A 56,225-nucleotide genomic window follows, 5' to 3' on the forward strand; every position below is an offset into this window, starting at 1 on the left:
GCCTGAAATCTTGACGGTCTCGTCCCAGACAGTCGACTGCAGGCCGAGCTTGGGACGCCAGTGGAATTTGACGAAAGTCGATTCGCCGGCTGCGTTGATCAAACGGAAACTATGGATGCCGAAACCCTCGATCATGCGCAGCGAGCGCGGCAGCGTACGGTCCGACATGATCCACATTACCATGTGCATGGCTTCGGGCGTGAGCGACATGTAATCCCAGAACGTGTCATGCGCGGTTGCCGACTGCGGATAACCGCGGTCGGGTTCCATCTTTACCGCGTGGATGAGGTCGGGAAACTTGATCGCATCCTGAATGAAAAACACCGGGATGTTATTGCCGACCAGATCCCAGTTGCCTTCCCTGGTGTAAAACTTGACCGCAAACCCGCGTACGTCGCGCGGCGTGTCGACCGAACCCGCTCCGCCGGCGACTGTTGATATGCGCGTAAATACAGGCGTCTTTTCGCCCACCTCGGTGAGGATGCGTGCAGTGGTGTACTGCTGCAGTGAGGCAGTCAGCTCGAAATACCCGTGCACGCCGGTCGCACGCGCATGGACGATACGCTCGGGAATGCGCTCATGATCGAAATGAGTGATCTTTTCGCGGAGGATAAAATCCTCCAGCAACACCGGCCCGCGCACACCGGCTTTAAGCGAATTCTGGTTATCGGCAACCTCGACACCCTGATTCGTGGTGAGAGGCGGATGCTCGCCGCCCGCCAACTGATGCAACTCGCCGCTTGGCGCTGATTGCGAATTCTCAAGGGAAACCGGATTCTTTGACTGCCTTCCGGAACGGCCCGCTACCTTTTGATTTTCTTTGCTCAAGATTCATCTCCTTGATAAGCACATCGGTTTAGCCGTTCCTGCAACGAAAAAGACGATGCGCCGAATCGAATAATTCCCGTTTAAGCCCGCCAACAGGAAGAAGGTATTAAGCGCTACCTTAATTCTGTCCTCCCAGGCCGTCTGTACGGTGGCGTACATTTTTAACGTACGCCACCGTACAGAACTGCATCTTTATCAGGTCTATCTTGAAGCTGTCACCTACTTCGGTACAGGCAGCTAAATGACGGTTCGTCAGCCTGACCGGATTTTTTAATCATTTACAAGGAGTTCAATCATGAACAAGGATCAAATCAAAGGCGCCGCAAAAGACATTGCCGGCAAAACGCAGGAAGAGGTCGGCAAACTGACCGGAAGCAAGACGCAGCAAGTCAAAGGGCTTGAGAAACAAGTCTCGGGCAAGTTACAAAAAGGCGTAGGTGACGCCAAAGAATTCATCAAGGATGCAAACAAATGAATTCCGGCATGAATCCTGATGCGATCCAGTCAAATCTGACTGGATTTTTCGGGGCAGATGCAGATATTGGCTACAGACCCCTGTAGTCAGTATCTATGGGGAGCTTATACCATGATGCAATCAATCGCCGTCCGGCAGACCCGCGCCAGACTCATGGCAGTGGCCGTATTCATTTCATTCGCCACGGTCTCGAGCATGAGCAATGCCGCATCATGCGGCAAGGGTGCAGGCATAAGCGCCAATGCACAACCGCGCAAATTTTCCAGAGTAGCGGATTGCCATAATGCGGAACAGAATCTGGAGAAAAGGCCCGTATTCGACCTGAGAAACCTTCCCCCACAAAAGAAATCACACTGGACTTGAGAAGGTATCAATACAAGCGATTCGCTTTACTATAAGCTGACAAGACCACTCAATCCTTATCGCCGGCCTTAATCCATTAAGGCATATCCACCTGCGGTGGCCCTGAAACCAACTACCTCGGCGCACCGCCGCAAGCCATAACGGCAACCCTCGTCCAGCCGCAGGATCGCGATTCATAGACTGATTACGCATGACGCCGCAATGACTGAGCCGATAAACTTGCATGCCATGTTGGCTGGCGGTAGAGTTCACCCACGCCACCGCCCATTACAGACAACCTGGTGGCCGCCAATGCCAGCCTATACTTACGGATTAATTCATGAATGCCCCAGACAAAATAATAACCGATGCGCCCAAAGCCATTCTGTTAAAAGACTACGCCGCACCGCCCTACCTGATCGATACGGCAGACCTGCACTTCGATCTGTTTGACGACCATGCCCGCGTTACTTCGCGCATGGTCTTGACTCGCAATGCCGCTGCTGCCGAGCCTCTGGTACTGCAGGGCGAGCAGCTGAAACTGCTGTCGCTAAAACTCGACGATCAGACTGTACCTGCCGGGCAATACCGGATCACCGATGCAACCCTGTCTATTGCCGGCGTTCCGGCATCGTTCGTCCTGGAGATCGTCACCGAGATCAGGCCGCAGGACAACAAGGCGCTGGAAGGTCTGTATAAATCCGGCGACCATTTCTGTACCCAGTGCGAGGCGGAGGGCTTCCGCAAGATCACCCACTTCCTCGACCGGCCGGACGTGATGGCAAAATACACGACGACCATCGTCGCCGACCGTAAATACACGCAACTGCTGTCCAACGGCAATCTGGTGGCTCAGGGCGAGCTGGAAGGCGGCAGGCACTGGGCAAAATGGGTGGACCCGTTCAGAAAACCCAGCTACCTGTTCGCGCTGGTGGCCGGGGATCTGGCGGTTGTGGACGACACCTTCGTCACCTGCTCCGGTCGCAGCGTCGCCTTGCGCATTTATGTCGAGCATCACAATCTGGATAAAACCGCGCACGCGATGCAATCCCTGAAACGCGCGATGCGCTGGGATGAGGAAACGTTCGGCCTGGAATACGATCTGGATATTTACATGGTCGTGGCCGTCGACGACTTCAATATGGGCGCGATGGAAAACAAGGGGCTGAACCTGTTCAATTCAAAATATGTGCTGGCCAAGCCGGAAACCGCTACCGATGCGGATTTTGACGGCATCGAGAGCGTGATCGGCCACGAATATTTCCACAACTGGACCGGCAACCGCGTCACCTGCCGCGACTGGTTCCAGCTCAGCCTGAAAGAAGGACTCACCGTATTCCGCGATCAGGAATTCTCCGCCGACATGTCCTCGCGCGCGGTGAAGCGTATCAACGACGTACGCTCGCTGCGCACCGTGCAGTTTCCGGAAGACGGCGGGCCGATGGCGCATGCAGTACGCCCCGACTCCTATATCGAGATCGGCAATTTCTACACCAGCACCATCTATAACAAAGGCGCCGAAGTCATCCGCATGATGCACACCCTGCTCGGGGCGAACGGCTTCCGCAAGGGCATGGATTTGTACTTCGAACGCCACGACGGCCAAGCGGTCACCACGGACGATTTCGTCCGTGCCATGGAAGACGCCAACCAGCGCGATCTCACCCAGTTCCGGCGCTGGTACACCCAGGCCGGGACACCCGGGATCAGTGCAACCGGTCATTATGACGCGGCCGCCCAAGTCTACACGCTGACGCTCAGGCAAACCTGCCCGCCCACGCCGGGGCAGCCGCATAAAGCGCCGTTCCATCTGCCCGTCGCCATGGGACTGCTGGATGCGCAAGGAATGGATATGCCGCTGCAACTCGAAGGCGAAAGCGCTGCGACGGGAACGACACGCGTGCTCGAATTACGCGAGGCTCAACAGGAATTCCGCTTCATCAATGTCGCGCAGCCGCCGCTGCCATCGCTGCTGCGCGGTTTTTCCGCACCGGTCAAACTGCATACGGATACCACGCGTGAACAGCTGGCATTTCTGCTGGCACACGACAGCGATGCCTTTAACCGCTGGGAAGCCGGCCAGCGTCTCGCCGGGGAGATCATTCTGGAACTGGTCGCCATCCACCGTAACGGCAAGGAAATGCACCTCGAGGACACTTTCGTGCAGGCGCTTGCCAAGGCGCTGGGAAGCGATCTCGACCCGGCGCTGGTGGCGCAGCTGCTGAGCTTGCCGAGCGAACTCTATCTGGCGGAGGCGATGGATGTAGTCGATGTGGACGGCATCCATCTGGCGCGGGAATTCGTGCGCCAGACACTGGCCGAACGCCTGCGCGGCGCATTTGAGGCCGCCTATCATGCCAACTCCACCAGCGGCACTTACCGCTTTGATTCCGTACACGTCGCCAGACGCAGCCTGAAGAATCTCGCCCTCGGCTACCTGATGACATTGAACGACTCCGTGTCGCGCAAGCTGTGCCTGCAGCAATTCGAACACGCGGACAACATGACCGACAGCATCGCCGCGCTGGCTGCACTGACCAATGCCGACTGTGCGGAACGCGCGCCTGCACTGGCGGCGTTTTATGCCAAATGGCAACATGACCCGCTGGTACTGGATAAATGGTTCGGGCTGCAAGCCACGTCCAAGCTGCCAGAGACGCTCGCAGAAGTCCGTACGTTAACCACGCATCCGGCATTCGAAATCACGAACCCGAACAAGGTCTATTCGCTGATAGGCGCATTCGCGCGCGCCAACCCGGTGCGCTTCCATGAAGCCTCCGGAGAGGGTTATCAGTTCCTGGCCGATAAGGTATTGCAGCTCGATGCGTTCAATCCTTCCGTGGCGGCGCGCATGCTGAGCACGCTCAGCCGCTGGCGCAAATATGACACGAAGCGTCAGGCGCTGATGCAAGCGCAACTGCAACGCATCCTGACCCACCCGGGATTATCCAGAGACGCCTATGAAATAGCGTCGAAGAGCCTGGCATAGATCAGGGCGTGACTAACTGGCCAATGCACAGCGCTCAGTTGAAAATCAGAAAAACGTCGCCATATCCGACGCTTGAAGTAGCCTATTTTTCAACGAGTTTGGTGAAATTTGCCAGTATCGGTTAAAATGCCCGATTATTTATTTACCTAATACCCAATCGCAGGAATATCAGATGAAAACAGCACAAGAGCTACGCGCAGGTAACGTATTCATGGTCGGCAACGACCCAATGGTGGTACAGAAGGCCGAATTCAGCAAATCCGGGCGTAATGCTTCGGTGGTGAAAATGAAGATGAAGAATCTGCTTACCGGTGCGACCGCAGAAGCCGTGTACAAGGCAGATGAAAAATTCGAAACCGTGCAACTGGATTACAAGGATTGCACCTACTCCTATTTTGCCGATCCCATGTACGTGTTCATGGACGGTGAATACAACCAGTATGAAATCGAAGCCGACAACATGGGCGACGCGCTGAACTATCTGGAAGACGCAATGCCGCTGGAAGTGATGTTCTACAATGGCAAAGCCATCTCCGTAGAAATGCCTACCACGGTTGTGCGCGAAGTGATTTACACCGAGCCTGCCGTACGTGGCGACACTTCGGGTAAAGTGCTGAAGCCTGCAAAAATCTCTACCGGCTTTGAAATCCCGGTGGCTGCCTTTGTCGAAATCGGCGATAAAATCGAGATCGATACCCGCACCAACGAATTCAAGCGTCGCGTTAACTGATGCAGATTAACCATTCGCTACAACCGCGGATGGTTAATCGGTAGCAAAGCAGCTTCGGCTGCTTTTTTATTTTCAAGGAGCATGCCGTGCTGACTGCAGATCAACTGTTAAGCGAATTACTGGATCGCGCCCGCGCTTTGACCGCAACCGAGACCCTGCCGACCGAGGCTGCCGGCGGACGCGTACTGGCGGCTGCCCAGGTGTCCGCCATCACCGTACCGCCGCTGGACAACAGCGCAATGGACGGCTATGCGGTACGCGCCGCAGAATGCCATGGCGGCCAGCCTTTACTGGTCTCGCAGCGCATCGCGGCCGGCCATATGGGCGAGCCGCTGCAGATCGCCAGTGCGGCGCGCATTTTCACTGGCGCACCGATCCCGCCGGGTGCCGACGCGGTGGTAATGCAGGAACATTGCACGGTCGACGGCAACACCATCCATGTACAACGCCCGGTCAAACCCGGCGACAATATCCGCCGTGCGGGCGAAGACATCATGGCCGGCGCCGAGATACTGCCGCCCGGCACCCGTATCGGCGCAGCCCACATGGGGCTGGCCGCATCGGTCGGACTGGCGACGCTGCCGGTATACCGCCGTCTGAAAGTGGCAAGCTTTTCCACCGGCGACGAATTGGCACAGCCCGGCACCGCGCTGCAACCCGGACAGATTTACAACTCCAACCGCTATACGCTGACCGGCCTGGTGCAGGCACTGGAATGCGAATGGATAGATATGGGCGCGATTCCCGACACGCTGAGCGACACCATAGCCACCCTACACCGCGCAGCCACCCTGGCTGACGTCATCATCACCAGCGGCGGCGTCTCGGTCGGCGAAGAAGACCATGTCAAAGCCGCCGTCAGCCAACTGGGGACGATAGACTTGTGGAAAGTCGCGATGAAGCCGGGCAAACCAGTGGCTTTTGGTCGTATCGGTGAAGCCGATTTCATCGGCTTGCCCGGCAATCCGGTATCGGCATTTGCAACATTCAGCCTGTTTGCCCGGCCGTTCCTGCTCAAACGCATGGGCGCAACGCAATTGCGCCCAACGATTTATCGCGTACGTGCCGCCAGCGAATGGCTGAAATCCGGCGATCGCCGCGAGTTCCTGCGCGGCCGCACCCGGATTGCCGACGACGGCGAGCTCGAAGTTCAGCTCTATCCGAACCAGAGTTCGGGCGTGCTCAATTCCACCGTCTGGGCCAATGGCTTCGTCGATCTGGAAATCGGGCAAACCATCCGGATTGGTGATATGGTTAGATTCATCCCTTTTAGCGAAGTGCTGCAATGAACGTCAAAGTACTCTATTTCGCCAGATTGCGTGAACAGTTCGGCATCAGCGAAGAAACCGTAGCGCTGCCGGATAACGCCGTGATGGTAGCGATGCTGCTGGATGTGCTGCGTGCCCGCGGCGGCGTATGGGCCGAACAGTTGGCGGCCGGCAAGGCGTATCGCGTGGCAGTCAATCAGGGGCTGGTCGATCAGGTCGCGCCGATCGAGGCCGGCGACGAAGTCGCCATCTTCCCGCCGGTGACCGGAGGTTAAATGAAAATCGCGGTTCAAAGCGAAGATTTCGATCTCAGCACCGAAGTCGCCGCCATGCGTGCCAACCAGCCGCAAATCGGCGCGATAGCGAGTTTTGTCGGCCTGGTACGCGACATCAACGACGGCAGCTCCGTTGCCGCGATGAGTCTGGAGCATTATCCGGCAATGACGGAAAAGGCCTTGCGCGCGATCGCAGCCGAAGCTGCACAACGCTGGCAGATCATCGACGCTACCATCATCCATCGTATCGGCGACTTGTATCCGAGCGACCAGATCGTACTGGTCACAGTGGCTTCCATGCATCGCCATGACGCGTTCGCCGCTTGCGAATTCATCATGGATTTTTTGAAGACGAGCGCACCGTTCTGGAAAAAGGAACTTACTCCGCAAGGCGCGCGCTGGGTGGATGCACGCGAGACCGACGAAAATGCCACGCAGCGCTGGGTTAAGCCATCATCGCGTTAAACTCGGCGGTCAGCGTCTGCAGCATCTGCGCATGCTGCGATTCCATTTTTTCAAACGCAGCAATCACCTGATGGGCTTTCAGAGTCAGTTGCGCCCCGCCGCCGCCTTTACCGCCAGTGCTAGTGGTGACCACGGCCTGACCGAAGGCATTTCCCATCGCATCTACCGCATCCCACGCCGCCTTGTAGCTCATCTTCATCGATTTGGCGGCTTTCGAGATCGAACCCATTTCGCCGATCTTCTTTAGCAGTTCCACACGCCCGCGCCCAATGAAATTTCTACCATTGCGCGTTATCCATACTCTGCCCCATACTTGCGTGTCAGATAGTGTTGTCATTTGCGTGTACTCATAATGCAAAAATTATTACTAATGTTATCGAGGAGGTGCAGCATGAAAACGATTCTAACCGGCCTGGTCTTGCTCATACTGGGCATCAACCTGCCTGCCATTGCGGCGGACACCAGCGGATTCAGCAAAATCTACACGGTCAAGGGCGATTTCGACAGCGTACGCGATTCTCTGGTCACCGCTGTGGAAGGACGCGGTTTGAAAATCAATCATATCAATCATATCAGTGAGATGCTCGACCGTACCGGAAAAGACCTGGGCGCGACCCAGCAAATCTATCTGAATGCGGAACAAATAGAGTTTTGCAGCGCGGTGCTTTCGCGCAAGATGATGGCAGCCAATCCGGCCAATATTCTGATGTGCCCGTACAGCATCGCCGTGTATAACCTGCCAGCCCAGCCGAACACCATTTACGTCGCCTATCGCATCCCGCCTGCCGTCAGTGACAAGACATCCGCAGCAGTTTTCCTCGAAGTCAAAAAGTTGCTTAACGACATCATCCAGGAAGGTATTTCCCTGGCGATGTAATCCGTATCCGCAGGCACGCGCCCGGCTTGTCTGCCGGGGTTTACTTGAACTTGTAGTACTGCTGATTCAGATACGCGGCAACGTGCGCCTCATCTTCGGGGAACCAGCCTGTTCCGGTATTGGCATTGCAAGCGCTGATGCGTGCAGCCAATTGTTGCGGGGTTTTAACCTTGTGATCCGGACGGGTATAGATTCTGGAGGCATCACCGCCGAACATCGACGCATGGCAGCTCTGACAGGACTTATCAACCAGGGCTTTGCCGATCTTCGGGTCACCTTTCTCAAAGGGCGCGGCCAGAGACGTGCTGGAAATGCTCACCAGCGCTAATGCGACAAGTAGTTGTTTCATATCCACTCCTTCAAAAAATGATTGCTTCATTATGCACCGAAGAAGATAAACGCGCTACCCGCTGCTGGGCATTCGGATGTGAATCGTAAAACAATGAATATAAGCTGTCAGGCGTCAGCGTTGCTGCATTATCACGATAAAGCTTGATCAGTGCACTAATCAGATTGCCAGCCTCGGCATGCTGCGCTGCATACTGATCCGCCTCGAATTCGTGCTTACGCGAATACACGCTGGAAAGCGGCTGCAACGGTAAAGTGAAAATGGGCAATACCAGAAAGAACAGCACGAAGCCGGCGCCGGCACCAATTTGCGAGACATTCAGACCGGCGAAAAACCACGGGCTGGTCATCAGCATATTGAGCACCCACAGGAATGCCAGACTCATGCCGAATATCCACACCATGCGTTTCATCACATGCCGGTGATGGAAATGCCCCAACTCATGCGCCAGGACCGCTTCTATCTCGCTGGACTGCAGGTGCTTGAGCAGCGTGTCGAACAATACGATACGCTTACTCTTGCCAAACCCGGTAAAGTAAGCATTGCCGTGACGGCTGCGCTTGGAGCCATCCATCACAAACAAACCTTGCGCGGCAAAACCGCATTTCTGCAGCAGCTGAGAGATGCGCTGTTTCAGCTCACCGTCGGGCAGCGGCTCGAACTTGTTGAATAGCGGCGCAATAAAATTGGGATAGATCGCCAGTATCAGCAAATTGAATCCGACCCAGAGCAGCCAGGCATACAGCCACCAGTAGACACCTGCCGATGCGATGATCCACAGCACCGCAAACAATAACGGCAAGCCCAATACCGCGCCCAGCACCAGCTGCATTATCATATCGGTGAGGAACTGCCGCATTGTCATGGTATTAAAACCGAAGCGCTGCTCCAGCCTGAATTTCCGGTATATCTCCAACGGCAGTTCCGCCAGCCCGCTCAGCACGATTACACTGGCAATGAGCGCGACATTCGCCACGATCATGCGGTCCGCATGCCCGGACCAGAACCGGGCCAGCCAGTCGACGCCACCCGCCAGCGTAAAGCCCAATACCAGCAGTACTTCCAGCGTTATTTGCAGCAGCGAGAAACGGCTCTTGGCGACAGTATAATCGGCTGCTTTCCGGTGCTGTTCCAGACTGATCCGGTCAGTAAAAGCAGCGGGAACGCTATCGCGATGTTGCCGGACATGCCGAATCTGCCGCATTGCCAACCAGACTCGTAACCCTGTGGTCAGCGCCAGTGCGCTCAGGAAAATCAAAGTAAATGTATTCATGCTCAGGATTATGCCACAATCTGGGTTTTAACCGTTGGAAGCGAAATGGCACAAGATCAAAACAACCTCATCTGGATAGACATGGAAATGTCCGGCTTACTCCCCGATACCGACCGTATTCTGGAAATCGCGCTGGTAGTGACCGATTCCCAGTTCAACACGATAGCCGAGGCCCCAGTGCTGGTTGTGCATCAGTGCGATGCCGTACTCGATGGCATGGATTCGTGGAATAAAGGCACGCACGGCAAATCCGGCCTGATTGACAAAGTGAAGGCATCGACGCTGAACGAAACTACTGTCGAACAGCAAATGCTGGATTTTCTGAAGCAGTATGTCCCTGCCCGCATTTCGCCGATGTGCGGCAATTCGATTTGTCAGGACCGCCGCTTTCTGGCGCGTTACATGCCGAAACTGGAGGAATATTTCCACTACCGCAACCTCGATGTCAGCACACTCAAGGAACTCGCCAAGCGCTGGAAACCGGAGATCGTCAAAAACTTCACCAAGAACAGCAAACACGAGGCGCTATCGGATATTTACGACTCCATCGCCGAGATGAACCATTACCGCGAACTCTTTATCCGGCTGGATTAAGCCAGCGAGTCGGCAGCGGAAGGTTCGCTGCCCTGAATGATGCCGCCGCCGAGGCACACATCGCCCTGATACAGCACCACGGATTGCCCCGGCGTTACCGCCCATTGCGGTGAGTCGAAAGCAATCGTCACGGCATTGGCGGTGACCTGCACCAACCTGCACGGCGCGTCTGACTGCCGGTAACGGGTTTTGGCGGCATAAGCCTGCGCGCTATCGGGTGCCGTGCCCGCGGCCCAGCTCAGATCAGCAGCAAACAGCCGCGAACTGTAGAGCAACGGATGATCATGGCCTTGCACGACAATGAGCTCGTTGCGGACGATGTCCTTGCCGGCAACGAACCATGGCTCGCCGGCGCCGCCAATACCCAGTCCCTGACGCTGTCCGATGGTGTGATACATCAGACCCTGATGCCGGCCCATTACCCGACCTTCCGGGGTGCGCATGTCGCCAGGCTGTATCGGCAAATAGCGCTGCAAAAACTCGCGGAACGGACGTTCGCCGATGAAGCAGATGCCGGTGCTGTCTTTTTTCGCCGCATTGGGCAAACCGGCTTGTTCAGCGATTCTGCGCACTTCGGTTTTATGCAGCTCTCCCAGCGGGAACATGGATCTGGAGAGTTGCGCCTGGTTCAGACGATACAGGAAATAGCTCTGATCCTTGCTCGAATCGACAGCCTTATGCAACTCGAAAAAGCCATCACGCTCATGCAAGCGCGCGTAATGCCCGGTCGCGATTTTTTCAGCGCCCAGTCCTATCGCATAATCGAGAAAAGCCTTGAACTTGATTTCAGCATTGCAGAGCACATCAGGGTTCGGAGTGCGTCCCGCCTGATATTCCCGCAGAAAGTAACTGAACACGCGATCCTTGTATTCGGCACTGAAATTCACCGCTTCCACTTCGATACCGATCATCTCGGCGACAGCCAGCACATCGAGAAAATCCTGACGCGCCGGGCAGTTTTCGTCTTCATCGTCCTCCCAGTTTTTCATGAAGACACCGGTGACGCGGTAGCCCTGCTGCTTTAACAGCAAGGCGGTCACGGCGGAATCGACACCGCCGGACATGCCGACGACAATATGGGGGTTTGCTTTATTCATCAGGTGAGGTGCCACGAAGCCAGTCTTGTAAAGGATAAATTACTGCAGGTGCGCCATTATCGCGGAACCACGAGTCGACGACAAATTTTCGTCCGCTGGCAAACTCTTCAATTTGCGCGCCCCAATGCACATTGACCACGAATGGCGCACGCTCGACGGGCGGCAGCACATCATGAAATGACAAGAATCCGAAACGCTGGAGCAGATGCAGATAAGCAGTGGTATTGCGGGAATGATCGATACAGTCCATGCGCCCGTCACGCCCGTCATCAGCCACATTGCCGCCCTTGTCATTACCGGTCGGCGTTTGTTCGGCTGCATAGGATTCGAGCAGACCGATTCCCAGTGAGATAGCGGCGCGCTCTTGCGGCGGAGTAACCGCATCCCTGAACAGCTCGCGCACATTCCGCATCTGCGTACTGGTCAGCGCCACTTTGGCATGGACGGCACAGCCGTAATTGTAACAAATATCGACTGTCACCGCCCCGCTTGCGGCAGGCCACAGCCATAGCAGTGCCAGTACGAATTTCATCCGTAATGGCGTAATAGTGTAAGCGGATAGCGCACGCCGCCGAGATAATCGTCAACGCAGTCGCTCACCAAAGGGCTGCGATGACGCTGCCGCGATGCACGGATATCTTCCGGCGCCTGCCATACCGCCCGGATAATGCCAGCATCCAATGCCCGCCCCGGCTCATGGCCGGTAATTCGGCCAGCGAAAGCAAAACGTAAATAAGTACGGTCATGTGCAGGCTGGTGCCACTGATAAATCCCGATCAGCGACTCCGGTACGAAATGGTAAGCGGTTTCCTCCAGCGTCTCGCGGATCACCGCGGCAATAATGGATTCGCCGGCATCAAGATGACCCGCGGGCTGATTGAATAAAACGCCATCAGAGGTATTCTCTTCCACCAGCAGAAATTTTCCTGCCTGTTCAATCACGGCGGCAACCGTTACATGGGGTTTCCAGATCATTGTTCGCGCACAAAAAACTGATTCTACCCTGTGCATGGCATCATGCAAAACCCGGTCAACAAAAAAGGCAGGAATAAACCCTGCCTTTTTAATGTTGCAAATTAATTACTTGGCAGCTGGAGCGGCTTCGTCTTTTTTGGTTTCTTCTTTTTTAGCAGCAGCTTTTTTCTTGGCGTGATGCTTTTTAACTTTGTGCTTGGCTGGTGCAGCCATTTCAGCTTTAGGTGCTTCAGCAGCTGGTGCAGCAGCATCAGCTGCAACAGCGGAGAACGAAACAGCGGCAAAAGCGGCAGCGATGATAGCAGATAACAGTTTGTTCATTTTGATATCCTTAAAGTTAAAATAAAAAATCAGTAAGTGGCTTGACGACAAAAATCATCATCGTCACAGCAACTAACGCGGTCGGGTTAACGCCGGTTGACAGGTTCCTGCAAAATATTTGCAATCTCATTTGCATCCACAGAGCGATATTGTCCGGGTGCGAGTTGATCGAGTATGAATCCTCCGATCCGGGCACGAATCAGACGCAGTGTCGGATAACCGGTTTTGGCGGTCATCCGCCTTACTTGCCGATTCTTGCCTTCGGTGATGGTCAGTGCAATCCAGCTCGTCGGAATATGCTTCCGATAACGCACGGGCGGCGTGCGCGTCCACAACCCTGCTGGCTCGGCGATATGTTCCGCACACGCAGGCTGGGTTACGAAGTCGCCCAAATCAACGCCTTGCGCCAGAGTTTGCAACGCGGTATCGGTAATCTCCCCTTCCACCTGCACCCAATAAGTTTTGGGTAATTTGTGCATGGGATGAGCGAGTTGATGCTGTAACCGACCATCATCGGTTAAAATAAGCAAACCTTCACTGTCGGTATCAAGCCGACCGGCAGCATAGATGTCAGCAATCGGAATGAAGTCTTTCAGGGTGGGATGCCTGCCATCAGGACTGAACTGGCAAACCACGCCATAGGGTTTATTGAACAGGATAACTTGCCGCATACTGGATTTACTTTTTTGACTTGAGATTAGGAAGAATTATGTCTTATCAACACATACAATTACCGGCATTCGGCGAAAAAATCACGGTCAACGCCGATGCAACACTGAATGTGCCCGACCAGCCCATTATCCCATTTATTGAAGGTGACGGTACCGGCGTTGATATCACCCCGGTAATGTGCAAAGTCGTTGATGCCGCAGTTGCCAAAGCCTATCAGGGCCAGCGCAAAATCGCCTGGATGGAAACCTATGCCGGCGAAAAAGCAGTCAAGGTCTACGGCAACGACATCTGGCTGCCTGAAGAAACCGTAGAGGCCGTACGCGAATACGTCGTATCCATCAAGGGTCCACTGACCACTCCGACTTCCGGCGGCATGCGCTCACTGAACGTGGCATTGCGGCAAATGCTGGATTTATACGTATGCTTGCGTCCGGTACGCTATTTCCAGGGCGTACCCAGCCCGGTCAAGGCGCCGGAAAAAGTGGACATGGTCATCTTCCGTGAAAATACTGAAGACATCTATGCCGGCATCGAATGGGAAGCCGGTTCGGCTGAGGTCAAAAAAGTCATTGCCTTTTTGCAGAAGAAAATGGGCGTCAAAAAAATCCGTTTCCCTGAATCTTCTGCGATCGGTATCAAGCCGGTGTCCATCGAAGGCAGCGAGCGCCTGATTCGCCGTGCGATCCAATACGCCATCGACAATGGCCGCCGCTCAGTGACCCTGGTGCACAAAGGCAATATCATGAAGTTCACCGAAGGCGGCTTCAAGAAATGGGGTTACGAATTAGCCAAACGCGAATTCGGCGCGGTAGAGATCGACGGCGGCCCGTGGTGTCAGTTGCCCAACGGCATCGTGATCAAGGACGTCATTGCCGACGCGTTCCTGCAGCAGATCCTGTTACGCCCGGATGAGTATGATGTGATTGCCACACTCAATCTCAATGGCGATTATATTTCCGACGCCCTGGCCGCTGAAGTTGGCGGTATCGGCATCGCTCCGGGCGCAAACCTGTCCGACTCGGTTGCCATGTTTGAAGCCACTCATGGCACCGCACCGAAATATGCCGGCAAGGATTATGTGAATCCGGGTTCGATCATCTTGTCTGCCGAAATGATGTTGCGGCATTTGGGCTGGGTTGAAGCGGCCGATCTGATTATCGACGCGATGCAGGGCGCTATCGCCGACAAAACGGTAACTTACGATTTTGCACGGTTGATGGATGGCGCAACGCAGGTGTCATGTTCGGCATTTGGTGACGCAATGATTGCACAGATGCGGTAATTGCAATTAAAGCAGGCGATTGGCTGGCATGGCTTGTCACCGTGCCGGTCACGCCGCTGCAGTAGCTGGCTAAAAGTACAAATAATAAAAAAGGCGCGGATAAACTCCGCGCCTTTTAAAGTTCAGTACAGCTAATTAAGCAGGCTGAATATTTGAAGCTTGTTTGCCTTTAGGTCCTTGGGAGACTTCGAAGCTGACTTTTTGGCCTTCTTTAAGGGTTTTGAAACCACCCATATTGATTGCGGAAAAATGTGCGAAAAGATCTTCGCTTCCGTCGTCAGGAGTAATAAAACCGAAACCTTTAGAATCGTTGAACCATTTAACTGTGCCAGTTGCCATTGTTACATTCCTTGATAAAAAACAGGCCAAAAACGGCCATGGACTGTTTGAGAACCAAGATCGCACAACGGCAATACCAGACTTGCAAAAACCTTGATATCAAACTCCAGTGCACTTTTTACTCCTGAAAAAATTTTTTAGCAAGCACTAAGTGAATATTTTTAATTATTTGCAAAGGAATACTTGAAAAATTCGCTCGAGACGTCAAAATGAATACCTGACAGGTTAACAAACAAAGTGAACAGATGGCTACGCGACAACGTGACGACACACTATTGGCGCCCAGCAAGGCAAAACTTGAGCCACCCCCTTTGCATAAAGTAATGCTGCTCAACGACGATTACACGCCAATGGATTTCGTAGTGCATGTGGTCCAGCATTTTTTTCACAAAACTCATGAACAAGCGACACAAATTATGCTCAAAGTACATACTGAAGGTCGCGGAGTTTGCGGTTTGTATCCCGCCGATGTCGCCGCCACTAAAGTCGCTCAGGTGATCGCGTTTGCTCGCCAGCATCAACATCCGCTTCAATGCGTGATGGAGGAAAATTAAATGATCGCTCAAGAATTGGAAGTCAGTTTGCATTTGGCCTTTATGGACGCACGACAGAAGCGCCACGAATTCATTACCGTGGAGCATCTGCTGTTCGCCATGCTGGACAACCCTTCCGCTGCCGAAGTGTTGCGCGCTTGTGCGATCAACATTGAAACCCTGCGCCAGCAACTGGGCGATTTCATTACCGAACATACGCCTACCGTCGCCGGCACCGAAGACATCGATACCCAGCCTACGCTCGGTTTCCAGCGCGTCATTCAGCGCGCGATACTGCATGTGCAATCCTCCGGCAAGAAAGAAGTCACCGGAGCAAATGTGCTCGTTGCGATTTTCGGCGAAAAGGATTCGCATGCGGTGTACTTCCTGACCCAGCAAGGACTGACTCGCCTCGATGTCGTCAATTACATCTCGCACGGCACGACCAAAACCACGCAAACCGAATCGCAACGCAGCGACACTGCGACGGAAAATGCTGAAGAAGCGGCGCCTGCATCGGCGCTGGACAGCTACACTTCGAATCTCAATGCGCAGGCACTGGCAGGCAAGATCGACCCGCTCATCGGACGCGAGGCAGAACTGGAACGGGTGATCCAGACCCTGTGCCGTCGTCGCAAAAACAATCCGTTGCTGGTGGGTGAAGCCGGTGTCGGCAAAACCGCCATTGCCGAAGGTCTGGCTCGCCGCATCATCGAAGGCGATGTGCCCGACATACTGGAAGACAGCACCGTCTATTCCCTGGATATGGGCGCATTACTGGCCGGCACCAAATATCGCGGCGATTTCGAACAACGCCTCAAAGCGGTGTTAAAGCAGCTCAACGCCGACAACAATGCCATTTTATTCATCGATGAAATCCACACACTGATTGGCGCGGGTGCCGCATCGGGCGGCACACTGGACGCCTCCAACCTGCTAAAGCCTGCGTTGTCGTCCGGACAGCTCAAATGCATCGGCGCGACCACCTATACCGAATATCGCGGTATTTTTGAAAAAGACCACGCGCTGTCACGCCGCTTCCAGAAGATCGACGTGAACGAACCGAGCGTCGATGAAACCGTAGCGATCCTGCGCGGCTTGAAGTCACGATTCGAAGCTCACCACGGCGTGAAATACACTGCTTCGGCATTAACCACGGCGGCCGAATTGTCTGCGCGTTACATCAACGACCGGCATTTGCCGGACAAGGCCATCGACGTCATCGACGAAGCCGGCGCTGCGCAACGCATCCTGCCCAAGTCAAAGCAAAAGAAAATCATCAGCAAACGCGAGATCGAGGAGATTATCGCCAAAATCGCCCGCATCCCGTCCAAGCATGTCAACAGCGATGACCGCGATGCGTTGAAAACTCTGGATCGCGATCTCAAAGCCGTGGTCTTCGGCCAGGACAATGCGATCGCCGCGCTGTCTTCCGCCATCAAAATGGCACGTAGCGGTCTCGGCAATCCGCAAAAGCCTATCGGTTCGTTCCTGTTTTCCGGTCCGACCGGCGTCGGCAAGACCGAAGTTGCACGGCAGTTGGCCTATACGATGGGCATAGAGCTGATCCGCTTCGATATGTCGGAATACATGGAACGCCACGCCGTATCGCGCCTGATCGGTGCGCCGCCGGGCTATGTCGGTTTCGATCAGGGCGGATTGCTCACCGAAGCCATTACCAAAACGCCGTACGCAGTCTTGTTGCTGGACGAGATCGAAAAAGCACATCCCGATGTATTTAATGTGCTGCTGCAGGTGATGGATCACGGAACGCTTACCGACAACAATGGCCGCAAAGCCGATTTCCGCAATGTGGTGATCGTCATGACCACCAATGCCGGGGCCGAATCACTGACCAAAACCAGCATTGGCTTTACCGCCGCCAGCCAGACGGGCGATGAAATGGCCGATATCAAGCGGCTGTTTACACCGGAATTCCGCAACCGGCTGGATGCGATCATTTCCTTTGCGCCATTATCGCAGGACATTATTCTACGTGTCGTCGATAAATTCCTGATGCAGCTGGAAGATCAGCTCCACGAGAAAAAAGTGGATGCTCATTTCACCGATGCACTCAAAGCCTACCTCGGCAAAAAAGGTTTTGATCCGCTGATGGGTGCACGGCCGATGGCGCGCCTGATTCAGGATACCATTCGTCGGGCGCTGGCCGATGAACTGCTGTTTGGCCGTCTGGCTAATGGCGGCTCGGTCACAGTCGACATTGACGAAAACGACAATGTGAAGCTGAGCTTTAGCGAGGAACTGGCTGTTGTTTAGTCGGTTCCGGCACATCCCGATCATTTTCAAAAACACCTGAATATGTCATGCTGTAGTAAAAACTACACATGACATATCGGTGTTTGTCTGTCAAAAATCCCAAGACTGTAGTAAAATGGCAACATGACTATTGAATAATCAAAACTGTTTATGCCGCAGTGGTTGGGGTATTTTTAACCCGACTTTCATTTTTAAAGAGATGACACATGATTTTAGTTACTGGTGGTGCAGGTTTTATTGGAGCGAATTTCGTTCTGGACTGGTTAAAGACGACGGATGAGCCCGTCATCAATCTGGACAAACTCACTTATGCAGGCAATTTACAAAACCTGGCGAGCATCTCATCGGATACTCGCCATATTTTTGTGCAAGGCGATATTGGCGATCAAAATCTGATAGCCCGGCTATTACGCGAATACCAACCGCGTGCCATCATCAATTTCGCAGCGGAAAGCCATGTCGACCGCTCCATCCACGGCCCGGAAGACTTCATCCAGACCAACGTAGTCGGCACTTTCCATTTGCTGGAAGCCGTACGCGACCACTGGAACAATTTGCATGAGACGGCCCGGTCGCAGTTTCGTTTCCTCCATGTTTCCACCGATGAGGTATACGGCTCCCTCGGCTCGGCTGATGCACCATTCACCGAAACCACTGCCTACGCGCCCAACAGCCCGTATTCCGCATCCAAAGCCGCCTCCGACCATTTGGTCCGGGCCTACCACCACACTTACGGCTTGCCGGTACTCACCACCAATTGCTCCAACAATTACGGTCCTTACCAGTTCCCTGAAAAGCTGATTCCGCTGGTAATGATGAACGCAGTGGCAGGCAAGCCCCTGCCCATTTACGGCGATGGCCTGAACGTACGCGACTGGCTCTACGTCGGCGATCATTGCAGCGCGATACGCACCGTTCTTGCAAACGGTACAGCCGGCGAAGTCTATAACATCGGCGGCTGGAATGAAAAAGCCAATATCGACGTAGTCAAAACCATCTGTGCGATACTCGACGAGTTGCATCCCGGTTCGCCAGTCACCCCCCATGCCGAATTGATCACTTACGTAAAAGACCGTGCAGGACATGATCGCCGCTATGCCATCGATGCAAGCAAGATCGAGCGCGAACTGGGCTGGCGGCCAGCGGAGACCTTCGAAACCGGCATCCGCAAAACGGTCGCCTGGTACCTGAACAATCAGGACTGGGTCGCCAACATCGCCAGCGGCGAATATCGTCACTGGATAGAAAAACAATACGGGAGCGTAGCATGAACGCACGCAGAGGCATCATCCTGGCAGGCGGCTCCGGTACCCGCTTATATCCGGTTACCCAGGCAGTCTCCAAACAACTGCTGCCGGTGTACGACAAACCAATGATCTACTATCCGCTGACCACGCTGATGCTGGCGGGGATACGCGATATCCTGATCATTTCCACCCCGCAAGACACGCCGCGCTTCGAACAACTGCTCGGCGACGGCAAGCAATGGGGCATTAACCTCAGTTATGCAATCCAGGCCTCGCCGGACGGTCTGGCACAAGCCTTCATCATCGGCGCCGACTTCATCGGCAATGCCAACAGCGCTTTGGTGCTGGGCGACAATATTTTTTACGGACACGACTTTTCCGACGATCTGCGCACGGCCTCCGCCAAAACAAGCGGCGCGTCCGTATTCGCCTACCCGGTACATGATCCGGAGCGTTACGGCGTAGTCGAGTTTGATGCCGCAGGCAATGCCGTCAGCCTGGAAGAAAAACCGTTCAAGCCCAAATCGCGCTACGCGGTCACCGGTCTCTATTTCTATGACAATCAGGTCATCGATATCGCCCGCAACCTCAAGCCCTCGCCGCGTGGCGAACTGGAAATAACCGACGTGAACCGGCATTATCTGCATATGGAACAACTGCATGTGGAAGTGATGGGACGTGGCCATGCATGGCTGGATACCGGCACCCATGAATCGCTGCTCGAAGCATCGACCTTTATCCAGACCATCGAAAAACGCCAGGGTCTCAAAATCTCCTGCCCGGAAGAAATCGCCTACCGTCAGGGCTACATCGATGCCGCCCAACTGGAAAAACTCGCACAACCGCTGGCAAAGAACGGCTACGGCCAGTACCTCATCGCGATGCTGAATGAACGGCTGTTTTAATCATGAATATCATTCCTACCCGCATCCCTGATGTCCTCGTCATCGAACCCAAGGTGTTCGGCGACGAGCGCGGCTTCTTTTATGAAAGCTACAATCGCCGAGTAATGACCGAAGCCGGCATTCCTGATGATTTCGTGCAGGATAACCATTCACGCTCGGCCAAAGGCGTGCTGCGCGGTTTGCATTACCAGATCCGGCAAACCCAGGGCAAGCTGGTGCGCGTCATTTCCGGCAGCGTGTATGACGTCGCGGTCGATCTGCGCAAATCCTCGCCTACCTTTGGACAGTGGGTAGGCATGGAACTGTCCGCGGATAACAAGCGCATGGCATGGATCCCCAAAGGCTTCGCCCACGGTTTTGTAGTGACCTCCGATACTGCTGAATTTTTATACAAAACAACGGATTACTGGGCACCGCAATTCGAACGCAGCTTGCTCTGGAATGACCCGGCCCTGGGCATCACCTGGCCACTCGACATGCAGCCGATCATCGCCGCCAAGGATGCAGCCGGTCTGCCGCTGGTTCAGTGCGAGGTATTCGCATGAACATCCTGCTCACCGGCGTCAATGGCCAGGTCGGCTGGGAGCTGCGCCGCACCCTTGCCACACTCGGTACCGTGACGGCCCCGGCCCGGCAACAACTGGACCTGACCGATGAACAGGCGTTGCGGCAGTTCATACGCACTACACGCCCTCAACTGATCGTTAATCCTGCAGCGCATACCGCAGTGGACAAAGCCGAATCCGAGCCGGAACCGGCCCGCACCCTTAATGCAATCGCTCCCGCCATCATGGCCGAAGAAGCCGCCCGACTTGGCGCGGCCATGGTGCATTATTCGACAGATTATGTATTCGACGGCAGCAAAAGCGGCGCCTATACGGAAACCGACACCCCAAACCCGCTAGGAGTATATGGTGCCACCAAACTCGCCGGCGAGCAGGCGATTGCGGCAGCGGGTATCCCGCATCTGATTTTACGTACCAGCTGGGTCTACGGACTGCGCGGCGGCAATTTCCTGCTGACCATGCAACGCCTGTTCCAGGAACGGGAACAGCTTAACATCGTTGCCGATCAATTCGGCGCGCCGACCTGGTCACGCATGATTGCGGAAGCAACTGCACAGATACTGGCGCAACGCCCTTTCGAGCAACAATCCTTATCAGGGATTTACAATCTCACCAGTGCGGGCACAACCAGCTGGCATGCGTTTGCCGCGGCCATCCTGGAGCGGACCGCCTTGGAAAAATCCGTCACACTCAATCCGATTCCGGCCACCCGGTATCCTACACCTGCCACACGCCCGGCCAATTCAGTCTTGAGTAGCGACAAACTCTACAAGGTTTTCGGTATTGCCTTGCCGCACTGGGAAACTGCGCTTGCCTTGTGTCTGGACAAGCCATAAGGCGAACCCTACAACTGCCCGGCATGCATTAATGCCGCATATTCGTCCGCAGACACCGGCTTGCTGTACAAATAGCCCTGCAACACGTCGCAACCGTACTTCAACAAAAAATCACGCTGCTGTTCGGTCTCTACGCCTTCGGCGACAACGGACAGACTCATCGCATGCGCCATCCGGATGGTCGCCATGACAATGGCAGCATCGTCACTATCCGGTTCAAGTTCCTGAATGAACGAACGGTCTATCTTCACCGCATCGATCGGGAAGCGTTTCAGATAACTCAAGCTGGAATAGCCGGTCCCAAAATCGTCGATGGAAATATTCACGCCGCGCTGTTTTAATGCGGTCAGGGTTTCCACAGTCTGCCTGGCGTTGCTCATCGCCACGCTTTCCGTGATTTCCAGCCCGAGGTAGCTGGCATCCATTTGACTATCCGCCAGCGCTTTATCCACGACCGCCAACAAATCCGGTTGCAGGAACTGACGCATGGATAAATTAACCGCCACCCGCTGCAACGGCAGACCCTGTTGCTGCCAGCGGTGCATTTGCTGGCAGGCCTCGCGTAACGCCCATGCCCCCACCGGAATAATCAAGCCGATGGACTCCACCACCTCGATAAACTCTTCCGGCTGAATCAGGCCATACACCGGATGGCGCCAGCGCAGCAAGGCTTCGCAGCCAACGATCTTGCCGGATTTGCCGGCCACCTTGGCCTGATAATACAGCTCGAATTCCTGATTTTCCAGCGCCCGCCGCAACGAGTTTTCCAAACGCAATTGCGACTTGCTGTTGCTGTCCATATTGATATTGAAAAACATGAAGCCGGTGCCTTGTCGTTTTGCACGATACATCGCGGTATCAGCCTGCCGCATCAGCTCCTGCGTCGAGTCTGCCAAATCGTTGCCCAGGGTTTGAGACACTGCGCCATTGAACGCTGCGATGCCGATACTGCCGGATACCACGTATTCGTGGCCTTGCAGCAATACCGGCATGCGCATCGCGTCGAGGACTTTTTGGGCGACAGCTGCCGCAGACTGCGTAGCATGGTCGCCTTGCAGCAACACGGTAAATTCATCACCGCCGAGGCGGGCAACGAAATCCTCCTGACGCACGCTATTACGAATGCGCTGGGCGAATTCCTGCAGCAGCTTATCGCCCATGGCATGACCCAATGTGTCGTTGATATTCTTGAACCGGTCAAGATCCATAAATAACAGGGCAACCTCAGTCCTGCGCCGCTCTGCATTGGCAACCGCATAATCCAGTTCCTCAAACAAGGCATTCCGGTTAGCCAGCCCGGTCAGGCTGTCATAGCGTGCCAACTGCTCGAATTTGTTCTCGGCATGCTTGTGCTCGGTTAACGCAGCTGCGATCAGAAACCCCGACACACTCATGATAGCCAGCAATATCTGCAAATTGGCGACTACCGCATAAGGCACCTGAATGCCTACCAGCCTTGCTTCGCCCATTACCAGCCCGACTGCCATGGATGCACCTACCAGCACGATGATCGCCGTCCCTGCTGCGCCCAGACGTAATGCAGCCCATACCACAAAAGGAAACAGCAGCAGGAATTGCGGATCGAAGTTGACGATACCGAACCAGTGCAAATGCGATGCGCCCATGAGCCATACCATGGACGCAAGCAAAATGAGCATTTCGATTAACTGCGCTCGGCTGGGTTTTAACATGCGGCTGGCATAGCCGACCATCAAGGCGGGTGCGACCACCAGATTACCCATCATATTGCCTAGCCACCATACCGACCAGGCACTGGTCTCGCGCTCGACCGGCAGCAAATGCCAGAACACCAACGTCGTCGCACCGATAGTTGCACTTGTCAGTGCAGCCAGCGGTGCAGCCAGCATGGTCAGCTTGACGATCTCGGACACGCGATCCAGCCGCGGCCGGAACTGCTCATTACGGCTTAATAGCCAGTAGGCCGATAAGGCCGCCAGCGTATCGCCGATGCCGAACATCAAGGCGATATAAACCGGCACGACACTGAGACTGGACCAGAACGCCCCGATCAGAATGCCTGGCCAGTAGCGCTTGCCGAACAGTACCAGCACGGCGATCGCCAGGCCGCTTGCCGGCCAGATCGCGCTGACACTGCTGTGTACGAAGGGGGCAATCCATAAACCGAATTTGGCGAACAGATAGTAGACGCAGGAGAATGCGAGGACACCCAACCAATAATCGCCCGAATATTTTCTGACAGTATGGATGGACGCCATGTTCATAGCTATACCGATTAGATAACGATTCGCAACTGGGGTGCGAACTTTCCGGGGTATCCGGACAAAAGGAACGACATTTGTATCTTAAGGAACCTGTATCTGTGCTTTCACCGCATTAAGCGCATCCTGCAGCGTATCTTCCGTCAGCTCGTTCAAGGACTCAGCCAGCATTTCGGCCGCTTCCAGCGTAACTGCCGGCAATTTTTCGCTGTCCAGCTCGGCAACGAAGACTGCCGCTGCGCCACTGACTCTTAATAGACCATCGCGCTCTCGCATCAACATTTCGATCTCGTCACGCAGCATGGAAACTTCCTGTAGGGTTTGTGGCATAGTGCGTTTTCCTAATAAAAAACTAAATAAACAAAGTCAGTACGCCGGTATAGCCGTACATACGATCATGGGATATTTCGCCGTTGGCAAAAAAACCGACCAGCGGCACGTCGCCCAATACCTGCTGTATCAATTCCAGTTCGGCAGATTTGGCGCCAAACAAGCTTTCGCCTCGCCCCAAGCAAGAATAATACACTGCACCACGCGGTGCTGCTGGCAAACTTGCTTGCAAATCCTGCAACATATTGAGCATGTCGGTCTGTGCCGCCCCTGCATCCCGCCGGCAAAACAGCACCTCGGCTAGCGGCGGTACGATCTCGCTGATGGCGACCAGCCGTTCAGCGGTATCGGCTCCGATTAAATTGCGCACCAGATAATCGCGGCTGTCACTTCCCGGAATACTTAACGCGACAAAGATATATCCCGCCGCCCGGCTTAAATCACGCGCCAGGATCTCGCCGATATCCTCATACAGCACATCCAGCGCCGGACGCCCGTCCAGGCTAATCAGGATATTCTCATGGTTCGCGGTCACCGTGTGGCGCGGCCCTATTGGCGTGACGCCTTGCGAGAGCCGGGTCATCACCGTCACCGCATCTGTAAACATCACCCCGGACAAGCCGCCGTACACTACCTCATCCGCAACTTGCAATGACTGGAAGCGCGAACTGCTGATACCCCCTGTCGCAAAACCGGTCGCCATGCCAGCCGCGACCAACCGAACCAGTTCGGGGATCTCCGGATTGCGCGCATCGCCATGAACCAGAGCATAGTGCGCGGGCTTGCCATGCACCATAAAGCCATCCAGAGCCGAGGCCACCTGATCGGCGGCCGTCACTGGCGCAAATACCCGAAACGAATCGGCCGGGAATTCACCTAACATGACGACGACGGCGGACTCATCCAGATATTCATGCCCGGTGGCACAAACCCCGATACCTACCGAACCGACCCATTCCGCAATACCAGTTTGCTCGCGCAGCTGCGCCAGCATTTCGGTCAGGCGGTTGGCATATAAATCGGTAACGTACACAAATCCCAGATTCGCCGCAGAACGTACCGGCGATAATTGCTGGACGCAATCCTGTATCGCCTCGCTCCATTGTCCCAGAGAAGAATGCGCCCAGGCAAACGGCTTGCTCATCAGCCTTTCGCTCCCGGCCATTTCGCGTCCAGCACCTTGCGCATACGTGCAGCTGCCTGTGCACTGATGCCCGCCACCTGTGTCAGCGCCTCTGCTTCGGCAGCAAACACCGCCGCTGCACTGCCGAAATGATCCAGCAACGCCTTCGCCATCACTTCATTGATACCCGGCAAACCTTCCACCAGATAACGCTGGCCATTGACCGGATCAAACGGCTTGCCATTGCGCATCACCACGGGATGGCCGAGGCCATGTTGTGCCTGCGACGCCATCGTGAACAGGATTTCGGCAGTGAAGCCTTCACCCGGACTCGGCACCAAAGGCACGCCCTGCATCACCGTCAGCCAGGCGATAGCTTCGCGGATGACGATCGGATCGGTATGAAAACGCCCGCCATAGATATCGCCTTCGACGATATACACAGGCTGGTCGTAGCTGGATTTGAGCTTGCCGACTTCGCCGAACAGGCGTTTATCCATGATCGCCAAGGTAAAATCGGTCGCCGACTTGCGCTCGACCACCACCCCGCCGCCCAGATCGTAATCGCCGCAATCCAGTTCGGCGGTCTGAGTCGACAAACCTTTGAAACTGCCCGGATAGGTTTGCCAATGCTGCAGAACTGCCGTTTTTTCTTCACGCGGATGGTAGGTGATAATCGTCGTTGTATCGGTCATAATCATGCACTCAAGGTAAAGACTCGGAACCACTATTCTACGGAGTTCGACATCATGCGCCTATGGGTATTTCTCCTCGCACTTATCATCAGCCATTCCAGCCATGCTGGATTCGACCCCAGCGGCGAAGCTGTCGAATGGGCCGGCCAGATCGTCAGCCAGTATCGTTCTGGTGATGATACCTGTTTTGAATTACAGCGACACCAGGCCAGCCCGAACAAATTCAAGACCTGCGTGTTCGGCTATTACGACCCGGCACAATTCGGGCCGGGCAAATGGCTGAAGGTCGCGGGTACGCTGCAACCCCGTGCTGCCGACACCCTGCCTCTGGTGCTGGGTGCCCAGGTTACGCTGATTCCGGCCCCGTTGCCGCCCAGACGCTATTACGGCGACCCTTGGTATAATCCGTACCACGATCCTTTCTTCGACCCGTATCACCCCTATTATTGGTAAACCGACATGCTTAATCAAGATCTGGTGGGCCTTGCGGCCGGCAGCCTGACAACCATCTCTTTCGTGCCCCAGGTCATACAGATCTGGCGCACCAAACATGCTGACGACATTTCCACCAGCATGTTCGTCATTTTCATGGCCGGCGTTGGACTCTGGCTGCTCTACGGTATTTATCTCGACGCGCTGCCGGTTATCATCGCCAACTCGATCACCTTGCTGCTCGCCGCTACTGTGCTGATCCTGAAATTCCATTTCCACAGAACCAGACCGTGAGCTGGCAACCCGACTGGCTGCAGCGCTCTCCGTTATTCGCTCCACTGATGGCGTTACCGCAAGCGCTTACTCGAGACGACGACTGGATCGACCTCGACCTGCTCAACCAGTATGCCACTGCACACAACATCACCAATGCATCCGGCCAGACCATACAATTCACTGCATCCGACACCGGTCAGGCTTACGAAACCCGGATTGCCGAAACCAGCCAGGTTCCGACCCGCGTCAACAACTGGCACGACTATTTCAATGCGCTGGCCTGGCTGATCTGGCCGCACAGTAAAGCCGCGCTCAATCAGTTGCACATCGCCGCCGGCATCACCGCGCAGCGCGACCGGCGCCGTGACGCCCTGACCCTGCTCGATGAAAGCGGTGTCATCGTCGCCTGCGCCGATCCAGCACTATGGCAACTGCTGCAGCAACATCAATGGAGCGAATTATTTGTCGGACAACGCGAACGCATAGAAAAGGAAATGGCATTCCATCTGATCGGCCATGCGCTGTATGAAAAAGCGCTGCAGCCCTACCCGGCGATGACCGGGAAGTGCCAGGTAATCATGGTGCAGGCGGAGTTTTTCACACTGGAACCCGCCCAGCGCCAGCAACAGCTCGACCGGCTGCTGGCGCAGCAACTACTGCAACATCCACCGCTCACACCCGGCGAATTTGCAGCGCTGCCGGTATTGGGCATTCCCGGCGTCACAGCAGAAAATAGTGATCCCTCGTATTATCAGAATACGAGGGTGTTCAGACCGTAGGCTTATTCCGCGCGCATCTGCGGGAACAGAATCACGTCGCGGATACTGGCGCTGTCGGTCAGCAACATCACCAAACGGTCAATACCGATGCCGCAACCGCCGGTCGGCGGTAGGCCGTATTCCAGCGCACGGATATAGTCCGCGTCGTAATGCATCGCTTCCTCGTCGCCCGCCTCCTTCTGCCGCACCTGCTCCATGAAACGTTCGGCCTGATCTTCCGGGTCGTTCAACTCGGAGAAACCGTTGGCCATTTCGCGTCCGGTGATGAACAGCTCGAAGCGCTCGGTAATCTCGGGCTGGCTGTCGGAACGCCGTGCCAGCGGCGACACTTCGGCCGGGTAATCAATGATGAAAGTCGGCTGTATCAACTGGGTTTCCGTGGTTTCCTCAAAGAAACTCAGCTGCAAACCGCCCACACCGTCGGTCGCCCGGTACTTGCCCTTGTTGCTCTCGAACCAGCTAATAAGCCAGGCGCGGTCGTTGAGCTGGGCTTCGGTGTATTGCGGATTGTATTTGCGCACCGCCTGCACAATGGTGAGGCGGTCGAACGGCTTGCCCAGATCGATGATCTCGCCGTTATAGCTGACCTGCTCACTGCCGGTGGCTACACGCGCGGTTTCGCGCAGCAGCGATTCGGTAAAATCCATCAGATAGCGATAATCCCGGTACGCCTCGTAGAATTCCATCATGGTGAATTCCGGGTTATGCCGGGTCGACAGTCCTTCGTTACGGAAATTACGGTTGATTTCGAATACCTTTTCCATGCCGCCCACCACCAGCCGCTTCAGATACAGCTCAGGCGCGATGCGCAGGAACATATCCATGTCCAGCGCATTATGATGGGTCACGAACGGCTTGGCCGCAGCACCGCCGGGAATCGGATGCATCATCGGCGTTTCCACTTCAAGGAAACCATGGCCCATCATGAACTGGCGAATCGCCTGCACGATCCTGGAACGGGTCATGAATACGTTACGGGCATCGTCGTTGGTCATCAGATCGACGTAACGCTGACGGTATTTCTGTTCCTGATCGGTAAGACCGTGGAATTTCTCCGGCAATGGCCGCAGGGATTTCGACAACAGCCGCACGCTGTGCGCCTGCACGGTCAGTTCGCCGGTCTTGGTTCTGAACAGCACACCCGTTGCAGCGACGATATCGCCCAGATCCCAGTGTTTGAAAGCCTGATGAATTTCCTCTCCGACCAGATCGTTGCTCAGATAAATCTGCAGGCGCCCGCTCATGTCCTGCAGGGTAGCGAAACTGGCCTTGCCCATCACCCGTTTCAGCATCATGCGCCCGGCAAACTGCACGCTCACCGGCTGCTCGGCAAGCGCCTCCTTGCTGGTCTCGGCATGTTGCGCATGGATATCGCCGGCAAAATCCTTGCGCTCGAAATCGTTGGGGAAAGCCACACCGGCTTCGCGCAATGCGGCCAGCTTGGCGCGCCGCTCGGCGATGATCTGGTTTTCGTCCTGATGTTCGGCTGGAATAATCTCGGTCATGCTTAAACCCCTTGTTTCAAACTGGCTTGGATAAACTCATCCAGATCGCCGTCGAGGACTTTCTGGGTATTGGATATTTCAACGTTGGTGCGCAGATCCTTGATGCGCGACTGATCAAGCACATAGGAGCGGATCTGATGCCCCCAGCCCACATCGGATTTTCCCGCTTCCAGCTTGTCCTGCTCGGCCTGGCGCTTGCGCAACTCGGCTTCGTACATGCGCGACTTGAGCATCGACATCGCTTCGGCACGGTTCTTGTGCTGCGAACGGTCGTTCTGGCACTGCACCACGATACCGGTCGGAATATGCGTAATACGCACCGCAGAATCGGTTTTGTTGATGTGCTGGCCACCGGCACCGCTGGCGCGGTAGGTATCGACACGCAGATCCGCCGGATTGATATCGACCTCGATCGAATCATCCACTTCGGGATACACGAATACGCTGGCAAACGAGGTATGACGGCCGCCGGACGAATCGAACGGCGATTTGCGCACCAGCCGGTGCACCCCGGTCTCGGTACGCAGGAAGCCGTAGGCGTATTCGCCATCCACCTTGATACTGGCGGATTTCACCCCGGCCACGTCACCATCGGAGACTTCCAGCACCTCGGTCTTGAAGCCCTTGCGTTCGCAATAGCGCAAATACTGGCGCAGCAGCATCGACGCCCAGTCGCAAGCCTCAGTACCGCCGGCACCAGACTGGATATCAATAAAGCAGTTGTTGGGGTCCATCGGGTTGGCGAACATGCGGCGGAATTCCATGCCTTCGACGGTTTTTTCCAGCGCCGCAACGTCTTCGCCGACGGCTTCCAGCGTGTCGTCGTCGTTTTCTTCACGCGCCATGTCGAACAGGTCGCGGCCATCGCGCAAGCCCTGATCGAGGCTTTGCAGCGTCAACACCACGTTTTCCAGGAATTTCTTTTCGCGCCCCAGTTCCTGCGCGCGTTTCGGGTCGTTCCAGATCGCCGGATCCTCGGCGAGAACGTTGACTTCTTCCAGGCGATTCGACTTGGAGTCGAAGTCAAAGATACCTCCGAAGTTCTACGGTACGTTGAGCCAAGTCGGTCAACAGGGAATCAATCTGATTAAGGCGTTCGGCTTCCATGATAAGGGGCAATATGCTTAAAACCGTGAATTATAACATCGTCATGGCCTTTACTTCACGCGTAGAATACCGACTTTGCTCTTCGTCACCGTTAAAACCATGAAAAAAACCGACCTCTATAAAAATCTGGGACTCAAAGTCAACAGCCAAATGAAGCAAGCCGATACGCCCGGACGTTTCGCGGCAGAGGCTGCCGCCCTGCCCGACCGCCGCGAACAGCGCAAACTCAACCAGGCCCAGGGTCTGATTCCGTTCGCCGTCAAACTCAATGTGAACCTGGTCGCGCAATTACACGAACTGGCCAAAACCCGGAACATCGGCATCAATGAACTTACCGCCGAATTACTTCGAACTGCATTGTCACGGTAATGCGTTAACCGTGCCCGCACGGCTGTTCTCTTGCAAAATTCCGGAATTAAGTATTTAATTTAATTGTCATATTGGGATATCGCTAAAAAGAAGCTCAAGAATGAGAACGCATTACCCAGAACGGCAATCACCGACAAACTCTGCTGTTTGGATATGGCGATCGTCCTCCAACATACCTAATCAAGACGAAATTAGAGGGTGCTGCCATGCTTGATACCGATGAGATCAGCTTACAGGCTGCGCTAAAGCAGTTGAAGCAAGCCATTTACAATCATGAGTTGTGGCACAAGGATCTCACCCGCACCATCATCGGCCGCCTGCCCTGCGATCAGCGCGATGTAGCCAAGGATGCTCACCGTCACTGCTGCCTGGGACTATGGTTTTATCAGCAAGCTCCGACGACCCTGCGTGACCACCCGGCATTCGCCCCATTGAGAAACTCGCACCGGCACCTGCATGAACTCGCCGCGCAATTGCTGACAAAACTGACCACGGAAACGTCCATCACCCTGGCCGACTACGACGAATTCAATACCGGCCTCGACCAGTTCCGCCTCGAAGTCAAAACGCTGGAACGCGAGATAGAAGGCATACTCTACAACCACGATCCGCTGACCGGCGCCGAAACCCAGCTTGCGATGGCGACCGAGCTCAACAAACTGGCGGAACAGGTGCAGCAGAATATACAGACCTGCTCTATCGCCATCATGAATCTCGACCATCTGAAACACCTCAACGATACCTATGGCCATGACACCGGCGACCGGGCGCTTTCAGTGGCGGTACGTTATGTGGTGGAACAGTTGCGGCCCTATGACCGGGTATTCCGCTATAATCACGAAAAGTTCCTGATCTCGATGCCGGGCACCGATTTGCAGACGAGTTACCGGGTAATCGAGCGCATACGCCAGAAACTGCACGCGATCGCCGTCGCTTATGAAGGTCCACAGCCGATTTTCATCACTGCCTCGTTCGGACTTGCGCTGCTGGAAGCGAACATCAGCCCGGAACAATGCATCCATCACGCTGATCAGGCCATGTATGCGGCAAAATCCGCCGGGCGCAACTGCACGCGCATCTGGGATGCCGCCATCGACGACGACTAAAAGCCCAGCGGACACGCACCTCCGGCACAGGTGAGGGACAACCGCTCTTACATCTCGCGCAGCGTCACCAGCGGCGGCACCCGACTGATACCCCACAGCCCCAATACACCGGCAATCGCCACACCCGCGCCGCCCGCCCCCGTTGCAATCAACCACAGCAGCGGATCGAAATGATAAGGCAACTTGAATACCTCGCTGCTCAATCCCCAGCCGATGGCACTTGCCCCCGCAGCCGCCAGCAACCCTGCCAGCAGGCCTATCGCGGCGAATTCGGTGACCTGCGCCAGCCACAATTGCCGCCGTTGCGCACCGAGCACGCGCCACAGTGCGGTTTCCTGCGCACGCTCATCGCGGGTAGCAGCGAGCGCGGCGTATAACACCACCAGACCGGAAGCGAGACTGAAGACGAATACAAACTGCACCGCTGCCGACACCCGATCCAGCATATCCTGCACCGTCTGCATGATGGCCGAGACGTCGATCACGGTCAGATTGGGATAGGCCCTGACCATGTCGTTCAGCAGCGCGACTTTCGAGGCAGGCAGATAGAAACTGGTGATATAGCTGGCGGCAGTATGCTGCAACAGCGCTGCATTGGCGACCACGAAAAAATTCACCTTGAAGCTGTCCCAGTTAACCTTGCGCAAGCTGGTAATCCGTGCGGAAACCGGCGTCCCGCCCACGTCGAAACGCAAGGTATCGCCGAGCTTGAGATGCAGCCTGTCCGCGATCCCCTGTTCTACCGAAAATTGCGCAGAAGGGTGGGCCCCATGCCAGCCCTTGCCCGCAACAAAAACGGTGTCGGGATTCAGTTCGTCGGCGTAGGACAGATTGAATTCGCGGTCCAGCAGGCGCTGGGTTTGCTGATCGGCATAGCTGGCACTGTTCACCTCATGCCCGTTAATCGCCGTTAGCCGTCCGCGTATCATCGGATACAATCCGACCTCCAGATCGCGCTGACGCAAAAACGCCTGCAAAGGCGCCACCTGATCCGGTTGAATATTGATCACGAAACGATTCGGCGCCGTGGCAGGCAGCGTAGCGTGCCAATTGTCCAGCAGATCGCCGCGCACCACGGTCAGCAACAGCAATGCCAGCATGCCCAGCGTAAACGCCGAAATCTGGATGACGCTGCCGCCTGCACGGCGCCGCAGGTTGAGCAGCCCCTGCCGCCAGCTGCCATGACTGTACGCGCCCAGCCAACCCGCAGCCAGGACCAGCAACCACGACAATGCCACCGTCACCAGCAGTGTCACCGCCAGCCCCGCCAGCACCATGAGCGTCAGCTGTACATCACGCACCTGCCACAACAGCAATGCCGCCATCGCCCCCACTCCGGCCAGATAACTTGCCGCACCCAGCGCATCGAATGCTGCCGCATCGCGCCGCAGGATACGCAATGCCGGCGTATGCCGGAGCATGAACAGTGTCGGCAGACTGAAACCCGCCAGCAGCACCAGTCCTGCCAGCGCCGCCTGCACAAACGGCAATATCGCCGCCGGCGGCAGCTCAAGGTGCGCGAGCTTGCCCAGCATGGCCGCCAGCACCGCCTGTCCGGCATAACCCAGCACTACGCCGGCCACAGCGGCCAGCAGGCCCAGAGCGGCGATCTGCAACACATACAAAGTCACAATGGTGCGCTGACTGGCACCGAAACAGCGCAGCAGCGCGCATGCATCCAGATGACGGCGCAGGAAATGCCGGGTCGACAATAACACTGCCGTAGCTGCAAGCAGCACTGCCAGCAGTACCGCCAACCCCAGATAACGCTCTGCCTTGTCCAGCACATCGCGGATTTCCGGCCGGGCATCGCGCACGCTCAGCAAACGTTGCCCGCGTGCAAGATGCGCTGCGAGCACAGCACGATAATTATCGACGGCGCTGCCGCTGCCTGCTATCAGCAAGCGGTAATTGACCCGGCTGCCAAGCGTGACCAGCCCGGTAGCTGCCACATCAGTCTGATTCATCAGCAAACGCGGCGCGAGATTAAAAAAATCGCCGCCGCGGTCGGGCTCATTGGTCAGGATCGCTGTTACCTTGAGCTGGCTGTAACCGATCTGGATCATGTCGCCCGGCTTGAGCTGCAAGGCATTCGCCAGCCGTGCTTCGAGCCATACCGTGCCCGGACGCGGCACGGCCTGAACCGGATGATCGGCAGCCGATGCGCTGTCGGCGATGCGCAATGTGCCGCGCAACGGGTAAGTGCTGGTCACCGCTTTGATCTCGGCAAGCTGGCTCGCGTTCGCCGTACTCACCATACTGGGAAATTGCATGGTTTGGGCAGTAAGCAAGTTGCGCCGCTGCGCTTCGGCCTGCAATACAGGAGCAGGCGCATGATCCGACGCCAGTACCAGATCCGCGCCGAGCAAGCGGTTACTCTCCTGACTCAGCGCCAGCTGCATGCGTGCGGTAAAGGCATTGACCGAAGCCAGCCCCGCCACCGCGATCAGCACCGCCAGCACCAGCACGCGCAACTCACCCGCACGCCATTCGCGTAACAGCATACGCAGCGCGAGCGTTACGATATTCATGTCCGGCTTTCCAGATGCCCGGCACGCAATGCCAGACGCCGGCCGCAACTAGCGGCAAGCTGATCGTCATGCGTCACCAGCACCAGCGTCGTGCCCTGCTCACGATTGAGTTCGAACAGCAATTCGATCACCCTCGCACCGGTTTCCGAATCCAGATTGCCGGTAGGCTCGTCCGCCAGCAGTAACGCCGGATTCACTGCAAACGCACGGGCAATGGCGACACGCTGCTGCTCGCCGCCCGACAATTGCTGGGCGCGGTGCTGCTGGCGATCGACCAGCCCGACCCGCTCCAGCCAGTACTGTGCACGCTTGCGCGCATCGGCTACCGCATTCAGTTCCAGCGGCAACATCACATTCTCCACGGCGGTCAGCATCGGCAATAACTGAAACGACTGGAATACGAAGCCGATCAGCTCGCCGCGCAATCTGGCACGACCGTCCTCGTCCATCGCCGCGAGCGATTGTCCCGCCAGCCATACTTCGCCCTGGCTGGGCAGGTCCAACCCGGCCAGCAGGCCGAGCAGCGTCGACTTTCCCGATCCGGATGCGCCCACGATGGCAACCGATTCGCCCCGCAGGATGTCGAAACTGGTAGGATGCAGTATCGTCAGCGCAGCGCCATTCAGGGTCACTTGCTTGGCAAGATCGACGACATGCAAAATGGGATTTTGGGCGGGAGTAGTCATGAGCTTAAGAAAGTTTTTACTGTTGTTGTGTTTCATGATATCCGGTACGGCGCACGCTGCACAGGTGATACTGGTATTCGGCGACAGCCTGTCGGCAGGCTACGGCCTCGCCGCCCATCAGGCATGGCCTGATTTGTTGCAACAGCGGCTGGATGCCCGGCAACCCAAAAAATGGCAGGTAATCAACGCCAGTATCAGCGGTGAAACCAGCGCAGGCGGCCTGACCCGTCTGCCTGCTGCATTGGCTCAGTACGAACCCGCTATCGTCATCCTTGCCCTCGGTGCCAACGACGGGCTGCGCGGTTTGCCGCTCACCTCCATGCAGAGCAATCTCGGCGCCATGATCGCAGACATCAAGAAAAATGGCGCGCGTACGCTGCTGGTCGGCACTCGTCTGCCGCCCAATTATGGCATAGCCTATACCGAAAAGTTTCAGCAGTCCTTTGTCGCGCTCGCGCACCAGCACCATGTGGCCTTACTGCCGTCATTGCTGACTGGCATAGAAACCCGGTCGGAGCTGTTCCAGGCCGACGGCCTGCATCCCATCGCAGCAGCAGAAAATCAGGTAGTGGAGAATATTTGGGGGGCATTGCTGCCGCTGTTAACGGCAGCAAGCAGGAAGCATTAGTGCTTGCGCAGAAACGGCAGCATGCGTGCCATGCATCATCACCCTGTACAAAATACTGCTTGAGCACAGTTGCAGTATGTAGCGCAATCAGCGCCAATAAAAATTGGCCGGAGTTTCATGACTTCGGAGTACACTATTAAACAGCAAGTAAAACGGTGGAAAATCATGAGCGTACGGCAAAAGTACGATATTGCAATGCAAGATCCAAACTTGAAGTTCGTAGCATGCATCGACGTTGGCGCCAACCCCTGTATCGTCAAGAGCAGTTTCGACTGAAGCACACTCCTTGAGGTGACCTGGAGGCTGTTATGAAGCTTCAAATCCCTGGCTCCAGGTTTCCGGCCTCCCTGCACACCCGCTTCGCCCTTGGTCTGGGTGCCGTGCTGCTGCCGTTTCTGGTGGCTGCAGCTGTAGGCCAGTTCTATCTGCTGCCACGGCTGATCGAACCGCTCAACGACATCGTACGAGAGCTCACCGAAGAAATGGCACCGATGATGCGCCTGCAGATGGTGCTGCTCCAAGCCACCAAGCCGGTCGACGACTACATGATCCACGGCGATCCAGATGAGCGCCGGCAGTTCGCGCAACAGAGCCGACGGGTGGAGCAGATCTTCAAGGAATCCTCGCCCGAGCAGTTCACGTTGAGCGAAGAACGCTCGTTGATCAAATCCGCGCATGCGGAATGGGAACAGGCTCTGTACCTGGGCGAGCAGTTGCTGCGACTCACCGATCCAGTGGGAAATGCGGAGGCGGCGCACGACATGGAGCGGTTCAATGCACATATCGAGCGGGCCGTGACTATTCTTGATGACGCGCACGATTATTTCCATCAAGTAATTGAACAGGATCGCGCGCAGGCCGATGCCGCCCGCACGAAAGCACTGTGGGTGACTTTTGCTGCTTTCGTATTGGCTACTGCGGTATCCATTTTTGCTGGCATAGCCCTGGCACGTTCCGTCACCAATCCTGTGGACACGTTGCGGCAGGGCACGACAAGTCTGGCAGAAGGCAAGCTGTCGTACCGGGTAGCCATCCATAATAATGACGAGCTGGGTGAGCTGGCCGCGGCTTTCAACGCGATGGCCGAGCGTCTCCAGGCGAATCAGGCAATGCTCGAGGAGTTTGCGACCTGCGATGGTCTTACCAAACTCTACAACCACCGCACATTCTACGTGCTGCTCACCGACGAACTCACGCGTGCGCGACGCTCCGGGCGGCCGGTCTCACTACTGCTGCTCGACATCGATTACTTCAAGCGCGTCAACGATACGCACGGACACCTGGCGGGAGATGCTGTTCTCAAGGTGCTGAGCGAGCTATTGCGCCGCGAGGCACGTGCCATCGACCGCGTGTGCCGCTACGGCGGCGAGGAAATCACTATTATCCTGCCAGAGACCGATCTCGAGGCTGCCGCCAATATCGCCGAACGCCTGCGTGCGACGGTAGAGGCGCAGGCGTTCGATGTCGATATCGACACGCCGCTACACATTACCGTCAGCATCGGGATCGCATCCTGGCCAGCGCACGCGGATAACGCCCAGGCATTGGTCGCGGCTGCAGACACTGCGCTGTACGCGGCCAAGCAGAGTGGCAGAAACCGGATAATTCGCTATGAACCGGCGCTCGGTCAACCGCCGACTCAGGGATGAATGAACACGGGATTGCGCGGCCGCGTTCCGCGTTTCCCAATGGATGCGCTGGTAAACATTGCAACAGCAATGGGTTGCCGTGTGCATCCGCTTGACCGACTCAAATCCGCATGGATCAACACCAGCATGACTTATACAGAATTACTCGCAGCCCTGCAAAATCGCACCCATTATCAACTCATACCCGTACCGGCGGACGATTTTTTAGCTGAAGTCAGCACCATGATATATAACTGGTGCGCCCTCACCAGCCCGCAATCACAGGTGGAACGGACTGCGGTGGTCAATGCACTGGGACCGTTACGGCGACGTTTTATGGCAGGCGAAGGTGCAGCGCAGGATTTCTTGCGTCTGAATCAGATAATAGAAGCCATCGATGCGGTATTTGATAACGCGGCTACTCGGCCTCGACCTTGAGCCATACGCTACGTTGAGTCATACTGGTTTGATTATTGCCGCCGAATAGCTGGCGGCTTTGCCTGTTGGTTGAGGTACCCGCACCACCTATCTGCACCCACTCCCCCAGCCTGGTTTGTACTGTGGTATACAGCCGTTGTACCGCTTGCGTGCCATAAACACCATACTGCGGACTATTTTGCTGCGGACTGATGTCAATGCTGACACGTTCGCCCATGAGGCGTGGTGTCGCATAAAACCCTGATGCCAGATCCTGATACACTGTGGATTCCGTAATCACGGCACCTGTCGAACTCAAATATACGCTGCGCATGGGTATCGGTACAGACACACCGGCACTGATGTAGGCACTGCCGCCATCCATCACCCGCACCATCTGATCTGCGGCATCCTGACTCCGGCGCTGGCGATCCTGCACATTGATATCAACGGAGGAAGTTTGCGGACGCACGGTGCGCGGCCCATGACCGGAATCGAGAACTGGCTGGCTGATACTCGCGCCATTTCCCAGCACCACTGTCCCTGTTGCATTGATCCCGCGCTGCTGGCGGTCCTGTGTCATGCTCTGCCGCACGTAAATCACCAGCTGGCGCGACGCCTGATCCAGCGTCGCCAGCACTTTTTTGATCTCGGCGCGATTGCGATCCGATGCCCGCAATATCAACTGGTCGTTCATGCCCGTCAGCGTAGCGCCCGGTTCCAGCAAGGGCTGCAACACGGGCAATACTTCGCTGACGCTGCGATTTTGCAGCTGTATCACTTCCAGCTCACCAGCCCGGCTTTGCAGCGACAGGCAGACCAGCAATATCCAGCCAAGACGTCTCATTGCGCGAGCGATTCTTTCTCCATTAACAGATAGGTATTATAGGCATTCTGGCGATTAGCCTGCTCAAACGCCGGCAGCCTGGCATATTTGCTCCAGTCGGTATGCGCATAGGCTTCGTCGAACGGCTCCAGATTCGCTACGGCCTGTCCCATCGATTTGCGCAGGAATTCCAGATAATCCCGGGTAAATTCCAGATCTTGCTGCGGTTTGAGCGAGGCGGCGCCATGCCCAGCCACCATCACGCGCGGCTTCAGCGCAATCAGCTTATTCAATGCCGTCAGCCAGGCTTTGCTGTCCGCATCGCCGACAAACGGTACCCGCCCCCGAAACACCAGGTCGCCGGTATAGAGCACGCCGTCTTCCTTCACCAGCATCGCCATATCTTCCGCGGTATGCGCAGGACCGACATAGCGCAACAGGAAATGCACACCGCCCATTTCAAAATCGGTATCGCCATCCAGCCATTTGTCAGCCGGTAACAATTTGGTGTTTTCATCGACCCACGGGAACAAGGTTTCGCGGCGCTGTGTCAGCCGCTCGGCAGCGGCTTCGGAATCCACCGCGCCTTGTCCGTTCTTGTGCGCCCAGGATTCCGCGCCCAGTTCCTTGAATACCTGCAGGCCGTAAAAATGGTCAGCATGATAATGACTGATGATTACGCGTTTGATAGGCAACGGAGTGATTTCACGTATTTTCTTCACCAGTTCCGCCGCCAGCGAAGGCGTTCCCAATGTATCGAACACCAGCACCGAGTCCTTGGTCACCACGAATCCGGCATTCGACATAAAGCCCTGATTTGCCGACGACGCGGCGCCTGCCATTCCTTGCACATAATAACTATGCTTGCCGACCTTGATCGGCACCATGGGTACGCTCACTGCGGCATATTCGCTCGCATGCGCACTACCTAGCCAGAACAGGCACATCATTGCTAATAATTTAATCATTGCTATCTCCCATTTATTGTCCGTTTTAACATTGTAACCGCGACAAGCCGCGCCGGGATATGGTATCTTTCCACCGTATTAAATCGCTCATTACCTCGTGGAGTCCCCTTGATCAAGAAAAATTGGCTAGCGTTCGTTTCTGCATTCATTCTACCGATACTGCTGACATTCTGGTGGTGGGGCGGGTTCAATCACGCTACGATTCAGGAAGTGCAAAGCGAGCCCCTGCATTATGCCTATAGTGAATATTACGGCGATTACGGTAATCTGACAGACGTGCAACAGAAAGTATTCGCTGCGTTGCGTGCACAGCAGATCGAGCCGGGCAACTCGATTACGATACTCTACGCTGACCCGCGTACGACCAAAAAGCACGATCAGCATGCCCGTATCGGCTACCTGATAGCGCCCACCGCGCAAGTCAAGGAGCCGATCAAGACCGATGATTTGCCGTCCAGACAGGTACTGCGCGCGGAAGTACAAGCCAGCATGCTGTTAGCGCCGGGCATGGCTTATCAGGCATTACATGATTATCTGAAACCGATGGGCAAGGATATCCGCATGCCATCGGTGGAAGTCTATACCGCAGGCACTTCCATTAGCCAAATGGGGGTATTGACTGTGGACATCCCTAACTGACACAGACTGAGGCGATGACATTTTTTGCCATATTAGCCGCCCTCCTGCTGGAACACTTCCGACCACTGGCCAAGATCTGGTCAGCCAGACTTGCGCGCCCGCTGCAGTTTCTGGCACATCACCTCAACGCCGGCGCGCACCAGCACGGCATCCTCGCCTGGCTGATTTCGGTCGTGCCGGCGCTCCTTGTCACCGGCACAATCTACTTCATGCTGAGTTCCGCCAGCTTGTGGCTGGCATGGTTCTGGAATATCACCGTACTCTACCTGAGCATCCGTTTTAAATCCTGTACGCTGGCCGCGGAATCCATCAATCGTGCGCTGACCGAAAACGACTTGCCGCGTGCACAAGGCCTGTTTGACGCATGGCGCGGCGGCGAGCGCGTACCCGAATCATCAGCCGGCCTGTTGCGCGCCACGATGGAATCGCTGGTGACCGATGCGCAACAGCACCTGTTCGGCGTGATTTTCTGGTTCGTGCTCCTGGCCCCGCTGGGTCCGGTCGGCGCGGTACTGTATCGTCTGACCTGCATCATCGCCGAGCAATGGCATACCGACACATTGGGCGAATTCGCCCATTTTTCCCAGCGCATGCTGCATATCCTGGACTGGCTGCCGACGCGCATCACTGCACTGAGCTTCGCCATCGCCGGCGATTTCGAAGACGCGGTTTTCTGCTGGCGCAGCCAGGCAGCGGACTGGGCAAACCACAATCAGGGCATCCTGCTCGCCAGCGCAGCTGGCGCCCTGGGCGTTAAACTGGGGCTGCCGCTACAGCACGCCCAGGGCGAAGTCTGGCGGCCCGAACTGGGGCTGGGAGACGAAGCCGACAGCAGCTATCTCAACAGCACCATCAGCCTGATCTGGCGTGCACTCACTATCTGGCTATTGCTGCTGCTGTTGATGGCGCTTGCCAAACAGGCGGGTTAACGCCGCACATGCTGAATTTCATCTGGATAGGTTTTTTTCTCGTTGCCTTCTGCTTCGCCAGCTTCAATTGGCTGGTACTGGGTCACACCGACAGCTACAGCCTGATCATGCAGGCGATATTCGTCGCAGCCAAAGGCGCGTTCGAAATCGCACTCGGCCTGGTCGGCATCATGGCGCTATGGCTGGGCATCATGCGCGTCGGCGAACGCGCCGGTTTTCTGCAAGGCCTGACCTGGCTGATGTCTCCTCTGTTCCGCCGCCTGTTCCCCGACGTGCCGGCCAATCACCCGGCGCTCGGCGCGATCACCATGAACATGGCCGCCAACATGCTGGGGCTGGATAACGCAGCGACGCCCATCGGCATCAAGGCCATGCAGGAACTGCAGACGCTCAACACGGACAAGACCACGGCTTCCGACGCACAAATCCTGTTTATGGTCATCAATGCCTCATCGGTCACCTTGCTGCCGGTCACGATCTTCACTTACCGCGCTCAGGCGGGCGCGCATGACCCTACCGACGTGTTCATCCCCATCCTCATCGCTACCTATTGCTCGACCATGGCCGGTTTGCTGGCTACGGCATTCTTTCAGCGCATCAACTTGCTGGACAAGGTGGTGCTGGGCTATCTGGCTGCCATTAGCGCACTGGTATTCGGACTGGTGGCTTATTTTGCCCGCCTGCCCGCCGACGAAATGGTGCGCCAATCCGGGCTGATCAGCAATTTCCTGCTGTTCGGCTTGATTACCGCTTTCATCGGCGCAGCCGCTTTCAAACGTGTCAACGCCTATGAGGCATTTATCGAAGGCGCCAAGGAAGGGTTTCACACTGCGGTCACCATCATCCCCTATCTCGTTGCCATGCTCGTCGCCATCGCTGTATTTCGGGCCAGCGGTGCGCTAGACCTGGTTCTGAACGGCATTCGCCATGTCGTCGTCATGCTCGGCTGGGATACCCGATTTGTCGATGCACTGCCTACTGCCTTGATGAAACCGCTGTCGGGCAGCGGCTCGCGGGCGATAATGATCGACACCATGCACACTTTTGGCGCCGACTCGTTTGCCGGCAGGCTCGCTGCGGTGATTCAGGGCAGCACTGAAACCACATTTTATGTCCTGGCCGTATACTTCGGCGCGGTCGGCATCCAGCGGGTACGCCATGCGGTCACCTGCGGGTTGATCGCCGATCTGGGCGGGCTGCTCGCTGCCATTGCCGTGACCTACTTATTTTTTGGCTGATCCTTTATGAATGAATACACCACACTGGCCGCCGTGGATCTTGGTTCCAACAGTTTCAAACTCCAGGTCGCCCGCGTTGTAGACGACCAGATTTATCCGCTGGATGCGCTCAAGGAACCGGTGCGTCTGACTGCGGGCATCGGCGCCGACAAACTGCTGGACGATGCCTCCCAGGCCCGCGGGCTGGCCTGTTTGAGCCGTTTTAGCGAGCGCTTGCGCGGCTTGCCACAGGGTGCAGTACGTTGTGTCGGTACCAGCGCGTTGCGCGTCGCAGAAAATTCCGAGGCGTTTTTGCAGCAAGCCGAAGCCATTCTGGGCTACCCCATCGAAATCATTGCCGGTCGCGAAGAAGCCCGGCTGGTCTACATTGGCGTCGCCCACAGCCTGCCCGCTGCCGAACACCCACGCCTCATCATTGACATCGGCGGCGGCTCCACCGAATGCGTGATTGGCGAAGGCATGACGCCGCAATTGATGGAAAGCCTGCATCTGGGCTGCGTCAATTTCACCCAGCGGTTTTTTGCAGACGGACAAATCAACAAAGACAATCTGGCGCAGGCCGAGATCGTGGCGCGTTCCCAGGCGCAGACCATTGCCGCCAGTTACGCCGGCAAATGGCAGGAAGCCGTGGGCTCCAGCGGCACCGCACGGGTAATCAGCGATGTGCTGATTCAGAATGGCTGGGCAGAACACGGCATCACCCGCGCAGGACTCGCGCACCTGCGCGAACACATGATCATGGTCGGCAACCAGAACAAGCTGGACCTTGCCGGCATGAAAGCCGACCGCAAACCGGTATTCGCCGGCGGGGTGGCGGTGATGAGCGGCATCTTTGCGGAATTCGGCATCGAGCAGATGACCATTGCCGACGGCGCATTACGCGAAGGCGTGCTGTACGATCTGCTGGGGCGCTTCCACCATCGCGACATGCGTGCCGCAACGGTCAGCCAGTTCATGCGGCGCTACCACGTTGATCACAAGCAGGCGCGCCGCGTCGCTGACATTGCCTCCCAGCTGTTCAAACAGATCGAACCCGGGCTGGCTGCCGCCCACGAGCTCAAGCCCTATCTGCTGTGGGCTGCGCAATTGCATGAGATCGGCATTTCCATCGCCCATTCCGGTTACCACAAGCATGGCGCTTACATTCTGGCCCATGCCGACATGCCCGGCTTCTCGCAAAAGGATCAGGCGCGTATCGCTACGCTGGTACGCACCCAGCGCGGCGGACTGGACAAGCTCAGCGACACGGCTCCCATCCCGGCGATGCTGCAACCGCTGGTATTGATCCTGCGCCTGGCCGTACTTTTCTGCCGTAGCCGCAGCCCCATCAGTCTCGGCAAGTTCATCTTGAAGCTCAATCCGAACGCGGCACAGATCGAACTCGACGAAAACTGGCTGGGCGCCAATCCGCTCACGGCCACGGCACTGGCCGACGAGAGTCGCGCCTGGAAGCAGGTCGGCTATAAATTCACCGTGCTTGCAATCGCATAACTTACTTAATTCAGGATATTTTACTCATGAATACGACCAGCCAAACAATCAAAGTATGGGATTTTCCTGTACGCCTGTTCCACTGGAGCCTGGTGCTCTGCTTTGCGGTTTCCTGGGCAAGCGCCGACCTGTTTGACGCGATGCAGGTCCATTTCTATGCCGGCTATACCATGCTCGCGCTGGTGCTGTTTCGCATCATCTGGGGATTCGCAGGCAGCACTACAGCGCGTTTTTCGCATTTCCTCACCGGGCTGCGCCCTACGCTCGCTTATGCCGCTACGCTGTTCAAACCGCGGCCGAGCAATTATATCGGGCACAATCCGCTCGGCGGCTGGGCCGTAGTCATCATGCTGGCTTTATTGGCATTCCAGGCCATTACCGGCCTGTTCTCCAATGACGAGCTGCTTGCCAGCGGACCGCTGGCACACTGGGTCAGCGGGGATATGAGCGACACCATTAGCGACATCCACCATGAAGCATTCGATTTCTTGCTGACGGTGGCGGGCATCCATATCGCCGCAGTACTGTTTTACCGCTTTTTCAAACACACTAACCTGATAGCCACGATGATTACCGGGTATAAATCCCTGCCTAACACCCTCCCCACTTCCAGTTTGCGTTTCGGCAGCAACTGGCGTGCACTGGCAATCTTTGCGCTAGTCGCTGCCGGCGTCAGCGCGCTGGTCATTTACAGTTAAAGCAGGACACCATGGCGCTCAAATCCACAATTTTCAAAGCTGCACTCCAGATCGCAAACATGGATCAGCATTATTATCAGGATCATGCCCTGACCATCGCGCGCCACCCGTCGGAAACCGATGAACGCATGATGGTACGTTTGCTGGCCTTTGCACTCCACGCCAACGACGCACTGAATTTCGGCAATGGCATCATCAACGATGACGAACCAGATTTGTGGCACAAGGATTTGACCGGCGCAATCAAAACCTGGATAGATGTCGGCTTGCCGGACGAGAAAATGGTGCGCAAAGCCTGCGGTCGCGCCAATCATGTCATCATTTACAGTTATGGCGGACGTACTGCGGATATGTGGTGGGATCAGGCAAGCGGCAGGCTGGCAAAGATCAAAAACCTGGATGTGTATAACATTCCGCTCGAAACCACGCGCGCGCTCGGCAAACTGGCTGAACGCAACATGCAGCTGAATTTCACATTACAGGAAGGTCATATCTGGCTGGCCAATCAGCATGACTCGGTTGAAGTTGCAGTGACAACAGTTAACGCGCCCCCAAACAAAACCGGCGCATGATTACTGCGCCAGCGCTTTGAGCACCTGGGCAACATCGCCGTGCTGTCCACCGGCAGGCTTGTCTTCAAACTTGTCCACCACCGCCGAAACCAGCAGCGATACCACGGTAGCCAGAACGAACACCAGCGTGTTCCGGGTCATGCCGCGGTTGATGCCCTGTTCATCGAGATAACGCCGTATCCAGAAAGCGGCGGCAAAAAAAGCAAGCGTGGACAGGGCGAAATCGAGCATCGCCTTGCCTTAGTGCGGGATACCGCGGAACTGCTGATGGCAAGCCTTGCAGCTGTCTTCAACGGCATGGAAGTCGTGACGAATCACATCCAGATCGCCTGTTTTGGCCGAGGCAGCCAGTTTTGCCGTCGCATCAACGAATTTCTGCTGCGCCTGCTTGAATTCTACCGGCTTACCCCACACGTCGGGTTTGGCTCGCGTCGGCGAATAATTGCTGTCCGGGGTAAAATATTGCCAGGGCTGGGTGCTCAAAGTCTGCAATGTCAGCGCATGCTGCAAGAACTGGTCTTTATCGTAAGGACGGCGTCCGCGCACCGCCATGCCCATAGGCTCAAAAGACTGCAGGATTTCCTTGAACATCTGCTTGCGCTTGGTAACCGGCTGCCCCTGATGAGTATCCACTTCACTGTGTCCACACGACGCCAGCGTCAAACAGGCAAGCAGCAATAACGGCAGTCTTCTAATCATCATTTTCCTTCAAAATTAATTCATTAGCATTTTATGATGCCACCACTCAACTGACGCCGAGCTGACCGGGAGCATTTTCATAAACCGGGATCAACGCTTGTCTGAATGTTGCACGGTGATGGATAACCGGCATACAATCGGAACGTCCTGTCCCTACCGGACTATCAATTGTCGATTATCTCATGGATTACACCCCCGAATTCCTTGAACGCGCCTTGAAGCGCATGGCCAGCCAGCCGGCTGATAGTGATGGCGCATTAATCAGGCGGATATTCTTTCTGTTAAGACCGCAGAACAGCAGCGATGTGGCGATCGCGTCGCGCCATCTCGCCGACCTGTTAGGCCTCATTGAACGTCACCCTGCCTACGCCGAGGGCTTGCGCGAACATTTGCTGACCCTGCTCAGCCACAAGCGCATCGGCGAGTTATTAATGTCTGCAGGCATCCTGCCCACCCAGAGTTTCGCCAGCGAGCTATCGCGCCGCATCCGCTATAAGCTGTTGCCGCCATTGTCTCAGGCCGATTCGCTGCGCGACTGGCTGGATAACACGCTGGCAACCGATGATGGCGACTGGATAAGCGGGGTTCCCTCTGAACTGTGGCAACGCCTGCTCATCGCCCTGAAATTCGATCCGGCCCACCCTGCCATTATCGGCCTGGCTCAAAAATACAGGGAAGCCATCAACGGCCTGTCGCATCGCATTGCGGCAGCCGGACTCGAACCGGAGCTACTGGAAACCAATCCCGAATTGCAGCTGCATGCATCGCCCTTCCTGGCGCAGCATGAAGAGATCGCACGGCAAATCCTGAACCTGGGCGCAGCCCCCGATATCGCCCATGCCCAGGTACTCATCACCCAGTGCCGTGATGTGCTGGCACGCATCGGACGCAATGCGGCCCATCAAGGCACCAGCATCGAACTCACCCATGTGCGCGTGCGCCTGCAGCAACAACTGGAACGGCTCGATCTCTTGCTGCGCATACTCAATGCCAGCGAGCTTGATCAATTCAATCTGATCATTACATTATTTGTCAGCCTCAGCGCCAGTTCACGCGAACGTTACAGCGTACGCCGATTGTTGCGCAGCACGACCCAGCAACTTGCCTACCAGATCACTCAGCATGCCGGCCATACCGGTGAGCACTATGTGGCAGAGAACCGTGCCGCGCTCTTCGCCATGTTCCGTTCGGCAGCCGGTGCCGGGGTGATTGTCGCCGGCATGGCCTTGCTCAAGATCCTCATCACCCAGACGCATTTTTTACCGTTACAGGAAGCCGCACTGGTCAGCCTCAACTACGCTTTGGGTTTTGTGCTGATATACATGCTGGGATTGACTATTGCCACCAAACAGCCCGCGATGACCGCGAGCTGGATGGCAAAGACGCTTGCGCAATTACGTTCGGAGTCCAGCCAATTCAAGGCTCTGCGATCATTTGTCGGCCAGGTGTTCCGTAGCCAGCTCATGTCGATCCTGGGTAATTTGATTCTGGCTTTCGCCACTGCGCTTGCGATTATCAGCATGGCGGGATATTTCTGGCATTGGCAACCAATTTCACCGGCCAAAGCCCAAAGTCTGCTTAATGAAGTCTCGCTTATCGCCCCGATGAACTGGCTGTATGCCGCCATCGCTGCAATCGGCCTGTTTTTGTCCGGCGTAGTCAGCGGCTATTACGACAACAAGAACATTTATGAAAAGATCCCGCAACGCCTCGCCATGCTGACATGGCCGCCCCGTATCCTGAGCGGACGCGTATGGCGCGCCATCATCCGTTACATTGAAAATCATCTGGGTTCGCTGGCCGGTAATTTCTTCTTTGGCCTGTATCTGGGGTTGGTGTCCGCATTCGGACATTTATCCGGCCTGCCGCTCGACATCCGGCATATTTCCTTTGGCGCCGCTAATCTGGCCTACGCACTGTTTGCGCTGGACTGGCATATCGGCTGGCTGAACATGCTATGGGGCGGGCTGGGCGTGCTGGCGATAGGCCTCATCAACCTGACGGTCAGTTTTTCACTGGCATTTTATCTGGCATTACGCGCTTCGCGCATGTCGCACCGGGATGCGCGCCGCTGGCTGGGTCATGCGGTAACGGACATGCTGGCCGCACCCTGGCGCTTGATTCTCAGAATGTTTAAATCTTGATATTCAATGAAATGCCCTAAAATTAGCATTGGTTAATGTACAATAACGCAATATTCATTTTTTCAGGAGTGTTCACTATGCCTATCTATGCATACAAATGCGCTGCCTGCGGTTTTGAGCAGGATGTGATGCAAAAAATGGCCGATGCCGAATTAAGCGTCTGCCCGCAATGCAACAAAGACAGCTTCGGCAAACAGCTTACTGCCGCAGGTTTCCAGCTTAAAGGCAACGGCTATTATGCGACCGATTTCAAAAACGGCAGCACCGGTAAGCAGGATGCCGCGCCCTCGCCCGCGTGCGGCACCGGCGCATGCCCGGCCTGCGTATAAATCGCGACGCCATAGCTGATTATTCATGAAACGTTATTTCATCACCGGTCTGCTGATTTGGGTGCCTCTGGGGATCACCATATGGGCGCTCAATCTGATCATTTCGACTCTGGATCAGAGCCTGTTGTTACTGCCCATGCACTGGCGGCCGGAAGCCTGGCTGGGGATGAGAATCCCTGGCCTCGGCGTGATTTTGACGATCGCAGTAATCTTCCTGAGCGGCCTGGTTACAGCGAATATGCTGGGGCAGCGCCTGCTGCAATTCTGGGAAGCCCTGTTATCGCGCATCCCTGTCGTCAAGTCGATTTACTATAGCGTCAAACAGGTATCGGATTCCCTGTTTTCCGGCAACGGCGATGCCTTTCGCAAGGTACTGCTGGTGCGGTATCCGCATCCGCAAGCGTGGTCAATCGCCTTTCAGACCAACCTGCCCGGCGAAGTGGGGCAGCATCTGGATGCCGAACATGTCGCCGTATTTATTCCCACCACCCCCAGCCCGGTAAACGGCTTTTATTTTTTCGTCAAAAAAAGTGAAACCATCGAACTCGATATCAGTGTCGATTCGGCGTTAAAATACATCGTTTCCATGGGCGTGGTCAGTTCACCAGAAAAACCTGCCATTCCTGCTCATTCTTAACATTTATCATTTCCCATATCACCATGCGTACTCATTATTGCGGCTCGGTTAACCGTGCTCATCTGGATCAAACTATAACTATCACTGGCTGGGCACATCGTCGCCGCGATCACGGCGGAGTCATTTTCATTGACTTGCGTGACCGCGAAGGCATGATCCAGGTCGTATGCGACCCTGATCGGGTGGACACCTTCAAAATCGCCGAAGAAATCCGCAGCGAATACGTGCTGAAAATCACCGGACGCGTGCGCGCACGTCCGAAGGCACCACCAATGCCAATCTGGCGACCGGCGAAATCGAAGTACTTGCACTGGACATCGAAGTGCTCAATGCTTCGGCGACACCACCGTTCCAGCTGGACGACGAGAACCTGTCTGAAAACGTACGCCTGACCCACCGTTATCTGGATCTGCGTCGTCCGGTCATGCAAGCCAACATGCGCTTGCGCTATCGCGTTTCCAAGACCTTGCGCGATTATCTGGACAGCAACGGCTTCATGGAAATCGAAACGCCGATGCTGACCCGCTCCACCCCGGAAGGTGCGCGCGACTATCTGGTGCCGTCACGGGTTCATGCCGGACAATTCTACGCATTGCCGCAATCGCCCCAGCTGTTCAAACAGCTGTTGATGGTATCCGGCTTCGATCGCTACTTCCAGATCACCAAATGCTTCCGCGACGAAGACTTGCGCGCCGACCGTCAGCCCGAATTCACCCAGGTCGATATCGAAACCTCGTTCATGTCCGAGGAGCAGATCATGGATCTGGTCGAAGACATGATCCGCCAGATGTTCAAACAGGTAATGGATGTCGATCTGCCGGCACCATTCCCGCGCATGCCGTATTCCGAAGCAATGAACCGCTACGGCTCCGACAAGCCGGACATGCGCGTTGCACTGGAACTGATCGAACTTACCGACCTGATGAAAACCGTCGACTTCAAGGTATTCCGCGGCGCGGCTGACATGGAAAGCGGCCGCGTTGCCGCGATGAACGTACCCGGTGGCGCCAGCCTGTCGCGCAAGGAAATCGACGACTATACCGATTTCGTCAAAATCTACGGCGCCAAAGGTCTAGCCTACATCAAGGTCAACGATGCCAGCCAGGTAACCGAACCCGGCCTGCAATCTCCCATCGTCAAATTCCTGCCGGAAGCCGCATTGACCGAAATCATCAAGCGTACCGGCGCGAAAAACGGCGACCTGATATTCTTCGGCGCGGACAAGGCCAAAATCGTCAACGATGCACTGGGCGCTTTACGCATCAAGGTCGGTCACGCGCACGGCCATGCCGTCAAGGAATGGCGCCCGTTATGGGTCGTCGACTTCCCGATGTTCGAGTACAACGAAGATGAAAAACGCTGGGATGCGCTGCACCATCCGTTCACCGCGCCCAAGATCGGCCACGAGACTCTGCTGGAAACCAACCCCGGCGCCGCGCTGTCGCGCGCCTACGACATGGTCTTGAACGGCTGGGAAGTGGGCGGTGGTTCCGTCCGTATCCACCAGCAGCACGTACAGGATATCGTGTTCCGCGCACTGGGCATCAGCGAAGAGCAGGCGCGCGAAAAATTCGGCTTCCTGCTCGATGCGCTACAATTCGGCGCACCGCCGCACGGCGGCCTGGCATTCGGTCTGGACCGGCTGGTCGCGCTGATGGCCGGTGCCGAATCCATCCGCGATGTCATCGCCTTCCCCAAGACCCAGCGCGCCAACGATCTGATGACGCAAGCGCCAAACAGCGTCGACGAGAAGCAATTGCGCGAACTGCACATCCGTTTGCGCAATCTGGAAATCAACAAGGCTTAAACTGCACGCAGCCGCAAAAAAGCCCAGGTCATGCCTGGGCTTTTTTTTATCAGTGCGGTTAAAATCAAACGACCTGGGGGTCAGGCAAATCCGCAAAACACGTCACGCATCAGACTGATCAGACGCAAAGTGCGCGTATCGCCGACACGGTAATAGACGCGGTTGGCATCCTTGCGCGTGCGCAACACACCCTTATCGCGCAGGATGGCCAGATGCTGGGAAATATTGCTCTGTGAGGTGCCGACATTATCCACGATATCCTGCACACTGACTTCACGATCCCCGAGCACACATAAAATCTTGAGTCTGAGCGGATGAGACATTGCTTTCATTGCACGCGAGGCTTGCTCGATATGCTCGTCTTTGTCGATTAAATCAACGTGTTCAAGATTAAGTGGGGATTCGGACATCGTTAACCAGGATAATTACATGACGATATTATTATAATGCATCACAGCCTAAAATATACTAAAATCACCGCAACCACAAAGAATATAATCCTACAGCTAATCCGCGTACAGCGCACAGAAAGAACACCGCCGTGACCCCAGCATTATTGATCATTCTTGATGGTTTCGGTTGCCGTAAATGCAACACCGACAACGCCATCGCTCAAGCCAATAAACCCAATTGGGACCGCTACTGGAAACAATACCCGCATACCCTGATACAGGCATCAGAATCGGCGGTTGGTCTGCCTTCCGGGCAAATGGGCAATTCGGAAGTAGGGCATCTGAATATCGGTGCGGGACGTGTGGTATATCAGGAATTTACCCGTATCGATCTGGCCATCAAGGAAGGATCCTTCTTCACCAATCCCGCACTCAAGCACACGATTGAAGTTGCCAAACAAAATGACAAGGCCCTGCATATTCTGGGCCTGCTCTCCGATGGCGGCGTACACAGCCATGAACGTCATATCCATGCCATACTGGAAATGGCAGCCAATGAAGGCTTGAAAAAAGTCTATGTGCATATCTTCCTGGATGGGCGCGATACCGCGCCGAAGAGTGCTGACGTTTTCATCGCCAATCTGCAGGCCAGAATCGACGAATTGCACACCGGCCGGATCGGCTCGATGATCGGGCGCTACTACGCCATGGACCGGGACAGTCGCTGGCAGCGCGTGAAAGCGGCTTATGACCTCATCACCCAGGGCAAAGGCGAATTCAGCGCGCCAGATGCGATGACCGGGCTCGATATGGCCTATGCCCGCGGCGAAACCGACGAATTCATCAAGGCGACCAGTATCGTTCCGCCCGGTACCTCGCCCATCCGCGTAGAGGACGGCGACAGCATGGTATTCATGAATTTCCGTTCGGATCGCGCGCGGCAGATTTCCCGTACATTCATCGAACCGGATTTCAACGAATTCGAACGCGAATATCAACCCAAGCTGGCTGATTTCTGCACGCTGACCGGGTACAGCGACGAATTCAACGTCTCTGTCGCCTTCCCGCCCGAGCGCATCCGCAACGGCTTTGGCGAATACATCGCACAACTGGGATTAAAACAGCTGCGTATCGCCGAGACTGAAAAATACCCGCATGTCACGTTTTTCTTCAATGGCGGCGAAGAAACTGTCTATGAAGGGGAAGAACGCATCATGGTGGCCTCGCCGGATGTCGCCACTTATGACATGAAACCGGAAATGAGCGCTTTTGAACTGACCGACAGATTAGTGGAATCCATAGAGCGCCGCCAGTTCGATGCCATCATCTGCAATTACGCGAATGCGGACATGGTCGGACATACCGGCAATCTGGAAGCGGCGATCAAGGCTATCGAAGCGCTGGACCAATGTCTGGGACGGGTTATTCCGGCGATGCTGGCGACGGGTGGCGAAATCCTGATTACCGCCGATCACGGCAATGCCGAACTCATGCTGGATGAATCCACGCGTCAAGCCTACACTGCCCATACCACCAATCTGGTTCCGCTGCTGTATATCGGCAACCGCAGTGCATCACTGGCTGACAACGGTGCGCTGGAAGACATCAGCCCAACACTGCTCAATATCATGGATGTGGCGCAACCTGCTGAAATGACAGGCCAGTCACTAATTACGTTCGAGTGAATCCACGCCACCTCATTGTCGGTATGGCATTCGCGCTGCACTTGCTCAGCGTGAATGCTTACGGCGCACAAGATGCAGCCGAGCTAGCCACAATACGCTCCAAGATTCAGCAATTGCGCGAGCAGAATCATGTGGCCGAAACCAATCGCAACCGGGCGGCAGATGCGCTGAAGCAATCCGAACGGGCCATCAGCGATGCCAACCGTACCCTGTTCGAGCTGAATCAGCAGCGCAATGACACCGAACTCGCGCTGACACAACTGCGCAACCGCAGCCAAACCACGCATAACGCCATAGACCGGCAGCAGCAGGAATTGATGAAGCTTATCCGGCAACAGTATTTTTCCGGACAATCCGACACCGCAAAACTGCTGATGAACGGCGGCAATCCCAATCAGATGGCGCGCAACCTGACTTACTTCAGCTACATCAGCCGTGCTCGCAATCAGCTGATCAGCGCATTGCAACAGAATCTCAATCAACTGGATCAGCTCACGCAGGCACAGCAACAGCAACAAGCGCGGCTGGATCAGATTCGTCAGCAGCATCAGCAACAACGGCAAGTATTACAGCAACAACGCCAGATAAAACAGCAAGTCGTACAGCAGCTCGGTTCCGAAATCCAGCAACAGCGCCAGCAAATCGCCACGCTGGAACAGAATGAAAAACGCATCACCAAACTGATGCAGGATCTGGCGAGGGCAATAGCAAAAAGAAAGGCCAGAGAAGCCGCCGAGGCGCGCAAAGCAAGGCCCATTGCACCTCATGGCGGCCCGGTCAGACAGCTGGCTCAACCCTTTACGCCGGATACTGGTCTGGGGCGCCTCAAAGGCCGCCTGATTATGCCGACCCGGGGGGAACTTATCCACCGCTTCGGCACTCCACGTGAACAGGGTGGAACTTTGTGGAAAGGCTTATTCATCAAAGCCCCCGCCGGCCAACCGGTTCATAGCGTCGCCAACGGACAAGTCGTCTTTGCCGACTGGCTACGCGGCTTCGGCAACCTGATTATCATCGATCACGGCGGCGGTTATATGAGTCTGTACAGCAATAATGAAACCCTGTATAAACAGGTTGGTAGTAGCGTCAAAGCTGGCGATACTATCGCCAGCGTAGGTAACACCGGCGGGAATAGCGAGACGGGTTTATATTTCGAATTACGCTACCAAAGTCAAGCATTTGACCCCAGTAATTGGTTAGCGAGGTAAACAAGGATGCCAGTAATGCGTAACAAACTACAAAAAATAAGTTTAGTCGGGTCCGGTATTGTCATCGGCGTCGCACTCTCGCTAAACCTGCCTGCCATCGCCGATCGCGAAGCAACCCAACCCTTGCCGCTCGATGAACTGCGTGCATTTACCGAGGTCTTCGGCAAAATCAAAAGCGATTACGTCGAACCTGTCGGAGACAAAAAACTCATCGATTCGGCGATCAACGGCATGTTATCCGGACTCGACCCCCACTCCGCCTACATGGATGCAGATGCCTTCAAGGATCTGCAAGTCGGCACCCAGGGTGAATTCGGCGGATTGGGCATAGAAGTCGGCATGGAAGACGGCTTTGTCAAGGTCGTCTCGCCCATAGAAGACACGCCGGCCCAGAAAGCCGGGCTGAAAAGCGGCGACCTCATCATCAAACTCGACGACACCCCGGTCAAAGGCCTGACGATTAACGATGCCGTGAAACGCATGCGCGGCAAACCCAACACGCCCATTACCTTGACCATCATACGCAAGGGCGTCAGCAAGCCTTTTACCGTCACCCTGATTCGCGCCGTTATCAAAGTCAAGAGCGTGAAATACAAATTGGTTGAACCCAACTTCGGTTACATTCGCATCACGCAGTTCCAGGAACACACCGGCGAAAATATGGTTCAAGCCATAGACGCCTTGCAAAAGGAAAACAAAGGTGCACTGAAAGGCGTAGTGCTGGATCTGCGCAACGACCCGGGTGGCCTGCTCAATGGCGCGGTGGGCGTATCCGCTGCATTTCTTAAACCCGATAGCCTCGTGGTATATACCGATGGCCGTGCAGAAGATTCCAAAATGAAACTGACCGCCTCGCCCGATTTCTACTTGCGCGGCAATCAGGCTGACTACCTCAAGAACTTGCCGGCCTGGGTAAAAACCGTGCCTATGGTGGTGCTCGTCAATGCCGGCTCGGCTTCCGCTTCGGAAATTGTCGCAGGTGCGTTACAGGACCATAAACGTGCCATCGTGCTTGGCACCCAGTCCTTCGGCAAGGGCTCGGTACAGACGATACTGCCATTGGGCAACGGCACTGGCATCAAATTGACCACTGCGCGTTATTTCACACCTAGCGGGCGTTCGATTCAGAACAAAGGTATCACGCCGGATATCATTGTCGAGGAAGGCAAAGTCGTTGGCAGCGATCAACAGGATGGATTCGGCGTACGCGAAGCCGATCTGGAAAATCATCTGAGCAACCCGAATAGCCCGGCCGATACGGGTACTCTCGTTCCGCCGAAAATTGTCGCCCCGCAAAAAACCGATGACAAATCCGGCAAACCGGCCAAAGGCAACAAACTGGAACCAGGCGAAATTGTTTCCAAGGATGATTTCCAGCTCAATCAGGCACTCAGCTTGTTAAAGGGGATCAACATCCTTAAGAATGCTGACGCATCGACGAAAGCCGTTGAAAGCAGCACTGCAAAACAGTAACCATGCAAGATGCTGACCTGCTTCGTTACAGCCGGCATATCCTGCTCAACGATATCGGCATAACAGGTCAGCAAGCCATTCTCGATGCTCGCGTCCTCATTATCGGCGCGGGCGGTCTGGGTTCCCCGGTTGCCCTCTATCTGGCCGCCAGTGGTGTCGGTCACATCACTATCGCCGACAACGACAGCGTCGACTGCAGTAATCTGCAGCGACAAATCATTCATGACGATGCCGCCATCGGGCAAAACAAGGCGGTCTCCGCGGCTGCCAGCATCCACAGGCTCAATCCGCGCGTGCACGTCACGCCTGTTTGCGAGCGACTGTCTGGCACACTGCTCGAGCATCACGTTGCCGCGCATGACGTCATTATTGATGCCAGCGACAACTTCGCCACGCGCCATGCCATCAACCGCGCTTGCCTTGCGCATCGCAAACCGCTGGTTTCAGGGGCAGCGGTTCGCTTTGACGGGCAAGTCAGCATCTTTGACATGCGCCGGCCTGACAGTCCGTGCTATCACTGCCTGTATCCGGAAAACAGCGATGCTGATGAAGTGAGATGTGCAGAAAACGGCGTGTTTTCACCGCTGGTCGGCATCATCGGCGCGACGCAAGCCGCCGAAGCACTCAAACTCATCTGCGGCGCGGGAAAAACATTGAATGGTCGTCTGTTACTGCTGGATGCGCTTGATATGCAGTGGCGCAGCATCAAACTTACACGCGATTCGGAATGCGATGTATGCGGCCAATACCAGCCGACCGCCGATTCCGAATCGGCAGCTAACTGACGCCTGCAATCTAAATTGCCGTCCGCAGGACCAGCCACAACCCGGCAAAATCGGCATTCGGCAGTCGTTTGAAACCGCTCTTGGCAAATTGCTGCCACTTGCCGATCACAATGCAAAGCAGCATGTTAGCGGCAATATTCGCATCGACTGTGGTTTCGGCTTGCGTCACGGCGATACGCAGACTTTGGCGCAATGTCGCTTCCAGACGGTCGTGCAATTGCGTGATACGCGCCTGCAAGCGGTCATTCTCGTTGACCAGCGCATCGCCGATCAGCACACGCGTCATGCCGGGGTTGGTTTCGGCAAAGCCTAACAATACCTTGGTAATTGCCTCCAGC

General features: G+C 55.7%; 61 protein-coding genes and 1 pseudogene (2 of these 62 cut by a window edge). 38 read left to right on the plus strand and 24 right to left on the minus strand.

Annotated elements, in window-relative coordinates; all coding sequences use genetic code 11:
• A protein-coding gene (locus tag CAP31_RS10720) for a catalase (protein WP_087447522.1) crosses the window boundary here: on the minus strand, positions 1-828 show its beginning. 1,284 nt of this gene lie to the left of the window's left edge; only the first 828 of its 2,112 coding nucleotides appear in the window; its start codon is at positions 826-828; its stop codon lies off the left edge, out of view.
• A gap of 295 nt (positions 829-1,123) precedes the next feature.
• On the opposite strand from CAP31_RS10720, the gene CAP31_RS10725 reads away from it, so the two are divergent.
• From CAP31_RS10725 to moaE, 7 genes are all read left to right on the plus strand, one after another.
• Positions 1,124-1,303, plus strand: a complete 180-nt coding sequence (locus CAP31_RS10725; protein WP_087447523.1) for a CsbD family protein — start codon at positions 1,124-1,126, stop codon at positions 1,301-1,303.
• A 111-nt stretch (positions 1,304-1,414) separates the two neighbouring features.
• Complete coding sequence (locus CAP31_RS14840; protein WP_157662732.1) at positions 1,415-1,666, plus strand: hypothetical protein; 252 nt, start codon at positions 1,415-1,417, stop codon at positions 1,664-1,666.
• A gap of 319 nt (positions 1,667-1,985) precedes the next feature.
• On the plus strand, positions 1,986-4,634 hold the full coding sequence (gene pepN, locus CAP31_RS10730) for an aminopeptidase N (RefSeq protein ID WP_087447524.1): 2,649 nt from the start codon (positions 1,986-1,988) through the stop codon (positions 4,632-4,634).
• Positions 4,635-4,806: 172 nt separating this feature from the next.
• The gene (gene efp, locus CAP31_RS10735; protein ID WP_087447525.1) at positions 4,807-5,364 is read left to right on the plus strand and encodes an elongation factor P; all 558 of its coding nucleotides are present in this window, start codon (positions 4,807-4,809) and stop codon (positions 5,362-5,364) included.
• 86 nt (positions 5,365-5,450) lie between these two features.
• Positions 5,451-6,653 carry a gephyrin-like molybdotransferase Glp gene (gene glp, locus CAP31_RS10740; RefSeq protein WP_087447526.1) on the plus strand — a complete coding sequence of 401 codons (1,203 nt, stop codon included), beginning with the start codon at positions 5,451-5,453 and terminating at the stop codon, positions 6,651-6,653.
• Positions 6,650-6,907 (plus strand): molybdopterin converting factor subunit 1, encoded by a 258-nt coding sequence (moaD, locus tag CAP31_RS10745; RefSeq protein ID WP_087447527.1) that lies wholly within the window; start codon positions 6,650-6,652, stop codon positions 6,905-6,907. Before glp ends, moaD begins: the two co-directional genes overlap by 4 nt.
• Positions 6,908-7,372: a molybdopterin synthase catalytic subunit MoaE gene (gene moaE, locus CAP31_RS10750; RefSeq protein ID WP_087447528.1), complete on the plus strand. Its 465-nt coding sequence runs from the start codon at positions 6,908-6,910 to the stop codon at positions 7,370-7,372.
• Here moaE and CAP31_RS10755 read toward each other — a convergent pair.
• Complete coding sequence (locus tag CAP31_RS10755; RefSeq protein ID WP_087447529.1) at positions 7,353-7,709, minus strand: winged helix-turn-helix domain-containing protein; 357 nt, start codon at positions 7,707-7,709, stop codon at positions 7,353-7,355. The genes moaE and CAP31_RS10755 overlap by 20 nt on opposite strands.
• A gap of 54 nt (positions 7,710-7,763) precedes the next feature.
• Here CAP31_RS10755 and CAP31_RS10760 point away from each other — a divergent pair, with 54 nt between their 5' ends.
• Positions 7,764-8,249 carry a DUF302 domain-containing protein gene (locus CAP31_RS10760; protein WP_157662733.1) on the plus strand — a complete coding sequence of 162 codons (486 nt, stop codon included), beginning with the start codon at positions 7,764-7,766 and terminating at the stop codon, positions 8,247-8,249.
• 40 nt (positions 8,250-8,289) lie between these two features.
• Here the strand turns inward: CAP31_RS10760 and CAP31_RS10765 are convergent, their stop codons facing one another.
• Both CAP31_RS10765 and CAP31_RS10770 read right to left on the minus strand, forming a co-directional pair.
• A complete protein-coding gene (locus CAP31_RS10765; protein ID WP_087447531.1) occupies positions 8,290-8,598 on the minus strand; it encodes a cytochrome c in 309 nt (102 codons plus the stop codon).
• A 10-nt stretch (positions 8,599-8,608) separates the two neighbouring features.
• Positions 8,609-9,871, minus strand: a complete 1,263-nt coding sequence (locus tag CAP31_RS10770; protein ID WP_087447532.1) for a M48 family metallopeptidase — start codon at positions 9,869-9,871, stop codon at positions 8,609-8,611.
• A gap of 45 nt (positions 9,872-9,916) precedes the next feature.
• On the opposite strand from CAP31_RS10770, the gene orn reads away from it, so the two are divergent.
• On the plus strand, positions 9,917-10,465 hold the full coding sequence (gene orn / locus CAP31_RS10775; protein ID WP_087447533.1) for an oligoribonuclease: 549 nt from the start codon (positions 9,917-9,919) through the stop codon (positions 10,463-10,465).
• Here orn and mnmA read toward each other — a convergent pair.
• From mnmA to CAP31_RS10800, 5 genes are all read right to left on the minus strand, one after another.
• Entirely contained in the window at positions 10,462-11,562 is a 1,101-nt protein-coding gene (gene mnmA / locus CAP31_RS10780) for a tRNA 2-thiouridine(34) synthase MnmA (RefSeq protein ID WP_087447534.1), read from the minus strand. The genes orn and mnmA overlap by 4 nt on opposite strands.
• Entirely contained in the window at positions 11,555-12,094 is a 540-nt protein-coding gene (locus CAP31_RS10785; RefSeq protein ID WP_087447535.1) for a hypothetical protein, read from the minus strand. The genes mnmA and CAP31_RS10785 overlap by 8 nt, the downstream gene beginning before the upstream one ends.
• Positions 12,091-12,537 (minus strand): NUDIX hydrolase, encoded by a 447-nt coding sequence (locus CAP31_RS10790; protein WP_087447536.1) that lies wholly within the window; start codon positions 12,535-12,537, stop codon positions 12,091-12,093. The genes CAP31_RS10785 and CAP31_RS10790 overlap by 4 nt, the downstream gene beginning before the upstream one ends.
• A 105-nt stretch (positions 12,538-12,642) precedes the next feature.
• Entirely contained in the window at positions 12,643-12,858 is a 216-nt protein-coding gene (locus tag CAP31_RS10795; protein ID WP_087447537.1) for a hypothetical protein, read from the minus strand.
• An 86-nt stretch (positions 12,859-12,944) separates the two neighbouring features.
• Entirely contained in the window at positions 12,945-13,529 is a 585-nt protein-coding gene (locus CAP31_RS10800; protein ID WP_087447538.1) for a pseudouridine synthase, read from the minus strand.
• A 38-nt stretch (positions 13,530-13,567) separates the two neighbouring features.
• On the opposite strand from CAP31_RS10800, the gene icd reads away from it, so the two are divergent.
• Positions 13,568-14,812, plus strand: coding sequence for an NADP-dependent isocitrate dehydrogenase (gene icd, locus CAP31_RS10805; RefSeq protein WP_087447539.1), 1,245 nt, complete (start codon positions 13,568-13,570; stop codon positions 14,810-14,812).
• Between the two features lie 135 nt (positions 14,813-14,947).
• Here icd and CAP31_RS10810 read toward each other — a convergent pair whose 3' ends face one another.
• A complete protein-coding gene (locus CAP31_RS10810) occupies positions 14,948-15,151 on the minus strand; it encodes a cold-shock protein (protein ID WP_087447540.1) in 204 nt (67 codons plus the stop codon).
• Between the two features lie 245 nt (positions 15,152-15,396).
• On the opposite strand from CAP31_RS10810, the gene clpS reads away from it, so the two are divergent.
• The 6 genes from clpS to rfbD all read left to right on the plus strand — a co-directional run bounded on the left by clpS (position 15,397) and on the right by rfbD (position 21,515).
• Complete coding sequence (gene clpS / locus CAP31_RS10815; protein ID WP_087447541.1) at positions 15,397-15,705, plus strand: ATP-dependent Clp protease adapter ClpS; 309 nt, start codon at positions 15,397-15,399, stop codon at positions 15,703-15,705.
• Positions 15,706-17,961 (plus strand): ATP-dependent Clp protease ATP-binding subunit ClpA, encoded by a 2,256-nt coding sequence (gene clpA / locus CAP31_RS10820; protein ID WP_087447542.1) that lies wholly within the window; start codon positions 15,706-15,708, stop codon positions 17,959-17,961.
• Between the two features lie 206 nt (positions 17,962-18,167).
• Complete coding sequence (gene rfbB / locus CAP31_RS10825) at positions 18,168-19,232, plus strand: dTDP-glucose 4,6-dehydratase (protein WP_087447543.1); 1,065 nt, start codon at positions 18,168-18,170, stop codon at positions 19,230-19,232.
• Entirely contained in the window at positions 19,229-20,113 is an 885-nt protein-coding gene (gene rfbA, locus CAP31_RS10830) for a glucose-1-phosphate thymidylyltransferase RfbA (protein ID WP_087447544.1), read from the plus strand. The genes rfbB and rfbA overlap by 4 nt, the downstream gene beginning before the upstream one ends.
• A gap of 2 nt (positions 20,114-20,115) precedes the next feature.
• Positions 20,116-20,658, plus strand: a complete 543-nt coding sequence (gene rfbC / locus CAP31_RS10835) for a dTDP-4-dehydrorhamnose 3,5-epimerase (RefSeq protein WP_087447545.1) — start codon at positions 20,116-20,118, stop codon at positions 20,656-20,658.
• Positions 20,655-21,515: a dTDP-4-dehydrorhamnose reductase gene (gene rfbD / locus CAP31_RS10840; RefSeq protein WP_087447546.1), complete on the plus strand. Its 861-nt coding sequence runs from the start codon at positions 20,655-20,657 to the stop codon at positions 21,513-21,515. Before rfbC ends, rfbD begins: the two co-directional genes overlap by 4 nt.
• An 8-nt stretch (positions 21,516-21,523) precedes the next feature.
• Here the strand turns inward: rfbD and CAP31_RS10845 are convergent, their stop codons facing one another.
• From CAP31_RS10845 to CAP31_RS10860, 4 genes are all read right to left on the minus strand, one after another.
• Positions 21,524-23,752 carry a bifunctional diguanylate cyclase/phosphodiesterase gene (locus CAP31_RS10845; protein WP_189836614.1) on the minus strand — a complete coding sequence of 743 codons (2,229 nt, stop codon included), beginning with the start codon at positions 23,750-23,752 and terminating at the stop codon, positions 21,524-21,526.
• A gap of 87 nt (positions 23,753-23,839) precedes the next feature.
• The gene (locus CAP31_RS10850) at positions 23,840-24,085 is read right to left on the minus strand and encodes a hypothetical protein (protein WP_087447548.1); all 246 of its coding nucleotides are present in this window, start codon (positions 24,083-24,085) and stop codon (positions 23,840-23,842) included.
• 22 nt (positions 24,086-24,107) lie between these two features.
• Positions 24,108-25,229 (minus strand): FIST N-terminal domain-containing protein, encoded by a 1,122-nt coding sequence (locus CAP31_RS10855; protein WP_087447549.1) that lies wholly within the window; start codon positions 25,227-25,229, stop codon positions 24,108-24,110.
• A complete protein-coding gene (locus CAP31_RS10860) occupies positions 25,229-25,903 on the minus strand; it encodes an ERCC4 domain-containing protein (RefSeq protein WP_189836615.1) in 675 nt (224 codons plus the stop codon). The genes CAP31_RS10855 and CAP31_RS10860 overlap by 1 nt, the downstream gene beginning before the upstream one ends.
• 54 nt (positions 25,904-25,957) lie before the next feature.
• Between CAP31_RS10860 and CAP31_RS10865 the strand changes: the two genes are divergently transcribed.
• From CAP31_RS10865 to CAP31_RS10875, 3 genes are read left to right on the plus strand one after another with little or no spacing between them, the layout of a single operon-like run.
• A complete protein-coding gene (locus CAP31_RS10865; RefSeq protein WP_087447551.1) occupies positions 25,958-26,356 on the plus strand; it encodes a hypothetical protein in 399 nt (132 codons plus the stop codon).
• Positions 26,357-26,362: 6 nt separating this feature from the next.
• Positions 26,363-26,629: a SemiSWEET transporter gene (locus CAP31_RS10870; RefSeq protein WP_087447552.1), complete on the plus strand. Its 267-nt coding sequence runs from the start codon at positions 26,363-26,365 to the stop codon at positions 26,627-26,629.
• The gene (locus CAP31_RS10875; RefSeq protein WP_087447553.1) at positions 26,626-27,390 is read left to right on the plus strand and encodes a DUF3025 domain-containing protein; all 765 of its coding nucleotides are present in this window, start codon (positions 26,626-26,628) and stop codon (positions 27,388-27,390) included. The genes CAP31_RS10870 and CAP31_RS10875 overlap by 4 nt, the downstream gene beginning before the upstream one ends.
• A gap of 2 nt (positions 27,391-27,392) precedes the next feature.
• On the opposite strand, the gene lysS is transcribed toward CAP31_RS10875, so the two are convergent.
• Together lysS and prfB are read right to left on the minus strand one after the other, a co-directional pair.
• Positions 27,393-28,895 carry a lysine--tRNA ligase gene (gene lysS / locus CAP31_RS10880; RefSeq protein WP_087447554.1) on the minus strand — a complete coding sequence of 501 codons (1,503 nt, stop codon included), beginning with the start codon at positions 28,893-28,895 and terminating at the stop codon, positions 27,393-27,395.
• A 2-nt stretch (positions 28,896-28,897) separates the two neighbouring features.
• Positions 28,898-30,002, minus strand: a protein-coding gene (prfB, locus tag CAP31_RS10885; RefSeq protein WP_157662734.1) for a peptide chain release factor 2 whose coding sequence is annotated in 2 segments (ribosomal slippage) — positions 28,898-29,920 and positions 29,922-30,002 — 1,104 coding nt in all. Because the reading frame shifts where the segments join, the coding sequence is not laid out codon by codon here.
• A gap of 99 nt (positions 30,003-30,101) precedes the next feature.
• Between prfB and CAP31_RS10890 the strand changes: the two genes are divergently transcribed.
• Positions 30,102-30,371, plus strand: coding sequence for a hypothetical protein (locus CAP31_RS10890; protein WP_087447555.1), 270 nt, complete (start codon positions 30,102-30,104; stop codon positions 30,369-30,371).
• Between the two features lie 206 nt (positions 30,372-30,577).
• A complete protein-coding gene (locus tag CAP31_RS10895) occupies positions 30,578-31,477 on the plus strand; it encodes a diguanylate cyclase domain-containing protein (protein WP_087447556.1) in 900 nt (299 codons plus the stop codon).
• Positions 31,478-31,524: 47 nt separating this feature from the next.
• On the opposite strand, the gene CAP31_RS10900 is transcribed toward CAP31_RS10895, so the two are convergent.
• Positions 31,525-34,008, minus strand: a complete 2,484-nt coding sequence (locus CAP31_RS10900) for an ABC transporter permease (protein ID WP_087447557.1) — start codon at positions 34,006-34,008, stop codon at positions 31,525-31,527.
• Positions 34,005-34,694 (minus strand): ABC transporter ATP-binding protein, encoded by a 690-nt coding sequence (locus CAP31_RS10905; RefSeq protein ID WP_087447558.1) that lies wholly within the window; start codon positions 34,692-34,694, stop codon positions 34,005-34,007. The genes CAP31_RS10900 and CAP31_RS10905 overlap by 4 nt, the downstream gene beginning before the upstream one ends.
• Here CAP31_RS10905 and CAP31_RS10910 point away from each other — a divergent pair.
• From CAP31_RS10910 to CAP31_RS10920, 3 genes are all read left to right on the plus strand, one after another.
• Complete coding sequence (locus CAP31_RS10910; protein WP_087447559.1) at positions 34,693-35,322, plus strand: arylesterase; 630 nt, start codon at positions 34,693-34,695, stop codon at positions 35,320-35,322. The two genes, CAP31_RS10905 and CAP31_RS10910, sit on opposite strands and share 2 nt — an antisense overlap.
• 308 nt (positions 35,323-35,630) lie before the next feature.
• On the plus strand, positions 35,631-36,971 hold the full coding sequence (locus CAP31_RS10915; protein ID WP_087447560.1) for a GGDEF domain-containing protein: 1,341 nt from the start codon (positions 35,631-35,633) through the stop codon (positions 36,969-36,971).
• The gene (locus CAP31_RS10920) at positions 36,972-37,388 is read left to right on the plus strand and encodes a hypothetical protein (RefSeq protein WP_087447561.1); all 417 of its coding nucleotides are present in this window, start codon (positions 36,972-36,974) and stop codon (positions 37,386-37,388) included.
• Here the strand turns inward: CAP31_RS10920 and CAP31_RS10925 are convergent.
• Together CAP31_RS10925 and CAP31_RS10930 are read right to left on the minus strand one after the other, a co-directional pair.
• Complete coding sequence (locus tag CAP31_RS10925) at positions 37,369-38,214, minus strand: secretin N-terminal domain-containing protein (protein ID WP_087447562.1); 846 nt, start codon at positions 38,212-38,214, stop codon at positions 37,369-37,371. The two genes, CAP31_RS10920 and CAP31_RS10925, sit on opposite strands and share 20 nt — an antisense overlap.
• Positions 38,211-39,161 carry an MBL fold metallo-hydrolase gene (locus CAP31_RS10930; RefSeq protein WP_087447563.1) on the minus strand — a complete coding sequence of 317 codons (951 nt, stop codon included), beginning with the start codon at positions 39,159-39,161 and terminating at the stop codon, positions 38,211-38,213. Before CAP31_RS10930 ends, CAP31_RS10925 begins: the two co-directional genes overlap by 4 nt.
• 108 nt (positions 39,162-39,269) lie before the next feature.
• Between CAP31_RS10930 and CAP31_RS10935 the strand changes: the two genes are divergently transcribed.
• From CAP31_RS10935 to CAP31_RS10960, 6 genes are read left to right on the plus strand one after another with little or no spacing between them, the layout of a single operon-like run.
• Entirely contained in the window at positions 39,270-39,800 is a 531-nt protein-coding gene (locus tag CAP31_RS10935) for a GyrI-like domain-containing protein (protein ID WP_087447564.1), read from the plus strand.
• 14 nt (positions 39,801-39,814) lie between these two features.
• The gene (locus CAP31_RS10940; RefSeq protein WP_087447565.1) at positions 39,815-40,729 is read left to right on the plus strand and encodes a CobD/CbiB family protein; all 915 of its coding nucleotides are present in this window, start codon (positions 39,815-39,817) and stop codon (positions 40,727-40,729) included.
• An 8-nt stretch (positions 40,730-40,737) separates the two neighbouring features.
• Positions 40,738-41,967, plus strand: a complete 1,230-nt coding sequence (locus CAP31_RS10945) for a nucleoside recognition domain-containing protein (protein ID WP_087447566.1) — start codon at positions 40,738-40,740, stop codon at positions 41,965-41,967.
• A gap of 6 nt (positions 41,968-41,973) precedes the next feature.
• Complete coding sequence (ppx, locus tag CAP31_RS10950; protein WP_087447567.1) at positions 41,974-43,458, plus strand: exopolyphosphatase; 1,485 nt, start codon at positions 41,974-41,976, stop codon at positions 43,456-43,458.
• A 26-nt stretch (positions 43,459-43,484) separates the two neighbouring features.
• The gene (locus CAP31_RS10955; protein ID WP_087447568.1) at positions 43,485-44,156 is read left to right on the plus strand and encodes a cytochrome b/b6 domain-containing protein; all 672 of its coding nucleotides are present in this window, start codon (positions 43,485-43,487) and stop codon (positions 44,154-44,156) included.
• Positions 44,157-44,167: 11 nt separating this feature from the next.
• Positions 44,168-44,728, plus strand: a complete 561-nt coding sequence (locus tag CAP31_RS10960) for a YaeQ family protein (RefSeq protein ID WP_087447569.1) — start codon at positions 44,168-44,170, stop codon at positions 44,726-44,728.
• Here the strand turns inward: CAP31_RS10960 and CAP31_RS10965 are convergent, their stop codons facing one another.
• Entirely contained in the window at positions 44,729-44,959 is a 231-nt protein-coding gene (locus CAP31_RS10965; RefSeq protein WP_087447570.1) for a hypothetical protein, read from the minus strand. It lies immediately after the preceding gene.
• Between the two features lie 9 nt (positions 44,960-44,968).
• On the minus strand, positions 44,969-45,430 hold the full coding sequence (locus tag CAP31_RS10970) for a cytochrome c (protein WP_087447571.1): 462 nt from the start codon (positions 45,428-45,430) through the stop codon (positions 44,969-44,971).
• A gap of 179 nt (positions 45,431-45,609) precedes the next feature.
• On the opposite strand from CAP31_RS10970, the gene CAP31_RS10975 reads away from it, so the two are divergent.
• The 4 genes and pseudogenes from CAP31_RS10975 (at position 45,610) to aspS (ending at position 50,344) form a co-directional block, all read left to right on the plus strand.
• Complete coding sequence (locus CAP31_RS10975) at positions 45,610-47,571, plus strand: site-specific recombinase (RefSeq protein ID WP_087447572.1); 1,962 nt, start codon at positions 45,610-45,612, stop codon at positions 47,569-47,571.
• A gap of 77 nt (positions 47,572-47,648) precedes the next feature.
• Entirely contained in the window at positions 47,649-47,900 is a 252-nt protein-coding gene (locus tag CAP31_RS10980) for an FmdB family zinc ribbon protein (RefSeq protein WP_087447573.1), read from the plus strand.
• A gap of 25 nt (positions 47,901-47,925) precedes the next feature.
• Positions 47,926-48,537: a DUF502 domain-containing protein gene (locus tag CAP31_RS10985; RefSeq protein ID WP_087447574.1), complete on the plus strand. Its 612-nt coding sequence runs from the start codon at positions 47,926-47,928 to the stop codon at positions 48,535-48,537.
• A gap of 23 nt (positions 48,538-48,560) precedes the next feature.
• Positions 48,561-50,344: pseudogene (gene aspS, locus CAP31_RS10990) on the plus strand (aspartate--tRNA ligase).
• A gap of 80 nt (positions 50,345-50,424) precedes the next feature.
• Here the strand turns inward: aspS and CAP31_RS10995 are convergent.
• The gene (locus CAP31_RS10995; protein ID WP_087447575.1) at positions 50,425-50,754 is read right to left on the minus strand and encodes a helix-turn-helix transcriptional regulator; all 330 of its coding nucleotides are present in this window, start codon (positions 50,752-50,754) and stop codon (positions 50,425-50,427) included.
• Positions 50,755-50,885: 131 nt separating this feature from the next.
• Between CAP31_RS10995 and gpmI the strand changes: the two genes are divergently transcribed.
• From gpmI to CAP31_RS11015, 4 genes are read left to right on the plus strand one after another with little or no spacing between them, the layout of a single operon-like run.
• A complete protein-coding gene (gene gpmI, locus CAP31_RS11000) occupies positions 50,886-52,421 on the plus strand; it encodes a 2,3-bisphosphoglycerate-independent phosphoglycerate mutase (RefSeq protein WP_087447576.1) in 1,536 nt (511 codons plus the stop codon).
• The gene (locus CAP31_RS11005) at positions 52,418-53,629 is read left to right on the plus strand and encodes a murein hydrolase activator EnvC (protein WP_157662735.1); all 1,212 of its coding nucleotides are present in this window, start codon (positions 52,418-52,420) and stop codon (positions 53,627-53,629) included. Before gpmI ends, CAP31_RS11005 begins: the two co-directional genes overlap by 4 nt.
• 15 nt (positions 53,630-53,644) lie before the next feature.
• Positions 53,645-55,102, plus strand: a complete 1,458-nt coding sequence (locus CAP31_RS11010; protein ID WP_087447578.1) for a S41 family peptidase — start codon at positions 53,645-53,647, stop codon at positions 55,100-55,102.
• 2 nt (positions 55,103-55,104) lie between these two features.
• Positions 55,105-55,887, plus strand: coding sequence for a molybdopterin-synthase adenylyltransferase MoeB (locus CAP31_RS11015; RefSeq protein ID WP_087447579.1), 783 nt, complete (start codon positions 55,105-55,107; stop codon positions 55,885-55,887).
• Between the two features lie 10 nt (positions 55,888-55,897).
• On the opposite strand, the gene slmA is transcribed toward CAP31_RS11015, so the two are convergent.
• A protein-coding gene (gene slmA, locus CAP31_RS11020) for a nucleoid occlusion factor SlmA (RefSeq protein ID WP_223247255.1) crosses the window boundary here: on the minus strand, positions 55,898-56,225 show its 3' portion. The gene runs 245 nt beyond the window's last position; the window shows 328 of its 573 coding nt (coding positions 246-573); its start codon lies off the right edge, out of view; its stop codon occupies positions 55,898-55,900.

The organism is Sulfuriferula sp. AH1, from assembly GCF_002162035.1.
In the GTDB taxonomy this organism is placed as follows: Bacteria; Pseudomonadota; Gammaproteobacteria; order Burkholderiales; family Sulfuriferulaceae; genus Sulfuriferula.

Coding starts and splice junctions, on each gene's coding strand:
- CAP31_RS10725 (WP_087447523.1), top strand. CDS start 1,124: ATGAACAAGGATCAAATCAAAGGCGCCGCAAAAGACATTGCCGGCAAA.
- CAP31_RS14840 (WP_157662732.1), top strand. CDS start 1,415: ATGATGCAATCAATCGCCGTCCGGCAGACCCGCGCCAGACTCATGGCA.
- pepN (WP_087447524.1), top strand. CDS start 1,986: ATGAATGCCCCAGACAAAATAATAACCGATGCGCCCAAAGCCATTCTG.
- efp (WP_087447525.1), top strand. CDS start 4,807: ATGAAAACAGCACAAGAGCTACGCGCAGGTAACGTATTCATGGTCGGC.
- moaD (WP_087447527.1), top strand. CDS start 6,650: ATGAACGTCAAAGTACTCTATTTCGCCAGATTGCGTGAACAGTTCGGC.
- moaE (WP_087447528.1), top strand. CDS start 6,908: ATGAAAATCGCGGTTCAAAGCGAAGATTTCGATCTCAGCACCGAAGTC.
- CAP31_RS10755 (WP_087447529.1), bottom strand. CDS start 7,709: ATGACAACACTATCTGACACGCAAGTATGGGGCAGAGTATGGATAACG.
- CAP31_RS10760 (WP_157662733.1), top strand. CDS start 7,764: ATGAAAACGATTCTAACCGGCCTGGTCTTGCTCATACTGGGCATCAAC.
- CAP31_RS10765 (WP_087447531.1), bottom strand. CDS start 8,598: ATGAAACAACTACTTGTCGCATTAGCGCTGGTGAGCATTTCCAGCACG.
- CAP31_RS10770 (WP_087447532.1), bottom strand. CDS start 9,871: ATGAATACATTTACTTTGATTTTCCTGAGCGCACTGGCGCTGACCACA.
- orn (WP_087447533.1), top strand. CDS start 9,917: ATGGCACAAGATCAAAACAACCTCATCTGGATAGACATGGAAATGTCC.
- mnmA (WP_087447534.1), bottom strand. CDS start 11,562: ATGAATAAAGCAAACCCCCATATTGTCGTCGGCATGTCCGGCGGTGTC.
- CAP31_RS10785 (WP_087447535.1), bottom strand. CDS start 12,094: ATGAAATTCGTACTGGCACTGCTATGGCTGTGGCCTGCCGCAAGCGGG.
- CAP31_RS10790 (WP_087447536.1), bottom strand. CDS start 12,537: ATGATCTGGAAACCCCATGTAACGGTTGCCGCCGTGATTGAACAGGCA.
- CAP31_RS10795 (WP_087447537.1), bottom strand. CDS start 12,858: ATGAACAAACTGTTATCTGCTATCATCGCTGCCGCTTTTGCCGCTGTT.
- CAP31_RS10800 (WP_087447538.1), bottom strand. CDS start 13,529: ATGCGGCAAGTTATCCTGTTCAATAAACCCTATGGCGTGGTTTGCCAG.
- icd (WP_087447539.1), top strand. CDS start 13,568: ATGTCTTATCAACACATACAATTACCGGCATTCGGCGAAAAAATCACG.
- CAP31_RS10810 (WP_087447540.1), bottom strand. CDS start 15,151: ATGGCAACTGGCACAGTTAAATGGTTCAACGATTCTAAAGGTTTCGGT.
- clpS (WP_087447541.1), top strand. CDS start 15,397: ATGGCTACGCGACAACGTGACGACACACTATTGGCGCCCAGCAAGGCA.
- clpA (WP_087447542.1), top strand. CDS start 15,706: ATGATCGCTCAAGAATTGGAAGTCAGTTTGCATTTGGCCTTTATGGAC.
- rfbB (WP_087447543.1), top strand. CDS start 18,168: ATGATTTTAGTTACTGGTGGTGCAGGTTTTATTGGAGCGAATTTCGTT.
- rfbA (WP_087447544.1), top strand. CDS start 19,229: ATGAACGCACGCAGAGGCATCATCCTGGCAGGCGGCTCCGGTACCCGC.
- rfbC (WP_087447545.1), top strand. CDS start 20,116: ATGAATATCATTCCTACCCGCATCCCTGATGTCCTCGTCATCGAACCC.
- rfbD (WP_087447546.1), top strand. CDS start 20,655: ATGAACATCCTGCTCACCGGCGTCAATGGCCAGGTCGGCTGGGAGCTG.
- CAP31_RS10845 (WP_189836614.1), bottom strand. CDS start 23,752: ATGGCGTCCATCCATACTGTCAGAAAATATTCGGGCGATTATTGGTTG.
- CAP31_RS10850 (WP_087447548.1), bottom strand. CDS start 24,085: ATGCCACAAACCCTACAGGAAGTTTCCATGCTGCGTGACGAGATCGAA.
- CAP31_RS10855 (WP_087447549.1), bottom strand. CDS start 25,229: ATGAGCAAGCCGTTTGCCTGGGCGCATTCTTCTCTGGGACAATGGAGC.
- CAP31_RS10860 (WP_189836615.1), bottom strand. CDS start 25,903: ATGACCGATACAACGACGATTATCACCTACCATCCGCGTGAAGAAAAA.
- CAP31_RS10865 (WP_087447551.1), top strand. CDS start 25,958: ATGCGCCTATGGGTATTTCTCCTCGCACTTATCATCAGCCATTCCAGC.
- CAP31_RS10870 (WP_087447552.1), top strand. CDS start 26,363: ATGCTTAATCAAGATCTGGTGGGCCTTGCGGCCGGCAGCCTGACAACC.
- lysS (WP_087447554.1), bottom strand. CDS start 28,895: ATGACCGAGATTATTCCAGCCGAACATCAGGACGAAAACCAGATCATC.
- CAP31_RS10890 (WP_087447555.1), top strand. CDS start 30,102: ATGAAAAAAACCGACCTCTATAAAAATCTGGGACTCAAAGTCAACAGC.
- CAP31_RS10895 (WP_087447556.1), top strand. CDS start 30,578: ATGCTTGATACCGATGAGATCAGCTTACAGGCTGCGCTAAAGCAGTTG.
- CAP31_RS10900 (WP_087447557.1), bottom strand. CDS start 34,008: ATGAATATCGTAACGCTCGCGCTGCGTATGCTGTTACGCGAATGGCGT.
- CAP31_RS10910 (WP_087447559.1), top strand. CDS start 34,693: ATGAGCTTAAGAAAGTTTTTACTGTTGTTGTGTTTCATGATATCCGGT.
- CAP31_RS10905 (WP_087447558.1), bottom strand. CDS start 34,694: ATGACTACTCCCGCCCAAAATCCCATTTTGCATGTCGTCGATCTTGCC.
- CAP31_RS10915 (WP_087447560.1), top strand. CDS start 35,631: ATGAAGCTTCAAATCCCTGGCTCCAGGTTTCCGGCCTCCCTGCACACC.
- CAP31_RS10920 (WP_087447561.1), top strand. CDS start 36,972: ATGAACACGGGATTGCGCGGCCGCGTTCCGCGTTTCCCAATGGATGCG.
- CAP31_RS10925 (WP_087447562.1), bottom strand. CDS start 38,214: ATGAGACGTCTTGGCTGGATATTGCTGGTCTGCCTGTCGCTGCAAAGC.
- CAP31_RS10930 (WP_087447563.1), bottom strand. CDS start 39,161: ATGATTAAATTATTAGCAATGATGTGCCTGTTCTGGCTAGGTAGTGCG.
- CAP31_RS10940 (WP_087447565.1), top strand. CDS start 39,815: ATGACATTTTTTGCCATATTAGCCGCCCTCCTGCTGGAACACTTCCGA.
- CAP31_RS10945 (WP_087447566.1), top strand. CDS start 40,738: ATGCTGAATTTCATCTGGATAGGTTTTTTTCTCGTTGCCTTCTGCTTC.
- ppx (WP_087447567.1), top strand. CDS start 41,974: ATGAATGAATACACCACACTGGCCGCCGTGGATCTTGGTTCCAACAGT.
- CAP31_RS10955 (WP_087447568.1), top strand. CDS start 43,485: ATGAATACGACCAGCCAAACAATCAAAGTATGGGATTTTCCTGTACGC.
- CAP31_RS10960 (WP_087447569.1), top strand. CDS start 44,168: ATGGCGCTCAAATCCACAATTTTCAAAGCTGCACTCCAGATCGCAAAC.
- CAP31_RS10965 (WP_087447570.1), bottom strand. CDS start 44,959: ATGCTCGATTTCGCCCTGTCCACGCTTGCTTTTTTTGCCGCCGCTTTC.
- CAP31_RS10970 (WP_087447571.1), bottom strand. CDS start 45,430: ATGATGATTAGAAGACTGCCGTTATTGCTGCTTGCCTGTTTGACGCTG.
- CAP31_RS10975 (WP_087447572.1), top strand. CDS start 45,610: ATGGATTACACCCCCGAATTCCTTGAACGCGCCTTGAAGCGCATGGCC.
- CAP31_RS10980 (WP_087447573.1), top strand. CDS start 47,649: ATGCCTATCTATGCATACAAATGCGCTGCCTGCGGTTTTGAGCAGGAT.
- CAP31_RS10985 (WP_087447574.1), top strand. CDS start 47,926: ATGAAACGTTATTTCATCACCGGTCTGCTGATTTGGGTGCCTCTGGGG.
- CAP31_RS10995 (WP_087447575.1), bottom strand. CDS start 50,754: ATGTCCGAATCCCCACTTAATCTTGAACACGTTGATTTAATCGACAAA.
- CAP31_RS11010 (WP_087447578.1), top strand. CDS start 53,645: ATGCGTAACAAACTACAAAAAATAAGTTTAGTCGGGTCCGGTATTGTC.
- CAP31_RS11015 (WP_087447579.1), top strand. CDS start 55,105: ATGCAAGATGCTGACCTGCTTCGTTACAGCCGGCATATCCTGCTCAAC.